Raw genomic sequence first — 56,409 nt, forward strand, 5'->3', positions numbered from 1 at the left:
TCTATCAGGGCGACGGCCGAAACGAGCAATATTTTCATGTGGCTGTCACGACCTGTAGTCGGCATTAATGTCGATGTAGCCATGAGTCAGATCGCAGGTCCATACGGTTGCCGCGCCGTTGCCCAGCCCCAAATCAACGCCGATGACAATGTTCTGGCCCTTCATATGCGCCGCCGCTGCCGCTTCGGAATAGTCCGGGCTGCGCCAGCCGTCTTTGGCCACCTCTACATCACCAAACCGGATCGACAGACGGTCACGATCAGCAGCAGCGCCCGATTTGCCAATCGCCATTACGACGCGGCCCCAGTTGGGGTCTTGTCCGGCAATGGCGGTTTTGATCAGCGGCGAATTTGCGATTGCCATGGCGTGTACCCGTGCGTCCTTGTCGTTCAGCGCACCTGTCACGGCGACCTCGACAAACTTCGTCGCACCCTCGCCGTCTTTCACCACTTGATGCGCAAGATTCAGCATCAGGTCATGCAAGGCGGCGCTAAAGGCATCGCTTTCGCTGGCGTCCACACCCGATGCGCCGGTTGCAGCCATGATCAGACTATCCGACGTCGATGTGTCGCTATCGACGGTGATGCAGTTGAACGTGGCATCGGTATGCGCCGACAACATCGCTTGAAGCGCTGATTGTTCGACCAACGCATCCGTAAAGATATAGACCAGCATCGTCGCCATATCCGGCGCGATCATGCCCGATCCTTTGGCGATCCCAGAGATTGAAACGGTTTTGCCATCGACCGTGACATCAGCGCGCGCGCCTTTGGGAAAGGTATCCGTTGTCATGATGGCGCGTGCGGCGTCGGCAATGCCGCCAGCGTCCAGTTTCGTCACCAGATCCGACAGGGCCGAGGTGATGCGATCATGCGGCAGCGGTTCGCCAATCACCCCCGTCGACGAGGTAAAGACACGTGACTGAGGAATGTCGCAGACATCGGCCACGGCCTTGGTAATCGCTTCGACCGCTTCGACACCGCCGCGCCCGGTAAAGGCGTTGGCATTGCCGGAATTCACGACGATGGCAGCACCCGCGTCCGAACTGCCGCCGATCTTGGCCTGACAGTCCAGCACCGGGGCGGCACGCGTTGCGGAGCGTGTGAAGGCGCCAGCAACACTGCTGCCCGGCGCCAAGAGCGCGAGCATCAGATCAGTCCGGCCCTGATAGCGCACACCGGCCGCTGCGGTGGCAAAGGTCACCCCGTCGATGACCGGCAGCTCAGGAAAGTCGGCCGGAGCCAGAGGCGAAACAGCGAGCGATTTTCCCATGGGTTACTCCAGCAATTCGATTTTGCGCAGCAGGGTCGGGTCAATGCCCTCGGCAGCACTACGGTCCACGTCAGCGCTTTTGGTGACCTTTTCAATCGCGGCCTGAACGCGGGCTTGGCGCAGTTCCAGTTCCAGTTCTTCGCGTACGTCGTCCAGCGCTGGGGCATCAGCCACGCGCACTTCGTTCAGCTTGATAACGTGCCAGCCAAACTGCGTTTCCACCGGATCGGAAATAGCACCGGGTTCCATATCGGTGACTGCTGCCTCGAATGCGGGAACCATCATCCCCTTGCCAAACCAGCCCAGCGATCCGCCGCTTGGCCCCGATGGCCCGGTGGATTTCTCGCGTGCGACTTCGGCAAAATCGGCCCCGCCTTCCAATTCTTCCTTAATCGCCTTGGCCTCTTCTTCGGTCTCGACCAGGATATGCGCCGCGTTGAATTCCTGCTCCGGCTCGGCGCTGGCGTATTCTTCGTCGTAGGCGGCTTGCAGATCGGCTTCGCTGACCTCATCCGCCATGACTTTTTCAACGACTTCACCCGCTGTCAGCGACCGCGTTTCGTTTTCCAAGGCCAGCGTGATGCGCGACGGCAGATCGCCGGTATGGGTGTCGGCCAGCGCTGTCTGTTGCACCAACTGGTCCAGAATGCCCTTAAAGAGCACTTCATCGGGCAACTGCTGATATTGCTCTGGCAGGCTGGCAAGGGCGACGATCATATGGCCCACGGTGATGTTCGTGCCGTTCACGGTGGCGACGACCGTATCGATCCCGGCCTCGTCCTGAGCGGCAACAGGCAGGGCCATGCTGACTGCGATGGCCAGTGAAGACAGAAAAATGAGGGGTTTTTGCATGGATAGGTCCAATCGCTTCGTTCGTAGCGGGCTGCTACATTGACAGTGTATGGCGCGCCCCTTACATCGCCCTATGGGCGCGACAAAAGGCGCGGGTTCAGTCATCTATCTATGAGGTGACATGGCGCTGGGCAAGCAGATCGGCGCAAGACACCATAACTTCGGCGGGAGATTACATGCTGGGTATCGGAACAATCGCCAAAAAGGTCTTTGGCACGCCAAACGACCGCAAGATCAAGTCGACCCGCCCGCTGGTGGCGCAGATCAACGCGCTGGAGCCAGAATTTGAAAAGCTGAGCGATGCTGGCCTGAAGGACAAGACCAAGGAATTGGCAAAACGCGCGAACGATGGCGAAAGCCTGGATGCGCTGCTGCCAGAAGCCTTTGCCAACTGCCGCGAGGCTGCGCGCCGCACCTTGGGCCTGCGCGCCTTTGATACGCAGTTGCTGGGCGGTATATTCCTGCACCAAGGCAACATCGCCGAACAGAAAACAGGCGAGGGCAAGACCCTGACCGCCACCTTTGCCGCCTATTTGAACGGCCTGACCGGCAAAGGCGTGCACATCGTTACCGTCAACGAATACCTCGCCCAGCGTGACGCTGAATGGATGAGCAAGGTATTCGGCGCGCTGGGGCTGACGACTGGCGTCGCCTATTCCGGCATGGCAGAGGACCAGAAACGCGCCGCCTATGCGTGCGATGTCACCTATGCCACCAATAACGAGCTGGGTTTTGACTATCTGCGCGACAACATGAAGGCAAATCTCGCCGAAATGCTGCAACGCGAGCATAACTTCGCGATCGTGGATGAAGTCGACAGTATTCTGATCGACGAGGCGCGTACGCCGCTGATCATTTCCGGCCCGTCGCAGGATCGTTCAGAGTTGTATCAGTTGATTGATGCACTGATCCCGTCGCTGCGTGAAGAGCATTATGAACTCGATGAAAAGACCCGTAATGTCACCTTCACTGACGAAGGCAATGAATTCCTTGAAGAACAGTTGCGCGCCCGCGACCTTCTTGAAGAAGGGATGACCCTTTACGATCCCGAAAGCACGACGATCGTGCACCACGTCAACCAAGGTCTGCGCGCACACAAGTTGTTTCAGCGCGACAAGGATTACATCGTGCGCGATGGTGCGGTTACCTTGATTGATGAATTCACCGGCCGGATGATGCCGGGCCGCCGTCTGTCCGACGGTCTGCACCAGGCTATCGAGGCCAAGGAGGGTGCGGACATCCAGCCCGAAAACGTGACGCTGGCCTCGGTCACTTTTCAAAACTATTTCCGCCTGTACAATAAACTGGCCGGGATGACTGGCACCGCCCTGACCGAAGCCGAAGAATTTTCCGAAATTTACGGCCTTGGCGTGGTTGAAGTGCCGACAAACGTGCCAATCGCGCGGATTGACGAGGACGATGCCGTTTACCGCACCGCCCGCGAAAAATACGAGGCGATGATCGAAAAGGTGAAGGAAGCCAATGCCAAGGGGCAACCTTGTCTTGTTGGCACCACCTCGATCGAGAAATCCGAACAGTTGAGCGTCATGCTCAAGGATGCGGGGATCGAACACAATGTATTGAACGCGCGCCAGCACGAGCAGGAGGCGCAAATCATCGCCGACGCCGGCAAATTCAGCGCGGTGACGATTGCGACCAACATGGCCGGACGCGGCACCGACATTCAGTTGGGCGGCAACGTCGAGCTAAAGGTGCTCGAAGCGCTGGACAAAGACCCCGAGGCGGAACCAGAAGCCATTCGCGCCCAGATCGAAGCGGAACACGCAGACGAGAAGAAAAAAGTGCTGGAGGCGGGGGGCCTTTATGTGCTGGCGTCCGAGCGCCATGAAAGCCGCCGCATCGACAACCAGTTGCGCGGCCGTTCTGGCCGTCAGGGTGATCCGGGGCGCACGTCATTCTTTCTCTCGCTCGAAGACGACCTGATGCGCATCTTCGGCTCTGAGCGGTTGGAAAAAGTACTGACCACGCTGGGCCTCAAGGAAGGCGAGGCGATCATTCACCCTTGGGTCAACAAATCGCTCGAACGGGCGCAGGCCAAGGTTGAAGGCCGCAACTTTGACATTCGCAAGCAGTTGCTGAAATTCGATGACGTGATGAACGAACAGCGCAAGGTCATCTTTGGCCAGCGCCGTGACATCATGAAGGCCGATGATCTGAACGAGATCGTGACGGATATGCGCGAACAGGTGATCGACGATCTGATCGACACCTACATGCCGCCAAAAACCTACGCCGATCAGTGGGACACCCACGGCTTCTATGCTGCCGTTATCGAACAGCTGAACATTGACGTGCCGGTGATCGCATGGTGCGAAGAGGACGGCGTAGACGACGAGGTGATCCGCGAACGTCTGATGGATGCGAGCGCTAAGATGATGGCCGACAAAGCCGAGGTTTTTGGCGACGAAAACATGCGCAACATCGAAAAGCAGCTGTTGTTGCAGTCAATCGACGCCAAGTGGCGCGATCACTTGCTGACGTTGGAACACCTTCGGTCGGTCGTTGGTTTCCGCAGCTATGCGCAGCGCGATCCATTGAACGAATACAAGAACGAAGCCTTTCAGTTGTTTGAAGTGATGCTGGACAGTCTGCGTCAGGATGTGACCCAGAAACTGGGCCAGATCCAGCCGATGTCAGAGGACCAGCGCCGCGAGATGTTGCAAGAAATGGCCGCCCGTCAGGCCGCCATGCAGGATGCCACAACGCAAGCGACCGAAGCCGATGCATCCGATGCCGCACCCAGCGGGACAGCCGCGCAAGGGTTCGACGAAAGCGATCCGTCGACCTGGGGCAACCCGGGGCGCAACGATGATTGCCCTTGCGGATCGGGTAAGAAGTTCAAGCATTGCCATGGTCGGGTCGCCTAACGGCCTGCCATGGTTTCGCCCAAAACTTCCCTTTCCTCGGCCACATCCCGGCCCTGATCCTGCGCAATAAAGGTCCCGAACGATTCCGTTGAAAGGGACTTGGCATCATGCGCACCAGAGAAATTCTGACCGCTGTCGGGACATTGGCTTGTGCCGTGGGCATCGGCTTTATCATGCAGAATTCAGACACGGCTGAAAAACGCTATGGCAAGGCCGTTGCACCGAAAGGAGCCTCTCTTGTCCAGAAGTTGGGGCCAAAAAGTGCCAGCAATGCCCTGCTTGAAGTCGAAGGGATCACGCTGACCTCTGCTGAATTTGACAGGCAGATCGACATCCCCGCGACCGATCCGCAGGTCGCCAAGGCCTCTGCTCCGCAAAGCACGCTGCCCACACCCGGTATGCCTGGTGGCGCGGTAACCCCGACTTGCGAAATTACAGCAAATGCGCGCGCCGTTGCGGCCGCGATGGTGAACCTCACGCTCGACGCACCCTGCCTGCCGAACGAACGGATGGCAGTCCACCACAACGGTATGATCTTTACCGAAACCACATCGGCCACTGGCCAGATCGATCTGACCGTGCCTGCATTGGCCCAAGAGGCAGTGTTTATCCTCGCTTTCACCAACGGTGACGGTGCGGTCGCGCAGACCACGGTGGAAGAACTGGCCACCTACAACCGCGTTGTGTTGCAGTGGAAAGGCCAGACCGGTTTTGAAATCCACGCCCGTGAATTTGGTGCGGACTATGGCGATGATGGCCATGTATGGTCCGGTGCGCCACGCGACATGGCTGCGGCGGTCACCGGGCAGGGCGGCTTTATCAGTCGGCTGGGCGACACTGCAGCAGCAGAGCCGTTGATGGCCGAAGTCTACAGCTTTCCCATCAGCGCAATCGAGCGCAGCGGCGACGTGGCGCTGAGCGTCGAAGCAGAGGTGACACAGGCCAACTGCGGCATAGAGATCGAGGCGCAATCGCTGGAGCTGGTTGACGGTGGCAAGGTCAAAACCCAGAACCTTACGCTGGCCGTGCCGGAGTGTGATGCGATTGGTAACTTTCTGGTGTTGAATAATCTGCTCCAAGACCTGAAGGTTGCGCATAACTAACGCAATCGTTTGGGGTTCTATGAACAGCTTGAAACGTGCGGCGGTCTGCGCCGCACTTTTGCTATTTGCGCCGCTGATTGCCTCGGCGCAGGATGTCACGCTCACCTCGCGCGATGGCAAGGTCGAGTTGAGCGGCATGTTGCTGGGTTTCGACGGTGAGTTTTACCGTGTTGAAACGGACTATGGTCAGCTCACGGTCGATGGCTCGGGCGTTTCCTGTGCCGGGCCGGGATGCCCCAATCTGGATGATTTCGTAGCCGAGGTTCAGATGTCAGGCTCTGCGACCATGGGGGCCGTCTTGATGCCCGCCCTGATCGAAGCTTTTGCCCAAAAGAACGGCTATAGCGTGAGCCGCGAGCAACAGAGCGCCACGCGGTTTACCCTGCTGTTGGCCCAAAATGATACCGGCAAGCTGGCCGCGCGGTTTGGCTTTAGTGCGACCAATACGGACGAAGGTTTTGCCGATCTTCTGGCAGATGAGGCAGACGTTGTGCTGGCCTTGCGAGAGGTGCGGCGGGACGAACGGATTAATGCGCGTGAGGCCGGCATGGGTGATCTGACCGGGGCGAACCGAAGCCGCGTGCTTGCGCTGGATGCCGTTGTCCCTGTGGTGTCGCCTGCGAACCCGGTAAAACAGATTTCGCCGCTCATGCTGGCCCGCGTATTTTCCGGCGAGATTGATAATTGGCAAGAGTTGGGCGGTCCTGATGGGCCGATTGTACTGCACCTGCCCGACGCGCGCAGCGGGTTGAGCCAAGCTATTGTGGATCAGGTTATGGGGCCGGCCAAACTTGAACTAACTCAGATCATCACGCGCCATGGCTTGCCCGTCGACTTGGCAGAGGCGGTGGCAAAGGATTTGTTTGCCATTGGCATCACGAGCTATGCCGAACAGCGCAACACCCAGGTTCTGACGCTGGGGGGCAAATGTGGGTTTTTGCTGGATGCGTCGCGGCGCACCATCAAAACTGAAGATTACCCGCTGACCGCGCCGATGTTTTTGTATTTCCCGGCGCGCCGTCTGCCCTTGATCGCGCGGGAGTTTCTGGCCTTTACCAGAGGGCCTGCCGCGCAATTGGTGATCCGTCGGGCGGGGTTTGTCGATCAGACCCCCGAAGAGATCGCCGTCGAGGATCAGGGCAACCGTTTTGCCAACGCGATAACTGTCGCCGGGCCTGAAACCTCGCTGGGAGAACTGCAGCGGATGACAGCGACCCTGACGCCGATGGCGCGGCTGACGACCTCGTTCCGGTTCGAGGCGGGGTCTATCCGCTTGGACGCGCAATCGCGGTCCAATGTGCAGCAACTGGCGCGGGCGTTGGAACAGGGCCAGTACGATGCGCGGCAATTGGTGTTTGTCGGCTTTAGCGATGGTGACGGGGCGGCTAAGGCCAACCGCGACATTGCCCTGCGCCGGGCCGAGGCAGTGCGGCGCGCGGTGGGTGCAGCAGCCGTGACGGCAAATCTTGAGCGCGTGACACTGGGCGTTGACGCCTTTGGCGAGGCGATGCCGATGGCCTGTGATGACAGTGAATGGGGCCGTCAGGCCAACCGACGGGTAGAGGTATGGGTACGCTAACCGATCCCGTTAGATGAACCCCTCGGACCGAAAGCTCAGCTCGCGGGATTTACCGATGATAAGGTGGTCGTGCAGCGACAGCCCCAGGGCGTCGCAGGCGGCAATCACCTGATTGGTCATGTCGATGTCTGACCGTGATGGCGTGGGGTCACCAGACGGATGATTATGTACCAATATCAAGGCGCTGGCATTTAATTCCAACGCGCGCTTGGCGATCTCTCGGGGGTAGACCGGCACATGATCCACGGTGCCCCTTGCCTGTTCCTCATCCGCGATCAGCACGTTTTTCCTGTCAAGGTAAAGCACGCGAAACTGTTCGACTTCGCGGTGGGCCATGGCGGTGTGGCAATAGTCGATCAGCGCGTCCCAACTGGACACCACAGGCTGTTTCAGTACGCGCGATCGCGCCAGCCGTTGCGACGCGGCCTCAATGATTTTCAGCTCAACGATCACGGCCTCACCCACGCCCGATACATCGCGCAGGCGGGCTTCGGGTGCGGTGATCACGCGATTGAAATCGCCGAACTGGTCCATCAGGTTTCGCGCGAGCGGTTTAACATCGCGGCGCGGGATCGCGCGGAAGAGCACCAATTCCAACAATTCGTAATCGGGCATCGCGGCCGGTCCACCCACCATGAAACGGTCACGCAGACGTTGGCGGTGATCGGCGATGTAGGAGGGCTGTTTACCCATGTTCGAAGGTGCTTTGCGAACCTCATCCATGAGGAATGGCAGGGGTAGGTCCGAAAATGTTTTGGGTGCATTCGACATGCAGCCAGCCTGCGCAGACATGGTTAGGATTCGGTTAACCGCGACGGAATATTTAGGAATTGGAAAGGCCCTGAACGACAAACCGGATGCGCAGGACCCTACCGTTGCGGCGCAGAACAACCTTGTTCATAATGACCTAAGTAGTCCGATGGGACTGCGAATTCCGGGCCAATGGCCCGGACGCAGGCTTAGCCCTTCATCGAATCCCAAAAGGACTTCACTGACGAAAAGAAGTTGCTGCTTTCAGGGTTGTTGTTCTGGGCCTCACCCTCGAACTCTCGCAGCAATTCCTTTTGGCGGCTGGTCAGGTTCACCGGGGTTTCCACCGCAAGTTCGATGATCATATCACCAACACCGCCGCCGCGCAGGGGTGGCATGCCCTTGCCACGCAGACGCATCTGGCGACCTGACTGGCTGCCTGCAGGGATTTGCACGCGGCCACGACCCCCGTCGATTGTCGGCACCTCGATGTTACCACCCAATGCGGCAGTGCTCATCGAAACTGGTACGCGGCAGAACAGGTTGGCACCGTCCCGCTCGAACAGGTCATGTTCGGCCACTTCGATGAATATATAGAGATCACCCGACGGCCCACCGCGCATCCCGGCCTCGCCCTCGCCAGCAAGGCGAATGCGGGTGCCGGTTTCGACACCGGCGGGGATATTGACGGACAGTGTGCGTTCTTTCTCCACGCGTCCTGCACCACGGCAGGACTTGCAGGGGTTCTTGACGATCTGACCCATGCCCGAACAGGTCGGGCAAGTGCGTTCAACGGTGAAAAAGCCTTGCTGCGCGCGGACCTTGCCCATGCCAGAGCAGGTTGGACAGGTCGTTGGCTCTGACCCGCCTTCGGCGCCGGTGCCATTACACGCGCCACAATGCACAGCGGCAGGCACGTTAATAGATTTTTGCAGTCCGGAAAACGCATCTTCGAGAGAGATGCTAAGATTATAGCGCAGGTCGGCGCCACGCGCGGCACGGCGGCCGCCACCGCCACCACCCCCGCGTTGACCCATGAAATCGCCGAACAGATCGTCGAAAACATCGGAAAAGGCTGAGGAAAAATCGCCATGCCCGCCACCGGGGCGTCCGCCGGCACCCATGCCGCCTTCAAATGCAGCATGGCCATAGCGGTCATAGGCGGCTTTCTTGTCGCCGTCCTTAAGAACATCATAGGCTTCGCCGACTTCCTTGAACTGGGATTCGGCTTTGGGGTTGTCGTTGTTCCGGTCGGGATGAAGCTCCTTCACCTTGGTCCGGTACGCTTTCTTTAGCTCGTCGGCAGAGGCCCCTTTGGCAACGCCAAGCACCTCGTAATAGTCACGTTTTGCCATGGGTTTTCAGCTCCTGCGCTGGAACATGATGGGCCAGCCCGTCATACGGACCGGCCCTGTCATAGTTTCCGTCACACGCTTACGCGCGCTTGTCGTTGTCCAGATCTTCGAACTCGGCGTCGACGATATCATCGTCCCCACCGGGCGCGGAATCTGCGGCTGCGGCCATATCATCATCGCCGTCATCCTGCGCGGCTTTATAGATGGCTTCGCCCAGTTTCATGGCGGCTTCGGTGACGTTCTGGATGCCGGACTTGATCTTATCGGCGTTGTCAGTTTCCAGTTCGTCCTTGAGCGCAGCAATAGCCAGTTCGATCGCCTCAACCGTGGTTGGATCAACCTTGTCGGAATGTTCTTCAACCGACTTCTCAGTCGAGTGGATCAACGATTCCGCCTGGTTTTTAGCTTCGATCAGGGTGCGGCGTTCCTTATCGGATTCCGCATTCTCTTCGGCGTCCTTCACCATCTTTTCGATATCCGCATCGGACAGACCACCAGATGCCTGGATCGTGATCTTCTGCTCTTTCATGGTCCCTTTGTCGAGCGCGCCGACCGACACGATGCCGTTGGCATCAATGTCAAAGGTCACTTCGATCTGGGGCATGCCACGTGGTGCAGGCGGGATGTTTTCAAGGTTAAAGGCACCGAGGATCTTGTTGTCGGCGGCCATTTCACGTTCACCCTGGAACACCCGGATGGTCACGGCATTCTGATTGTCTTCGGCGGTAGAAAACACCTGGGACTTTTTGGTCGGGATCGTTGTGTTGCGGTCGATCAGACGGGTGAACACGCCACCCAGCGTTTCGATACCCAAGGACAGCGGAGTAACGTCGAGCAGAACAACGTCTTTTACGTCGCCTTGCAGAACACCGGCCTGAATAGCGGCGCCAAGGGCAACCACCTCGTCAGGGTTTACGCCTTTGTGCGGCTCTTTACCGAAGAACTTGGTCACCTCTTCGACCACTTTCGGCATCCGGGTCATCCCGCCAACCAAAACAACTTCATCGATATCCTTGGCTGTCAGACCGGCATCCTTCAACGCCGCAGCACAGGGTTTCATCGACGCCTTGATCAGGTCGCCCACGAGGCTTTCCAGCTTGGCGCGGGTCAGTTTCATGACCATGTGCAGCGGCGAACCATCCTTGCCCATCGAGATGAAGGGCTGGTTGATTTCGGTCTGGCTGGAAGAGGACAGTTCGATCTTGGCCTTTTCGGCAGCTTCCTTCAGGCGCTGCAGCGCCATCTTGTCTTTGGTCAGGTCAACGCCATTGGTCTTTTTAAACTCATCGGCAAGGTAGTTGACGATGCGCATGTCAAAGTCTTCACCACCGAGGAAGGTATCGCCGTTGGTGGATTTCACTTCGAACAGACCATCGTCGATTTCCAGAATGGTCACGTCGAACGTACCGCCACCAAGGTCATAGACCGCGATGGTTTGGGTGTTCTCTTTGTCCAGACCATAGGCCAGCGCCGCAGCCGTCGGTTCGTTGATGATCCGCAGCACTTCGAGACCGGCGATCTTGCCCGCGTCCTTGGTCGCCTGACGCTGGGCGTCGTTGAAATAGGCAGGTACGGTGATGACCGCTTGGGTCACTTCTTCGCCAAGGTAGCTTTCGGCGGTTTCTTTCATCTTGCCCAGAATGAACGCAGAGATTTGGCTTGGGGAGTATTTCTCACCCTTGGCTTCGACCCATGCGTCGCCATTGCCGCCATCAATCACGTTGAAGGGCAGGTTTTTCTTGTCTTTGGCCAGATCGGCATCGTCGTTGCGACGGCCAACCAGACGTTTGACGCCGAAAATTGTATTTTCGGGGTTGGTGACGGCCTGACGTTTTGCAGGCTGACCCACGAGGCGTTCGTCGTCGGTAAACGCGACGATCGACGGGGTTGTGCGCGCGCCTTCGGCGTTTTCGATCACGCGGGGTTGGCTGCCGTCCATGATGGCGATGCAGCTGTTTGTTGTTCCAAGGTCAATACCAATTACTTTGGCCATGTTTTCGATCCCTTTTTAAGTCTAAGGCGATGACACGAGGCAAGGACCCGTTTTGGCATCCTGCCCCGATCTGTGGACATCGAAGGCGCAGGTGCCCTCGACGGTTCGGAGCGTATATAAGGAGGGTATTTCCACCCTGCAACCATTGCAGAGGGTAGGAAGGCGGGATTCTATGATGATTTTTGTGAATGTGGCGGAGAACGAGACATAAATGACGGTATTGCGGCTGCGGGGCTTTGATATTCACAAGGGATTTCTAGACCGCGACGCACAGCGCGCGGTATTGGAGGACGTGCGTGGTGTGGTACGTGTAGCCCCGTTTTTTCGGCCAGAAGTGCCGCGTGGCGGGCGCATGTCGGTGCGAATGACTGCTGCGGGACAGTATGGCTGGTTTTCAGACCGGCGTGGGTATCGTTACGTCACGCAGCATCCAGAGGGCCAGCAGTGGCCCGCCATCCCCACATCTGTTCTGGCGATCTGGGATCAGGCGACCGGACTTGCACGCCAACCCGAATGTTGTCTGATAAACTATTATGATGCCGAGGCGCGCATGGGTCTGCATCAGGACCGCGACGAGGCGGATTTTCAATGGCCCGTGGTATCCGTATCGCTGGGCGACGAGGGGCTGTTTCGCATCGGGAACACCGCACGCGGCGGCAAGACGGAATCGATCTGGCTGCAATCGGGGGATGTGGTGGTGATGGGCGGTGACGCGCGGCTGACCTATCACGGTGTTGATCGAATCAGGCCGGGGTCATCGGCATTGCTGCCCAAGGGCGGGCGGATCAATCTGACGCTGCGGGTGGTGGAGTAGGCGTTTTCTTTTGAAGAAAACGGGCCGGACTTTTTAAAAAAGTCCGGGGGGGTGCTACGGACTGAGGGAGCAGCAGCCGGTCAGGTGTTGCCACTGGTCCGTGCCTTGCAGGAACAGATCGACCGACAGGCCAAAGTCGTGGTCAGACATGCCGTCGTTGCACGCTTGCATGGTGATGGCCGCAATGGCGGTGCCCGAGGGGCCGCTGCCGATCAGGTTGTAACGATCACGGCGATTCTGGGCCGAGCCGGACTGAGTAATGGAATAGGACTGCGCATCAAATGCGAGACCGCTGAAGGTCATGCGCTGTCCGTTAACTTTAATCCCCCAGAACGGTTCCGTCCCAGCACAACTGGCCACTGGTGGCATTTTGCCCAGCCATTGTTCCTGCTGGCGTTTCAGAAACTTGAGCGAAACCCACCCCGATCCTTCACGCGTGTTCACCAATGCCCATGTTTGGCGGTCGTTGGGGCGGATCAGTTCAACATTTCTGGCGGCGGGCGACAGCACCCCGACGATAGGGGCGCTTGAGTTGGGTCTTTCGCGGATGTTCAGTACGTCACTGGCAGCGACGCCTGTCACATCATACAATGCGGGCCATGCGTCCTGTGTGGCAGCAGCCGGCAGGGATAGCAGGCACAGCAAGGCGATCAAAAGCCCCCTCATCGCCGCGCATTCCAACTAAGTGAGGCGTGTTTTCGTGTGTAGAATTCGCCCATCAACCCGATCACCAGAAACACCAGCCCGACCCACATCGGATACTCCCAATTGCTGTAGCGCGGGTTGTAATTGATAAAGGCAAAGCCGCGCGCCTGATCAATTGTGTGAAACAGCGGATTCCAGTCGAACATAGAGATCATGAATCCTGGCAGCGAGTTGGCCAGGAACATCTTTCCCGAGGCAATCATGTTGGCGCGTTGATACACAGTGGTAAAAAGCGCCACAACCGACGGAAACCACGGCTTCATCGCGAGCATCACAAGCCCAAGCGCACATCCGGTAAACCATGCGATCAGCAACATGCCAAAGGCCGCAATGGGCTGACTGATATCCAGCGGCGTAAAGCCAACGTGGTAAACGAAAAGAATGACGAAAAGTGACAGCACCTGAACGTAAAGCGCGCCCATAGCCGCCGAGGCGATAGAGATGAACGTGGTCATCGGGGCGTGCTGCATCATCGGGCTGGCCGGTCCTTCGGACCCTGCAACGGCACCCAACGCCTTTACATGCGTGAGATATAGGAAAATCCCGGTCATCAGATAGACCAGAAAATCCCCGCGTACGGCCGAACTGCGCATGCCCAGTATGGAAAACATGATATAAAAGGCCATCACGAACATCACGGCCTGCATCATGTTCATGGCAATCGCGACAAAGGCATTGTTATGCTGCTTGCGGACGTTGCGCACGACCGAATGGTAAATCAGCTCAGCCATGGCAAGGGCCGATCCGATGCCCGTTGTCGGCTTGCGTGAAGATTGGAACATGCGTTGTGTCCTTGGGAAGGCCTGAGCGTAGAACGGATTTCTTGCTGTTCCGTTAGCTCGGCATCATAAGGGGAGACGAAAAACTAATCAACGAAAGCCGAAAGGGCGGACGGAATGGAATATGATAAACTGGTCACGGTGATGCGGCAGTTGGCACTGCAAGCCGGCGACAAGATCATGGAGATTTACGGGCAGGACGACTTTGAGGTGAAAACCAAAATCGACGAAAGTCCGGTTACCGTTGCGGACGAGGCTGCCGATGAAATCATTTCCGCCGGGCTGCGCGCGGCGTTCCCCGATGTGATGCTTGTGACCGAAGAACAGTCCGCCACCCACAGCGCGCGGGGCGATACGTTTTTGATCGTCGATCCTCTGGATGGCACCAAAGAGTTCGTGCACCGGCGGGGCGATTTTACGGTGAATATCGCATTGGTCGAAGGCGGTGTGCCAACCCGTGGTGTGGTCTATGCCCCAGCCAAATCGCGGATGTTCTTTACACTCGCGGATGGTCAATCAGTCGAGGAAACCGGAGATTTTGCCAAGGATCAGGTCGGGCCTACGCAGGCAATATCAGTCTCTGACCCTGACAATTCGGCCCTGATGGTCGTCGCGTCAAAATCACATCGGGATCAGGCAACTGATGACTATATTGGCAAATACGGCGTGCGGGACATGACCAGCGCGGGGTCGTCGTTAAAGTTCTGTCTGGTGGCGACGGGTGAGGCCGACCTATATCCCCGGCTGGGTCGCACGATGGAATGGGACACAGCCGCGGGTCATGCGGTGCTGAACGGGGCCGGGGGTTCGGTGGTGCGCTTTGACGATCTGACGCCGCTGACCTACGGCAAGCCTGATTTCGCCAATCCGTTTTTCATTGCCCACGCGCCGGGTGTTGAATTGAAGAGCGCCTGATGTCTGTTCTTATTGTCATCCCAGCCCGCTACTCCTCGACCCGCTATCCCGGCAAGCCTTTGGTGGAATTGAAAGGCGCAAGTGGCGTGTCGCGCAGCCTGATCGAACGCAGTTGGCGCGCGGCCTGTGCTGTCGGCGGTGTAGACCGTGTTGTTGTTGCCACCGACGACACCCGTATCGAACAGGCGGCTAAAGGTTTTGGCGCAGAGGTCGTGATGACATCCGTCGATTGCGCCAATGGCACGGAACGCTGCGCCGAGGCCCATGCGGCGCTGGGCGGTGGGTATGACATCGTGGTTAACCTGCAAGGGGATGCCCCGCTGACCCCGCATTGGTTTGTCGAAAGCCTTGTGCAGGGTCTGATCGCGGCCCCGCAGGCCGAGATCGCAACTCCGGTTTTGCGCTGCGACGGGACCACGCTCAATAGTTTGTTGGCAGACCGAAAGGCCGGGCGCGTTGGCGGCACCACTGCGGTATTTGCCGCCGATAACACCGCCCTTTATTTCTCAAAAGAGGTCGTTCCGTTCACGTCAAAGACCTATTTAGAGACTGATATGACCCCGGTGTTCCACCACGTCGGTGTCTATGCCTACCGACCCGACGCGCTGGCGAACTACCCCTCTTGGCCCACCGGCCCGCTTGAGCAATTGGAGGGTCTGGAGCAGTTGCGTTTTCTCGAAAACGGTCGTTCGGTGCTCTGTGCCGAGGTCGAGGCTCAGGGTCGTGAGTTCTGGGAGCTGAACAATCCCGAAGACGTCGCAAAGATCGAGTCCATGATGGCGAAAATGGGATTGGAGTGATGCACAGCCCCGTTAGTGTCGTGATCGTCAGCCGGAACAGGCCAGACGCATTGCGGCGCTGCTTGGCGGGATTGGCGCAGGTGCAGTATGATCCTTTTGAGGTGGTGGTCGTGGCTGATCCTGCAGGGATCGCTGCGGCGCGCGCGATGCCATTTGCGAGCGACCTCAAGCTTCTGCCCTTTGATGAGGCGAATATTTCGGCAGCGCGCAATCTGGGCATCACCCATGCGGCCGGCGAGGTGCTGGCCTTTATCGACGATGATGCCGTGCCAGAGCCGCAGTGGTTGCGGCATCTGGTGGCCCCTTTCGCGCAGGCAAACGTTGCAGCGACGGGTGGTTTCGTGCGCGGGCGTAATGGCATTTCGTTTCAGTGGTGCGCGCGATCGCTGGACTGCAAGGGCGGGGCAGAGCGCCTAGTGGTTGATGGCACACGACCCACGGTGCTGCATCCGCCAAAGGGGCGCGCGATCAAGACAGAAGGCACTAACATGGCGTTTCGGCGCGATATTCTGGTGCAATTGGGGGGCTTTGACCCGGCGTTTCACTATTTTCTGGACGAAACCGATTTGAACATGCGGCTGGCACGGGCGGGCCACGCCACTGCGATTGTCCCGCTGGCCGAGGTGCATCACGGATTTGCCGGCAACCGGGTGCGCAGGGACGACCGCGTGCCGCGCGATTTGTACGATATCGGGGCCAGTTGGGCAGTATTTCAGCGCAAGCACATTCCGCAACCTGAGTGGGCAACCCATTGGACGCAATTGCGAAAAGGCGAGCGTAAACGATTGCTGCGTCACATGATCAGCGGCGGGCTAGAGCCGCGTGGCGTGCGACATCTACTGGCCCGTTTGGATCAGGGTTATGCCGAGGGGGCGTTGCGCACGTTTGGCGCAGGGACGCTGGCAGCCCATCCGGCGGCAGCCTTTCAGCTCTTTCCTGTGTCCCGTCGCGACAGCGTGGTCATGGCCACCCGCCCCTGGCGTCTAGGTCGGGACCGCAAAATCGCTGCGGCGCGGGTGTCAGCGGGCGAGATTGTCACTTTGATCTGTCTGTCGCCCACGGCGATGTTCCATCGGGTGGAATTTGGGCGGCAAGATGGCGTTTGGCTGCAACGTGGTGGAATATTTGGGAAATCCATGCGCGGGGAACCGCTGTTTTCGTTGATTTCACGCAGGCGCCGACTGCAAAACGAACGCGCACGCGTTGCCACGCAGCGCGGATTGAGCGAAGAGTGATTTAGCGGTACCCTGCCAAAAACGTCAGCGCAGGGTTTGACCGACCTGCACAGAGCAGCCGGTCGGAATGAGTTTGTTAGGATTGAAATGCGTAAGAAAGTAACGAAAGCGATTTTTCCGGTGGCCGGCATGGGCACACGGTTCCTGCCAGCGACGAAATCGGTCCCCAAAGAGATTATGACCTTGGTTGACCGCCCGTTGATCCAATATGCGATCGACGAAGCGCGCGCGGCGGGGATCAAGGAATTCATCTTTGTCACCTCGCGGGGCAAAGGGGCGTTGGAGGACTATTTCGACCACGCGCCGCAGCTGGAACAGGAACTGCGCCGCAAGAAAAAGAAGGATCTGCTGAAGATCCTGAACAACACCAATATGGAAAGCGGCGCGATCGCCTATATTCGCCAGCATCGTGCGCTGGGCCTGGGCCATGCGGTGTGGTGCGCACGGCGACTGATTGCGAATGAACCTTTTGCCGTGATCCTGCCGGATGATGTGATCGCCGCCGAGAAACCCTGCTTGCAACAGATGGTTGAGGCCTATGCCGAAACCGGCGGCAATATGGTCGCCGCGATGGAAGTGGAGCCAGAGCGCGCGTCATCCTACGGGATGTTGGATGTATCCGACGACATGGGCCAGCTGGTTAAGGTCAAGGGCATGGTTGAAAAGCCAGATGCAGGCAAGGCGCCGTCCAACCTTGCGGTGATCGGGCGTTACATTTTGGCGCCAACGGTCTTGCAGAACCTCAATCAGCTCAAGACCGGGTCGGGTGGTGAGATACAGCTGACCGATGCGATTGCCAAAGAGATCGAGCATGACCGCGATGTTTACGGCTTCCGTTTCCGGGGGCAGCGGTTTGATTGTGGCTCTAAATCAGGATTTTTGCAGGCAACAGTGGCCTTTGGTCTGGCGCGCGAAGAGCTGCGCGATGATCTGCGCGCATATCTGCATTCCATTATGCAGGTGGACAAGGCGGCCCAGTAACGGCAGCGTGGGAAGAGCAGTATGAGCAATGTTTTGGTCACTGGGGGTGCGGGCTATATCGGGTCGCACGCCTGCAAAGCGCTGAAGGCTGCAGGTTTTACCCCCGTCACATATGACAATCTGATCACCGGATGGCGTGATGCAGTCAAATTCGGCCCGTTCGAGCAGGGTGATCTGCTGGACCGGGCGCGGCTGGACGCGGTTTTTGCCAAGTATCGGCCTGTTGCACTGATGCATTTTGCGGCACTGAGCCAAGTGGGCGAAAGCATGTCCGAGCCTGGCCTCTATTGGCGTAACAACGTCAGCGGGTCGCTAAATTTGATCGAGGCTGCGGTGGCGAGTGGCTGCGAAAATTTCGTGTTTTCGTCGACCTGCGCCACTTATGGCGATCAGGATAATGTCGTTCTAAATGAGGACAGCGCGCAGCATCCGATCAATGCTTACGGCGCGTCGAAACGCGCAATCGAAGATATCCTGCGCGATTTCGAGGTCGCGCACGGGCTTAAGCACGTGATATTCCGATATTTCAACGTGGCCGGGGCAGACCCCGACGGCGAAGTGGGCGAGTTTCACCAGCCGGAAACCCACCTAATTCCGCTGATGTTAGATGCGATTGATGGCAAGCGGGATGGGTTGACCGTGTTTGGCGATGATTACGATACCCCCGACGGCACCTGCATCCGCGACTATGTGCATGTCTGCGATCTGGTCGATGCCCATGTCCTGGGGATCAAGTGGTTACAGGATGCCAAGGGCAGTCGTGTGTTCAACCTAGGCACCGGTACCGGATTTTCAGTGCGCGAGGTGATCGAGCACAGCCGCGCCGTGACGAACAAGGCCGTGCCGCACCGTATCGGTGGGCGCCGTGCGGGCGACTGCACCAAGTTGGTGTCGGGGTCCACCCGCGCAGAGACTGAATTAGGGTGGAAACCCCAGCGTTCGACCCTAAAGCAGATGATTACAGATGCCTGGAGATGGCATCAGAGCGGCCACTACGATGGCTGATCCCCCTGCGCGTCTGTTGGATATGACGCGCAGTTTGCGCCGGGCCGCGCGGATGGCAACGGGTGTTGACCGGGTTGAGCGTGCCTATCTGGACCATTTACTGCAGCAGGACGCCCCCATTTTTGGGCTTGCACGGACCGCTTTGGGGTATGTGCTTCTGGACCGCGACGGTATGCGCGCGTTTCTCGACCGGCTGGATGGGCGGGCGCCTTGGGGGCCAAGTGACGTGCTGTCACGGTTGCCAAGGCGCCGAAATGCGACCCTAACAAGGGCCGAAAGCGATCTACGCCGGTTTGCCATTGCGCGCTGTTTGCCTTTTGGTTTGCTACGGGTATTGCGCCGTCACCTGCCGCAGGGGTTTAGCTATCTGAATGTCGGGCATAGCAATCTGACTGACCGCGTCTTGGGCGCAGTGAAACGTGCCGGCGGACGGGTCACCGTGCTGGTGCATGATGTGATTCCGCTGGAACATCCAGAATTTCAACGCACGGGTACGGTTGTGCCGTTCAAGGGTAAAATCGACCGTATCAGCGCTATGGCTGATCTGGTTATCTATAATTCGCATGATACCAAGATGCGCAGCGAAGCGCAGATGCCGGGCAGGGTGCCGACCGCAGTGGTGGCACATCTAGGCGTCACGCCGCCGCAGCCTGATACGGGCCAATTGCCTCCGGGGCTGCCCCCCGCCGCGCCTTATTTCGTGACGGTCGGCACTATTGAGCCGCGCAAGAACCATAGTTTTCTATTGGACGTCTGGCATGGCCTTGGGCCGCAGGCACCCCCATTGTTGATTTGCGGCAGCCGCGGCTGGAACAATGAGACGGTTTTTGACCAGCTGGACAGGTTGCCGCCGGGTGGCCCCGTACGCGAGGTGCCGGGACTATCCGACCCAGCGCTGGCCGCGCTGGTTCAGGGGGCGGCGGGACTGGTTTTTCCAAGCCATTCAGAGGGCTTTGGCCTGCCCCCCGTCGAGGCGCTCACCCTGGGAACGCGTGTTTTGTGCAACGATCTGCAGGTATTGAAAGAGATTTTAGGGAATAAAGCCGTTTACGCCTCGGTCTCGGACACGTATTTGTGGATAAAGACAATCGAAAGTTGGGCAAAAAACCCGCCGGATGCGCGCGATGCACGGAAATTTGTGGCCCCCACCTGGGCGGATCACTTCAATACCGTGTTAAGGTTAACGTGATAGCGCATCAAAAGAGCGGTTTGGTTCCGAAGGTGAAGGGCGGTTTTGGGTGTAATTCAGTCATATCGGCTGAGGCTTCAGCGCAAGCGTTGGCGGATTCGCGCGTTTCGTAAACGCCGCGAGCTAAAGCGCATTGCCATTCGTACAGGTCAGATCAAGCCTGACGATCTGCTGCTGTTCTGCACACAGCGCAACGAACGTATCCGCTTGCCCTATTTCCTGGACTACTACCGCGAGATGGGCGTGGGGCATTTCTTTTTCGTGGATAACGACAGTGACGACGGGTCACTGGACTATTTGGCGGATCAGCCCGATGTGTCTGTATGGAGCACGAAGCACAGCTATAAACGATCCCGCTTTGGCGTGGATTGGCTGAACTGGTTGCAGATGAAGCATGCCCATGGCCATTGGACGCTGACCGTCGATCCCGATGAATTCCTCGTCTACCCCTTTTGCGACACGCGGCCCCTGCGCGCGCTGACCGACTGGTTGGATGCGTCGTCGATCAAATCGTTCTCTGCAATGTTGTTGGATATGTACCCTAAGGGGCGGCTGGATGAGCAGCCCTATCAAGCGGGGCAAAACCCGATTGAAATTGCGTCGTGGTTTGACAGCGGAAATTACACGATCGCGCGCAATCACAAGTTTACGAACCTGTGGATACAGGGCGGACCGCGCGCGCGCGTCTTCTTTCCAGATACCCCTGAAAAGGCACCGGCGCTGAACAAGGTGCCGCTGGTCAAATGGGACAAACGCTATGCTTACGTCAGTTCGACCCATATGCTGCTGCCGCGCGGGTTGAATCAGGTCTATGATGAATGGGGCGGCGAAAAAGCCTCCGGTGTGCTGTTGCACGCCAAGTTCCTCGACACCTTCAGCGCCAAGGCGGCGGAGGAGCTGGAGCGCAGCCAGCACTATGCCGCATCGGTGGAATACAAGGCTTATGCCGAACGGCTGAAAGATGATCCGCAGCTTTGGTGCAAATGGTCCGAACGCTACATCAACTGGCGACAACTAGAGATTCTCGGCCTTATGTCCAAGGGGAACTGGGCGTGAGCGTTGGCATCGTCATGTTGGTGCACACGGCTCTCGGTCGGGCCGAACAGGTGGCGCGGCATTGGGCGGCGGCGGGTTGTCCGGTGGTGATCCATATCGACAAATCCGTGCCACGCCGCACGCATGATGCCTTTGTGTCTACGCTGGGCGATTTGCCCGATGTGCGGTTCAGCCCGCGCTATCGTTGCGAATGGGGCACTTGGGGCATTGTCGCCGCATCGCAAGGCGCGTCAGAGATGATGTTAGCCAATTTTCCGCAGGTGCGGCACGTCTATCTGGCATCGGGGTCCTGCTTGCCGCTGCGCCCGGTGCAGGAATTGATTGACTACCTCGAACAGCGGCCGCGCACCGACTTTATCGAAAGCGCAACCACCTCTGACGTGCCCTGGACGGTGGGCGGGCTGGACGAAGAGCGGTTCACCATGCGGTTTCCATTTTCATGGAAGAAGAACCGATTTCTATTCGACCGGGCGGTGGATTGGCAGCGTCGGCTAAACCTCAAGCGGAAGATGCCAAATGGAATCGTGCCGCATATGGGGTCGCAGTGGTGGTGCCTGACGCGCCGTACCCTGTCGGCCATTCTACAAGACCCCGAGCGGTCCACCTATGACCGCTATTTCCGCCAAGTCTGGATCCCGGACGAGAGCTATTTTCAGACGTTGGCGCGCCAGTATTCGACCAGCATCGAAAGCCGGTCTCTGACGCTGTCAAAGTTCGATTTCCAGGGCAAGCCTCACATTTTTTACGACGATCACTTGCAGTTGCTGCGCCGATCCGACTGCTTTGTCGCGCGCAAGATCTGGCCCTACGCCGATCGCCTGTACGAGGCGTTTCTGACCGATATCGCGGGCGCGATGAAAAAGACCGAACCGAACCCCGGTAAGATCGACCGCATTTTCGCTAAAGCGGTCGAGCGGCGGACGCGCGGCCGGTCGGGCCTGTATATGCAAAGCCGTTTTCCAAACGAGGATTGGGAAAATGGCGTGACGGCGGCCCCCTATTCGATGTTTCAGGGGTTTACCGAATTGTTCGAGAATTTTGAACCATGGCTGGCCAAGGCCACTGGTGCGCGGGTGCATGGGCATCTGTTTGCACCGGACCGGGTGCATTATTCGGATGGACAATCGGCCATCAATGGCGCGCTGTCCGATAACGCCATCCTGCGCGATTACAACAACAAGGGTTTCCTGACGAATCTGATCTGGAATACACGGGGCGAGCGGCAGTGTTTTCAGTTTGGTCCGCTCGACAATCAAGACGTGATTTGGCGGATCGCAAAAGACCCGAACGCGCAGGTATCTGTGATTACGGGCGCATGGGCGGTGCCACTGTTTCGCTCGAACCTCGATTTTGCTGAAATCCGGGGATTGGCAGCACGTCTGCAACGGGTGGAGAGCGACCATATGGATGTGCTGCGCTCCCCCTTTACCAAGGCGCGGGTGCGCATCTGGTCAATGGCCGAATTTATCGAGGCCCCGATGGAGCCGTTGCAGGGTATTCTAGACGAAATCGGTCGAACCAAGCTGCGCCGCCTGTCAGAGGCGCCCAAGATGGTGGACCTCAGCGGGTTTGGCCAGTTTCTCCAGAATCTCAAGAACCAGGGTATGCACCCCTATTTGATGGGGGATTTTCCGGTTGAACGGGGTGTCGCCGCCAGTCCGAAACCCCCGCGCAAGCCATATTTGGTGCAATAGATGACAGACAGGTTCGACAGTTTTGTGGTCTTTGCTGAAATGCGCACAGGCTCAAATTTTCTCGAGGCGAACCTGAATGCCTTTGAGGGGATCACCTGCCACGGAGAGGCATTTAACCCATTCTTTATGGGCTACCCCAAAAGTGATCCAATTCTGGGGGTCGATCAGGCGGCCCGCGATGCCGATCCGATGGTGTTGCTACAGGCGATCCGGGGTCAGCACGGCATACTGGGCGGGTTTCGATATTTTCACGACCACGATCCGCGGATTTTTGACACGATCATTGCCGACGAACGCTGCGCAAAAATAGTGCTGACGCGAAACCCGGTCGAAAGCTATGTCAGCTGGAAGATCGCGCAGGCAACGGGCCAGTGGAAGCTAACGGATGTTAAGGCGCAAAAGGTCGCGCAGGCGGTGTTCGACGAGGCGGAATTTGGTGCGCATCTGGATGCCTTGCAGGCGTTTCAGATCACGTTGCTGAACCGGCTTCAGATATCTGGGCAGGCGGCCTATTACGTGGCTTACGAAGACCTGCAAAGTCTTGAGGTCATGAACGGGCTGGCGCGTTATCTGGGGGTGGTTGAACAGCTTGAGGGGCTGGACAAGAACCTAAAGAAGCAGAATCCCAGTCCGATTTCAGCCAAGGTCAGCAATTATGATGACATGCTTCAGGCGCTGTCGCGGCTGGACCGTTTCGATCTGACGCGCACCCCGAATTTCGAACCGCGGCGCGGGCCTGTAGTGCCGTCGTATATCGCCGCAGCGAAAAGCGGGTTGCTGTACCTGCCGATCAAATCCGGGCCGGAAAGTCAGGTTATGGATTGGCTGGCGGCGCTTGACGGCGTTGCGCGGTCAGACTTGCACAGCAAGATGTCGCAAAAGGATTTGCGCCAATGGAAGCGCAAACATACCGGGCACCGTAGTTTTACGGTGGTGCGCCATCCCGTGCTGCGCGCGCATGATGCATTTTGCCGACGTATTCTGCCGACGGGTAAGGGCAGTTACCTGCAACTGCGCAACACCTTGGTCAGGCGGTACAAGTTGCCCCTGCCCGCAGACGGCCCCGGTGCGGACTATGACGCGACCGCACATCGCGCGGCCTTTTTGGCGTTCCTGAAGTTCCTGAAGGGTAATCTGGCCGGACAGACCGCGATCCGGGTTGATGCCGCATGGTGTAGCCAGGGGCAGGCCATCGCCGGATTCGGTGATTTCTGTCTTCCGGATCGTATCATCCGAGAAGAGGATTTGACCAAGGAGCTTGGCGATTTAGCCGCGACTGTCGGTCAACGCGCTGTGCCTCCGTTGGGCGGTGCGCAGGGGCATGAGCCCTTTGATCTTGGTCAGATTTACGATGATGAAATCGAGAAATGCGCATCCGACGCATACCAGCGTGACTACATGATGTTTGGATTCGGGCGCTGGCGCTAGTCTTCAGAAATTTGTTGAGTCTTTTTATAGGGTATGGTTTCTAGCCGCACGGCAGCCAGTGATTCCCTCTCACAGCCACCCTGATTTCCATCAAATAGGTGTTGTGCCGTGACCAAATACTTGCTGATTGCTGTTCTGCTATCAGGTTTTGCTGCCCTTCCGCTGCGCGCCGATGACACGGGTGATGGCAAGCTTGGCATCGAGCTGAATACCGCGGACACACAGGACACCAGTTGCACGCTGACCTTTTTGGTCGACAACGGCCTCCCGCATGATCTGGATAAACTTGTGCTCGAAGCTGTGCTTTTCACCCGTGATGGGCAGGTAGAACGCCTGACCCTGTTTGATTTCGGAGAGCTTCCAGCCGGGCGATCACGGGTGCGCCAGTTCGTTCTGCATGACGCGCCCTGTGCCAGTCTTGGCCGAATATTGTTTAACAGTGCCAGCACCTGCGAGGGGGCGGGGCTGCCGATGGATAGCTGTATGAAAAACATCGCACCATCATCGCGCATTGGTATCGAGGTGCTGGGATGATGAACGGTCTGCAAGCGTGGTTTGAGCCGCTACGTGAGATTGCCGAGGTCGGTGGCCCGGTTGTGATTGTGCTGCTGGGCGTTGGGGTGCTGACGCTGGCGGTGGTACTTTATAAGCTGTGGCAGTTTGCCGTGGCAGGCGTGGGTCGGCACGCCGCGTTGCGGCAGGCCGTGGCGGCATGGGATCGCGGCGACAGGGACACGGCGCGGGTATTTCTTGGACAATCCAAAAGCTATCTAGCGCCGTTGATCGACATGGCTTTTGCCCGGGATGGTGCTGCGACCGATCGGCTGCAAGCCGATGCAGAGCAACGGTTTTCCCAGTTGGAGCGTGGCCTCAGGCTGCTGGATTCCGTGGCGCAGCTGGCTCCTCTGCTGGGTCTGTTCGGCACCGTTTTGGGGATGATTGACGCGTTTCAGTCGTTGCAGTCGGCTGGCGCACAGGTTGATCCGTCGGTCCTGGCCGGGGGGATCTGGGTGGCGTTGCTGACCACGGCGGTCGGGCTTGTCGTGGCGATGCCGACGGCGCTGGCGCTCAGTTGGTTCGAGGGGCGGATGGAGGCCGAGCGTGTCATCGCTGATGCGGCAATTCTGACCGTCCTCGCGCCGACGGGCAGCGGTGCCGAGGTGGCCCGGACCCATGGCTAAGGCGCGCAGCAGGCGGCGGCGATTGTCGTTGACGTCGTTAATCGACGTCATATTCCTGCTGCTGCTGTTCTTTATGCTGACGTCCACTTTTACCCGTTTTTCCGAGGTCGAACTGGCGGCGGGTGCCGGCGGCGCAGGGGAAAGTGCGCTGCGGCCTGTCTTTATGCAGCTTGCGCCGGATGAGTTGCGCGTGAACGGCGAAATCGTTGCGCTGGATGAAATCGGTCAGGCGCAACTGCTGCGCGCGGCGGAGCGCGGGACGCCGCTGTTGGTAAGCCTGCTACCGGACGTTGATGCCCAGCGGTTGACCGACCTGCTGGTTGCCTTGCGCGCGCTTCCCGATCTGCGCGTGACGGTCCTGGAGGGGTAGATCATGCGGCGAATGGCCCCGGCTAAATCACAGCGTGAACCAACTATCGCGTTGATAAACATAGTCTTTTTGATGTTGATCTTCTTCATGGTGGCGGGCAGTTTGGCGCGACCGATTGATCAGTCACTGACACTGGTCAACACCCGTGATCTGGACGGGCGCGCGCCGATGGATGCACTGGTAATTCACGCCGACGGCACACTGTCCTATCGCGGCGATCGTTTGGAAGACGCGGCTGCCTTTGTAGATGCCTTGCCGGTAGAAGACCGCGAGGTTTTGCGGATTATGCCGGACCGCACGCTGCCCGCCGAACGTCTCGTGGCGCTGACCAGTGATCTACGCCGTGCGGGGGCGTCGCGGATACTGCTGGTAACGGAACGGGGGATGCAATGATAGTACGTTCCACATGGGCCAAGGCGGCGGCACTCGTGGTGGCGGCGTCGATGGTGATTGGTGGCTCCAATTTCGTTGTGGCCCCGGCGCGGGTTGAAGTAGAGGGCGGCGGACAGGCCGCACCTGCACGTATCGGATCACGGTTCGAGGATATGGTCGCGGGAACATTGACAGCCGATAAGGGCGAGGTGATGTCGGCAGCCACGCCGCCCGAACCGCCCGCTATAAAAGCACAGTCGGCGCAGTCAGGGGCGCAGCCCCCCCCGACATCCGCCGTCGCCGCTACGCCAACCGCGCGGCACGCTGCGTCGGCCCCGACAGAGGTGGTGATTGCAGCACCGGAGTCACCCGTTGTGACAGCAGCGATTGCGGCGTCGGCACGCGCTGTGGTGACCACACATGTCCCTAGCACCACCGCGCCACGGTTGTCACAGCGGCCCGAACCGCGCGATCCACAGCGTATGGCGCAGGCTGCACGTGTGAAAAAACCTGTCAAAAAGGCCACGACACCGAAAAAGCGCGGTACCGCCAAGCGGGACAACGCCAAGGGTGCTGCGACTGGACAGGTCAAAGCGAAGGCAGCGCAGCAGGGCAACAGCGGCTCTCAGGCGGTGCAAAGCGGAACGGCGGCCAAAAGCAACTATCCCGGTCAGGTGATGCGCCAAATCGCGCGGGTGCCAAAGCCAAACGTCAGCAGCCGAGGCGAAGCTGTTGTCACCTTTGCAGTATCGGCCAGCGGCGGCCTGTCGCAGGTCGCCGTCGCGCGCAGTTCGGGGTCTGCGGCGCTGGATCGGGCGGCCCTTGCTGTGATCCGCAAGGCCGCCCCCTTTCCAGCACCCCCAGCCGGGGCGCAGCGACAATTTTTGATCAAGATCAAGGGCCGCTAGCGCGCCGAGATTGAAACGTGACGCTAGCGCGAAATCAGATCAAAGATCGGGGCGCTTTGTCGGTTTACCACGGCGCGAATGTCTTCTGCGGTGCGGGTTTCACTGCGGATAAAGTCGATGAAATTCATGTTCACATTATTGAACAGCAGCTCGCCGATCGGTTCAAAAGGAACGTCCTCGCGGATGTGTTGCGTCTTTTGCATCACTTGGACAAAGCGGCAGCATTGCTTGGATAGTCGATTGTCCATTTCGGTATAGCGTTGGGAAAATTCGGAGCCCGGGTCGAGCATGGATTGAGAGACTGCGATGCGCCAAAGCGAGCGCGGCGTCTTGGTGAAAGAGGTGGTAAAGTAGGTCACGACCAGTGCATCGAAACCGGCGGCAGCGCTGTCGTGGCCACGATCAATGCAGCGATCGGCCTCGGCCAACACGATTTCGGTTTCCGCAGAGACACTGGAAAGCAAAATGTCGGCCTTGGACCGGAAGTAGTTATAGAAGGTCGCCGCAGACAGATCGGCGCGTGCGGCAACGTCTTCGATGCGGGTGTTTTCATAGCCTTCCTGCTGAAACATACGCGACGCCTCTTGGATAATGCGCTGCGCAGTCGCTGCTTTTTTTCGCTCTCTCAGTCCCATGGTCCGCCTGCATTTTTATAGTGTCTCAAAGTTTAGATTGACACAAAGTTTAACGTATATCTATGTTTAAGTTAATGCCGAGAAACGGAACTAAATAACAGGGGACGAACATGCAATTGGTGAAATACTCTGGAATGGGTGGGGTCACGGCTTTGATGCTTTCGACCTCCATGGCGCAGGCAGCGGACGAGCTGAACGCTTTGGTCTGGTGCGATCACACGGACCCAGCACTGCTAGAGCCATTTGAGAAGGCCCATGGCGTTCGCGTCAACGTCAAGGAATATGAGGGTACCGCTGCCGGTCTCGCCATTCTTAGCCAGTCCCGGCCAGGTGATTGGGATGTGATGGTGATTGATACTGTTGACGTTGGCCGTGCGGTCGATGAGGGGCTGTTGTCCCCATTGCCTGCCGATGCGCTGTCGACGTCGACCTATTTCCCCGAAGTTGTCATGGCCGACAATAATGCGCGTGATGGGGTGACCTATGCCGTGACGGAGAAGTTTGGCTATAACACCATTGCGTTCAATTCCGCCAAGGTCGACGCCGCTGACATGCAGGATATGAGCAGTCTGTGGTCGGGAAAGTATGATGGCCGCATTGCCGTTTACGACTATTACCTGCCGGTGCTTGGTCTGATCGGGCTGGAACAGGGCGTGGCAACCGCTGACCTGGACAGTGCGGCCGTTGAAGGGTTGCGCGATCGCGCCTATGCGCTCAAGGCGGCGGCCCTGCAGGTCAGCGATGTGGTTGCGAGCCAAACCGCACTAGCCACGGGCGAAGTCGATATTCTGATCGGCGGTGGCGAATGGGTGACTGCCGTGCTCAGCGCGGAAAACCCCGAGCTTGACTGGTCGGTGCCCAGTCAGGGCGCGCTGCGGTGGTCGCAGTCGATCGCCGTACTCGACGGGTCCGAAAACAAGGATCTGGCCGTGGAATTCATCAAGTATATCAGCAGCCCGGAGGGTCAGGCGCGGCTTGCCACATCATCCTGTTATTGGGGGATGCCCGCGAACAAAGCAGCGGGTGATGTGTTGACTGATGATCAGAAAGGCGCGCTGCGCTGGGATGAACAGGCTGACTACCTGGCCCGGACACAGCTGTACCCCGTGCCAGACGCCGATCTGGATCTTGCCATGCAGGATCTGTGGACGGACATGCTGCAACAATAATGCAAATGCGGGACGGGCGTTTGCGCCCGTCCCGCCGTGCCGCCAACGACGGAGCAGATAATGACCATGGAGCGACAGGAACGGCGGCGCAGCTTTGGCTTTGTCGTGCCGGCGTTGATCTGGACCTGCGCGTTTTTTGTCGTGCCTTTTGTGGTGATGCTGGTGCTCAGCCTGGCGCATCTGGAAGGGCGCGAAATCATCCAGAGTTTCGATCTGGGAAACTACGTCAAGATTTTCACCGAACCCTCGCTGTTCAAGGGGATCGTCGTTTCGATCGAGATCACGCTGACCGTCACAGTGATATCCGTGTTGCTGGCATGGCCGCTGGCATGGATCATCGCAACGCAGGTGCCGGAACGCTATCAGCGGTTGGCGATCATGCTGGCAGTTCTGCCGTTCTGGACGTCTTATGTCGTGCGGTCATATGCCTGGGCGCTGGTGCTGGGGCAGAATGGCGTGGTCATGCAATCGCTGATCGGTATTGGTATACTGGATGAGCCGATACAGATTATGGCGACACGCGCTGCCACGGTCATCGGCTTTGTGCATTTCTTTGTGATGCTGCTGACGCTCACCATCTATTCCAATCTGGTACAGCTTTCGCCCAACTATGCACGCGCCGCTGCCGATTTGGGCGCGAACGGCTGGAACACGTTTCGGCTGGTGATCCTGCCGCTGACGCTGCCCGGCATTATGACGGGTGCGTTTCTGACCTTTGTACTGTGCATCGGCGATTACATTACGCCGCAGATATTGGGCGGAAATAACGAATTGAGCATGCCGCAACTGATCATGCTGCAACTGGGACGGCGCGGCGATTTTCCGATGGCATCAGCACTTTCGGTTGTCCTGATGGTCATCGTGACGTTGGCCTATGCGGCATCGTCGCGCTGGCTCAAGATGGAGCGTGTCTAATGCGGACGCTGGGCTGGCTCTATATGGCCGCGATTTTCATCTTCATCTTTCTGCCGGTCATCGTTCTGGTGCTGTTTTCTTTCCAGGACAGCCGCCTGCCGGTGCCGCCTTTCGACGGGCCGACGTTGAAATGGTATGTGCAGGTCCTTTCGGATCGCGGCATGATGGCGGCGCTGCGCAATTCCTTGGCGGTGGCAATGATTTCGGCCGCCATCGCGCTTTTGCTGGGATTCTTTGCGGCGCAGGGGTTGGCGCGGGTCCGGTTGCCGGGTTCGGTGCTGATGCGTGGGCTCTTGATCGCGCCGATGACGGTCAGCTATCTGATTATCGCGCTGGGCCTGCTGACGGTGTTCAACACCCTTGGGTTCCGCCCCTCGCTCTGGACCACGGGGATCGGCCATGTGGTCATCAACCTGCCGCTGTGCTTTGCAATCTTGTTCGCCGCGATGGGCGATCATCAGAAAAACGCCGAACGTGCAGCGCGCGATCTTGGCGCCTCTGACATGCAGGTGCTGTTCTTGGTGACCGCGCCGATGCTGAAGCCGGCGCTGTTGGCCGCGTTTTTCCTTTCTGTCACCTTCAGTTGGGATGAGTTCATCATCGCCTTCCTGCTGACCCGCTTTGACGTCACCCTGCCGGTTGAAATCTGGTCGATGCTGCGTTCGGGCCTGTCGCCTGCAACCAATGCGATTGGGTCGTTGGTGTTCCTTGTGTCGATCGCGATCCTGATCCTGCTGGAACTGACCGTATTCAGAAAGTCGAAAACATGACCGCCAATGTCTCATTGCACGCAGTGTCCCATCACTTTGGGGCGTTTCAGGCGCTGGACGATATCAACCTGGAATTTGCTGCCGGCGAATTCGTGGTGCTGTTGGGGCCGTCGGGCTGCGGCAAGTCTACCTTGCTGTTCATCCTTGGAGGGTTTCTGACGCCGACCCGCGGTGAGGTGTTGATCGGCGGCAAGGATATGTCGCGTGTGGCGGCCAAGGATCGCCCGACCACAACGATGTTTCAGGACTATGCGTTGTTCCCGCATATGACATTGCGTGACAACGTCGCCTTTGGCTTGCGGATGCGCGGGCAGGGCAAGGCACAGCGAAACGCGAAGGCGGATGAGATGTTGGATCTGGTCGGGCTTGTCGACAAGGCGGGCCGCAAACCTCACGAACTGTCCGGCGGTCAACGGCAACGCGTCGCCCTGGCGCGTGCCTTGGCTGTCGAGCCGGAGGTACTGCTGCTCGACGAACCGCTGGGCGCGCTTGACCTGAAACTGCGGCGACAGATGCAGGAAGAGCTGAAGGCCATTCAGCGCAAGGTCGGCACGACCTTTGTTCACGTGACCCACGATCAGGAGGAGGCGATGGCGATTGCCGACCGGATCGCGGTGATGAACCACGGCAAGGTCGAACACGCGGGATCACCAGAGGAGGTCTATTTGCGGCCCAAGACGCTGTTTTCCGCCAACTTCATGGGCGATCTTAACATGATACCCGACAACGTTATGGGCCGCGCGGCAGGGGCAAACATGGTCTATGCGGCACGGCCCGAAAATGTTGGGCCATCGGGGGAGATCAGCCTGGGCGATGCGACGCTTGAAGAGGTATCGTTCTTTGGCACATATCACCGCTGCCATTTTCGCGCGGGCGATGGCACGGTCTATCTGGCGCACCTACCGGTTGGTGGACTGCCTGAAAAGGGGCAGATGGTGCCGCTGTTTGCCGCTAACCCGATGACGCTGAGCGCAGGCGCATGAAACATGCCCGGCCAGAAGATTGGTATCGTATCCGCAAGCTGTCTGATGGCGTCACATGGATAGATGAGCCGCATATCAAGGAATTTTACCGCTGCAACATTTGGCATGTGCGCGGGCGCGACAAGGATATGCTGGTGGACAGCGGTATGGGGGTCTTGTCGTTGCGCGAATGGGTGCCCTTGGTCACCGAACGGCCGCTGGACGCAGTGGCAAGCCATACGCATTTTGATCACGTCGGCACGCACCATGAATTTGACTGCCGCCTGTGCCACGCTGCCGAAGCTGACATCCTCGCTGCCCCCACGCGTGAAAATACATGGGCGGCGGATTATGTCACCGACGATATATTCACCGCACTGCCGCCTGCGCCCTATCAGTCCAGCACATACACCGTCAAAGCGGCGCCGGCGACGCGGATACTTCACGACGGCAGTATGATCGACCTGGGCGACCGAGCGTTCGAGGTGATCCACACGCCCGGTCACAGTCCGGGTGGCATCGCGCTGTGGGAGGCTGCGACCGGCATGCTGATCTCGGGGGATATCCTGTATGATGGCCCGCTGATCGAAAGCGATGATGAGGCGGAGATGGCGCAATATGTCGAGAGCATGAAACGTCTGCTGACCTTGCCCGTCCGCGTGGCACACGGCGGCCATTTCAAATCATTTTCCGGCGAGAGGCATCGTGAACTGATCACCGCCTGGCTTCGGGAAAAAGACGTCTAGCTGGAATATTCCCGACTTTGATCCGGCGCACCGACACAGCTTCATCTGCTCTTCGCTCAATAATATGGATTGCTCACGTACCCGGGCCGAGTTGTGAAGCTTGAAAAAAGAGGGCATGGCAACATCAATTCCGCCCCCGATTGGCCTATTGGCTTTCACAATGACACCAGAGGCATTAGGCATCAGCATCTTGGCAGCTAAGGGGCATGTTGTGGCGCAAAAATCCACCATCTATAAAGTTGAACTTTCCGTCTCTGATATGGACCGTCATTATTACGAGACCCATAAGTTGACCGTCGCCAAACACCCCTCCGAGACGGATGAACGTTTGATGGTGCGCCTTCTCGCTTTTGCCCTCAATGCCAATGAGCAGTTGGAGATGACCAAGGGGCTTTCAACGGATGACGAGCCAGACATCTGGCAAAAAAGCCTGAGCGGCGAGCTTGAACTTTGGGTCGCCTTGGGTCTGCCCAGCGAGAAGGTCATGCGCCAGTCTTGCGGCAAAGCGGAGAAAGTGATCGTTTATCCCTACGGCGGCAAGACGGCCGAAGTGTGGTGGGATAAAATTAAAAACAGCACGACCCGCTTTGACAACCTTCAGGTGACAGCTTTTTCGGAAAACGACACGGCGGAGCTGGCAAAACTGGCAAGTCGCGCGATGAAGCTGCAGGTCAATATCCAAGATGGCGAGGTGATGGTCAGCGTTGATGATAAGATCGTTTATGTTGCGCCGAACGAATGGAACCGCACTGGTCGTTGATAATCTGCCGTCCGAAGTAATCCGGCAAATTCGACCAGCGCGTTAAGACCCAATCAAAAGTCCAAGTTTGCAACATTCAGCGCGTTTTGCTGGATGAACTCGCGGCGTGGTTCAACCACATCGCCCATCAGTTTGGTGAACAGATCATCCGCCTCGGCCATGTCTTCAACGCGGACCTGCAATAGCGTGCGGGCATCCGGGTCAAGAGTGGTTTCCCACAACTGATCTGGGTTCATTTCGCCCAAGCCCTTGTAGCGTTGCAGGGAAAGGCCCTTTTCGCCCTCGGTCAAGATTGCCTCCAGCAGGTCAACGGGGCCGTGAATCAACTGGTTGCGGTCCTTGCGTACCAATGTCGCAGGCAGGTCGTAGACCTCTTGCAGGTGTTGGGTAAAGCTGCCTGAGCGCTTTGCCTCGCCAGAGCGCAGCATGCGGCCATCGAGGGTGCGCACCTCTTCGACACCGCGCAGGATGCGGGCCAGACGAATGCCGTGGTCTTGGGTGATGCGCCCCTGCCAGCCGCGCTCGTATTCCAACGCAATAAGGTTCAGTCGCATCGCAACCTTGTCGGCCACGCCCTGCAAATCGGAATCTACGGCGCCGGGTACAAAGGCCCCGGCGATGGCGGCCTGTTCAAGGATGTGACGGGGGTAATGGGTTGGGAAGGCTTCGAGCACGCGGCGCATCTGGCGGGCCATGTCGACCACGCGGGTCAAATCCTGGCCACTGATCTCTTCGCCATTGCCTTGGCGCAGCATCGCGCCTTCGACGCCTTGCTGGATCAGGTACTCTTCCATCGCGGCCTGATCCTTGAGGTAAACCTCGGACTTGCCGCGTGACACTTTGTACAACGGCGGCTGCGCGATATAGAGGTGGCCGTTTTCGATCAGCTGCGGCATCTGACGGTAGAAAAAGGTCAGCAAGAGGGTGCGGATGTGCGCCCCATCGACGTCCGCATCCGTCATGATGACGATCTTGTGGTAGCGCAGTTTGTCGATGTTGAATTCGTCGCGACCGATCCCGGTGCCAAGTGCCATCACAAGGTTGCCGATTTCCTGACTGCCCAGCATCCGGTCAAAGCGGGCGCGCTCTACGTTCAGGATCTTACCCTTTAGCGGCAATATCGCCTGAGTCTGTCGGTCGCGGCCGGTTTGGGCAGAGCCGCCGGCGCTGTCACCCTCGACGAGGAAGACTTCGGTTTTGGACGGGTCTTTTTCAGAGCAATCCTTGAGCTTACCTGCGAGGAAGTTCACGTCCATCGCTGACTTGCGCCGGGTCAGTTCACGCGCCTTGCGTGCCGCTTCGCGGGCTTGGGCCGCTTCGACGATCTTGCCCACGATGATGCGCGCTTCGGTGGGATTTTCTTCAAACCACTCGGATAGTTTTTCGTTTACCAGGCCTTCGACGGCTGGACGCACTTCAGAAGAGACCAGCTTGTCTTTGGTCTGGGACGAGAACTTTGGATCGGGCACTTTGACAGACAGGACACAGGTCAGGCCCTCGCGCGCGTCGTCACCGGTAAAGTTGATCTTTTCGCGTTTTGCGATGCCGCTGGTCTGGGCGTAGTTGTTGATTGTCCGGGTCAGCGCCCCCCGGAAACCGGCCATATGCGTGCCGCCATCGCGCTGCGGGATGTTGTTGGTAAAGGGCAGCACGTTTTCGTGGTAGCTGTCGTTCCACCACATCGCGACTTCAACGCCGATGTCGTCTTTTTCACCAGTAATAAAGATCGGTTCGGGCATCACGGATGATTTGTGCCGGTCGAGGTATTTCACAAACTCTTTCACGCCGCCTTCGTAGAACAGTTCGGTCTTGAGCGGTTCGACAGGGCGTTCGTCGGTCAGGATGATGCGCACGCCGGAGTTCAGGAAGGCCAGTTCGCGCAGGCGCTTTTCCAGTATCTCAAAGCTGTATTCGAGGTTCGAGAATGTATTGGTGGAGGCCATGAAGCGGACTTCGGTCCCGGTACGGTCGGTCGGGCCGACAACGCTGAGATGTTCCTTGGTGAACCCGCCCTCGAAACGCGCGACATGTTCTTTGCCTTCGCGCCAGATGCGCAGCTCAAGCCAGTCAGACAGGGCGTTCACCACGGACACACCCACGCCGTGCAGACCGCCGGACACCTTGTAGGAGTTGCTGTCGAACTTACCGCCCGCGTGCAACTGGGTCATGATGACTTCGGCGGCAGAGACGCCTTCTTCTTCGTGAATGCCAACCGGGATTCCGCGGCCGTTGTCGCTGACGGAAACCGAAGAATCCTCGTGAATGGTGACGTTCACGGCATCGGCATGACCGGCTAGGGCTTCGTCAATGCCGTTGTCCACGACTTCATAGACCATATGGTGCAGGCCAGAGCCGTCATCGGTGTCGCCGATGTACATGCCGGGGCGCTTGCGAACAGCCTCCAAGCCTTTGAGAACCTTGATGGAATCAGCGCCGTATTCCTGTGGTGCCTGCTCATTCTCGGACATGCGGATATAACCCTTTTCTTTTGCCCGATTTATAGTGTTTCCGGGGGGGGATGTCACGCGAATGACACAAGATTTTGTGTCAGGTAAGCGGGATCACGAGGCCTACGAAGATCAGCAACCCACCAGAGACATAATTGATCCGGCGCAGCGTGCGGGGTGCTGTCAGGAAACCGCGCACATGCCCTACCAAAAGCGCCAGTGCGAGGTTGCCCATCAACGGTATGGCGACGGAAACCGCGAGTATCGCCCAGACGTCGGGCGCGGTGACGGCGCGCAGATCGAAAAAGCCCGGTAAAACACCGATATAGAACAGCACCGCCTTGGGATTGCCGAGGATCGCGATGATACCGGCCAGAAACCCTGACACCATGCCGGGGCGCGTCAGGCGGCTGTCGGCGCTGATTTTTGCACCCGCTTGTCGGATCAGCGCCACCCCCATAAGGATGAAAACCCCGCAGGCGATCCAGCGCATCACCGCCATGAATGTATCAAAGACCGACAATATCCACGTGATCCCCAGCACTGCCACAAGCGGCCAGAGGATATCGCCGAGCGCGACACCCAGTGCCAGCGGCCAAGCAGAGCGGAAACCACCTGACAGCGCACGCGCCATCATCGCCAGCCAAACCGGACCGGGCGTGAGGAACAAGATCACCAGCGCCCCGCAGTAAAGCAGCAGATCAGGGATTGATATCGTCATCTGATGGCACCCACGGCGGATAGGCCTTCGTTTTCGGTAACTTCAGTATATTGCGCCCGATCCCCAAGATCGTCGAAGAGTTCGGGCCCGGTGCCTGTCATCCACGCCTGCGCACCCAGCGCGGTAATTTCGTCATATAACGCGGCACGGCGGGAGGCATCCAAATGGGCGGCGACCTCGTCCAGCAGCAGCAGTGGCGGTGCACCGAAATCTGCCGCGATGGCGCGTGCATTGGCAAGGATCAACGACACCAGCAGCGCTTTTTGTTCCCCGGTGGAGCAATCCCGTGCGGCAACGCCTTTGGCGGCGTAGGTGCCCGCCAGATCGGCGCGGTGCGGCCCGATCAGCGTGCGCCCGGCGGCCAGATCGCGCATGCGGTTATCCGACAGCGCGCGGCGCAGCGCTTCGGCGGTTGTGGGCATGTCGCATATCAGGTCCAACGTGGCGATCGGAAAGGCGGTTTGCGCCTGCGCCTGTGCAGCATCCAGTGCCGCCAGCGCCTGCACGCGGTTGGCATGTATCTGCGCCCCGGTTTCTGCCATGCGCATTTCCAGCGCGGTGTACCAGGACGGCTCACGTACCATGTCTTTGAGCAGCCGGTTGCGTTCGCGCATCGCCTTGTCATAGCTGAGTGATAATTCGGCGTGGTCGGGCAGCATGCTGAGCGTGACACGATCCAGAAATCGCCGCCGCCCCTCGGCGCCCTCAATCCAAAGCCTGTCCATTGCGGGGATCAGCCACAGTACCCTGGCGATCCGACCCAATGCGGTCTGCGCGGCGGCTTTGCCATCTATGCGGGTCTGGCGTGCGCTGCCGTTTTCAGACCAGACCTCGATCTCGTGCACCGAATTGGGTGCATGTAGCAGCGCCGTCAGCTTCCAACCCAAAGCTTCTGGCCTGCGGGTCATATCTTCGGCGCTGGCGCGGCGCAGGCCGCGGCCAGGGGACAGCAGGGAAATGGCTTCGATGATATTGGTCTTGCCGGCGCCATTGGGGCCATAAAGTGCGACAGGGCGCGCATCCACGTCGATCACCGCACGCTTGTGCGAGCGGTAATGTGACAGGGTAAGTTGAGATAGATGCAGATGCGGCATGTCAGACTCCGTTTTCTTTTAAAGAAAACGGGCCGGAATTTTCAAAAAATTCCGGTTCCGTCACACACGCATCGGCATAACGACGTACACCGCCGAGGTGTCATTGCCTTCGCGCATCAACGTCGGATCACCAGAGGAATTGAAGAGAAACACAGCATTTTCGCGGTCCACCTGGCTGGCAATTTCCAGCAGGTATTTCGCGTTAAAGCCGATTTCCAACCGCTCGTCCGAATAGGCCACGGCAAGCTCTTCCTCTGCCGCGCCGCTGTCAGGGGCGTTCACGGACAGGATCAGACGGTCTTCGTCCAGTTGCAGTTTCACGGCGCGCGAACGCTCGGAGCTGACGGTGGCAACCCGGTCCACCGCGCGGGCAAAATCCGCGGCGTCGACTTCCATCTTGCGCGTGTTCCCTTGTGGGATCACCCGGGTGTAGTCGGGGAAGGTGCCGTCGATCACCTTGGAGGTCAGGGTGATTTCCGGTGTGGCAAAGCGGATCTTGGTTTCCGACACGGACACGGCAATTTTCATATCATCGTCGTCCAGCAGTTTGCGCAACTCGCCTACGGTCTTGCGCGGCACGATCACGCCGGGCATCTCGCCTGCGCCCTCGGGCATCTCGGCGTCGATGCGGGCCAGGCGGTGGCCATCGGTGGCGACACAGCGCAACACCTTGCCACCTTCGGCGTCAGAGATGTGCATGTAGACGCCATTAAGGTAATAGCGCGTTTCCTCGGTCGAGATGGCGAATTTGGATTTGTCGAACAGGCGCCGCAGGACGGGCGCAGGCGCGGAGAAGTTGGACGCGTATTCGGACGACGCCATAACGGGGAAATCTTCGCGGGGCAGTGTTGCGAGGCTGAAGTTGGAACGCCCCGCCTCGACCGTCAGGCGACCGGCGGCTGCGTCTGCGGTCAGGTTGATCAGCGCGCCGTCGGGCAGCTTGCGCACGATTTCGTGCAGCATCGTGGCCGACACGGTTGTGGCGCCGGCCCGTTCGACCTGGGCCGCAACCTTGTCCACCACTTCGATGTCCAGATCGGTGGCGCGGAAGGACACGTCGCTGCCTTCGGCTTCGATCAACACGTTCGCGAGGATCGGAATAGTGTTGCGCCGCTCAACGACTGACTGTGCTTGTGACACAGCCTTGAGCAATGCCGCGCGTTCGATGCTGAATTTCATGTGCCTTCTCCCCTACGGATTGCCGGGAGAGGCAAACTACCCGGTTCCCATGCTTTAACAAGACTTTTGTTGATTTGTTGGTGTGAATGCAAGGGGGGCGCACCCTGCGCCCCCGATCATCCGTCGAACCGTGTCCTTGGCATCACCCTGCGCTTAGGATTCCAGCGCGCGACGCAGCAATTCGAGGTCTTCGGCGATCTGATCATCGGAATGCTTGAGCTCTTCGATGCGGCGCACACCGTGCATGACGGTGGTGTGATCGCGCCCGCCAAAGCGGCGACCGATTTCCGGCAGCGACCGGCTGGTCATCTGTTTACACAGGTACATTGCAACCTGACGCGGGCGCGCATAGCTGCGAAGACGTTTTGGGCCGATCATGTCGCTCAGGCGGATGTTGTAGTGATCGGACACTTTGCGCTGAATCTCCTCGACCGACACCTTGCGTTCAGAGGCGCGCAGCACATCGGCAAGACAATCCTGGGTCAATACCATGTCGATCTCGCGCCCGACCAGCGAGGCAAAGGCAAACAGGCGGGTCAATGCCCCTTCCAGCACACGCACGTTGGTGGTGATGCGGTGGGCGAGAAATTCAAGGACGCCATCAGCTACTTCCAAACCCGGATAGGTCTTGCGCTGAACTTCGACTTTGCTTTGCAGGATGCCCAGACGCAGTTCGTAATCGGTAGGGTGCAAATCGACAACCAGGCCACATTGCAGGCGCGATTTTACGCGGTCCTCAAGGTCCTTGATCTCGCCTGGTGCGCGGTCGGCGGAAATGATGATTTGCTTGTGCTGATCGACCAGCGCGTTGAAGGTGTGAAAGAATTCCTCCTGTGTTGAATCCTTGCCTGCAATGAATTGCACATCATCGACCATCAGCACATCGACCGAGCGGAAAATTTCTTTGAAATCCATCATCTTGCGGTCGCGCAGCGCCTGAACGAAACGGTACATGAATTGCTCTGCCGAGAGGTAAAGTACATTCATTTCGGGTTTGCGTTGCTGCAACTCCAGCGCAATCGCATGCATCAGGTGGGTTTTGCCGAGCCCAACGCCACCATAAAGGAACAGGGGGTTGAACGTGACCGGCCCGCCTTCGGCGACGCGGCGTGCGGCGGCATGGGCCAACTCGTTCGGCTTGCCCACGACGAAATTGTCAAAGCTGAACCGCGGGTCCAGCGGGGCGGTGTTCAGCACGTTGTTCCCGGCAGGTTTCACCGCAGCAGTGGTGTGGCGCGCGGCGGGGGCGGGACGCTCGGCCGTGTTGGCCGGCTGCTTGCCAAGTGCGAAATTCAAGCGTTCAGCCGCGGTGCCGCTGGCTTTGATCTCGTGCAGGATCAGGTCCGAGAAATTCTGGCTGACATAGTTACCGAAGAAATTGGTGGGCACCTGTAAAGTAACGATGCCATCTGCCACGTCGCCCGGCACAAGAGGCTCGATCCAAGTTGTGTAGTTGTTCTGTCCGACAGTCTTCAAAAGACGCTGCTTGATCTCGCCCCATTGGTCGTGTGTCATAGTGCCCTAGTCCCGCTTTATTCTTGCGCCCGGACCGTGAGCATAACCCCGATCCATAAATATCTTCTCGTACGGCAACAGGTCATCCACCCGGTCCCACCTGGATGACCGACCTGCGTCCTTTGGACTTTTCAGAATGGCCTGCCCTTTAGTTTCGTCTGCCGGAACATGGCGATACGAAAGTAAAGAACGAAACCGTCCACGTATAAAACGACAGGGCAAATGTGCTGGCAGCAGCATCCGCAATGCGCCCGATGGTCCATCAAAAAATGACCGCCCGACCCCTCCCTGAATGACCAGCCGGAACCATGCGATTCTAGCCTGTATTCAGGGCCTGTCCCCCCATGCGATGTGAATCGCTGGTCTTTGGTAGCAAGGAGAACGGGTGCGCTTCAACATAACTTCAAACTTGACTCGTAGATTGTTGGAAAAGAATCTCTGAGCTCGATTTCAATGCCGCAGGCGCACAAAAAAGGCGCCGCAATGCGGCGCCTTTTCTTAACAACTAATTAGGTGAGTCGGACGGATCAGGACAGCGCTTTGACCCGCGATGCCAGACGCGACATTTTCCGCGATGCGGTATTTTTGTGGAAAACACCCTTAGTAACGCCGCGCATCAATTCAGGCTGTGCGGCCTGCAGGGCGGTTGCCGCCACTTCCTTGTCGCCGGATGCAATTGCTTCTTCTACCTTGCGCAGGTAGGTGCGGATCCGCGAGCGACGTGCCTTATTTACCGCAAAACGCTTTTCGTTCTGACGGGCGCGTTTTTTGGATTGTGGTGTATTTGCCATGAGTCTCAGCCTTTGGGGTCAATTCGTTACGTTTCATAGCGTGACGCCAACCCTACCGGAAATTCCGGGCCCGAATATCGGGCAGGTGATTCTAGCCAAAGCGGGCTGCACGCGCATGTATTGGGGCCGCTATAGTCCAGCGGGCCTGCCATTGCAAGTCGGGCGGGGATTCGGGTGATTTTGGGAGAAAACGATTGCGCTGCGACCTACTGGCCGCAGCGCGGGGGCGTTATTTGTCGCGAAACTGGGCTTCACGCTTTTCAAGGAAGGCGGACATGCCCTCTTTCTGGTCTTCGGTGGCGAACAGCGAATGGAACATCCGGCGTTCAAACAGCAGACCTTCGCGCAGCGGTACCTCATAGGCGCGGTTCACCGCCTCTTTGACAACCATCACCGTGATCATTGATTTTTCGGCGATTTTGCCAGCGGCACTCAGGGCCTCTTCCATCAGTTTCTTGACGGGAACGACACGCGATACCAAGCCCGAGCGTTCGGCCTCTGCCGCATCCATAAAACGACCGGTCAGGTTCATGTCCATTGCCTTGGATTTACCGACAAGGCGCGTCAGACGTTGGGTGCCGCCGATCCCCGCCACGACCCCAAGATTGATCTCGGGTTGGCCAAACTTGGCTGATTCTGAGCAGATGATAAAATCGCACATCATCGCCAGTTCGCATCCACCGCCCAGCGCGTAGCCTGACACAGCCGCGATGATGGGTTTGCGGATGCGCAAGATCTGGTCCGTTTCGGGCGTGAACAGATCACCAGCAAAGACATCGACAAAGCTCTTGTCGCGCATCATTGAAATATCGGCTCCGGCGGCAAAGGCCTTTTCCGACCCGGTGATCACGATGCAGCGCACTTTTTCGTTGTCCTGCGCATTTTTCAGCGCATCGGCCAGCTCGCCCAGCAATTCATCGTTCAGCGCATTCAGCGCATCCGGACGGTTCAGGGTGATCAGGGCCACATGGTTGTCCACGTCCACAGTGATCGTTTCGTAAGCCATCAAGAATGCTCTTTGTTGTTGCGCTCAGAAGCATGGCATATCATGCGGTCTGCGCGTTTCAAGCTATCTTTGGCATTGCGCGCAATAGAAGGAGGACCGCCCGGCCTGCACGATTCGCGCCACCGTGCCGCCGCACCCGGGCCTGCGACAGGGCGCGTTTTCGCGGCCATAAACGTCAAACCGGTGTTGGAAATAGCCCAGTTCGCCATCCGCCTGCCTGAAATCTTTTAACGACGATCCTCCGGCCTCAATCGCTTCTGCCAGCACCTGCCGAATGATCGGGACCAGCCCCGCTACCCGTGCCGCGGATATGCGCCCGGCCTTGCGCGCGGGATGAATGCCCGCCCGGTAAAGCGCCTCGCAGACATAGATATTTCCTAAACCCGCGACGATGCGTTGGTCCAGCAGCGCGGATTTTATGGGTGTGTTGCGCCCCGCCAGCGCGGCCACAAGATGGGCCTCGTGGAAATCATTGCCCAGCGGTTCGGGACCAAGCGCAGCCAACAATTTGTGTTGTTCCGCCGTTGCCGTCGGCAGCAAATCCATCGCGCCGAAACGCCGGGGGTCATTAAAGGTGATGCGTGCGCCATTGGCCATGTGGAATACCACGTGATCATGCTTTTCCGGGGTCGGATGATTGTGTTGAAATTGTCCCAGTGGATCGCCAGAAACCAACATGCGCCCCGACATCCCCAAGTGAATCAGCAGTGATTCCCCGCCGTCCATATCTGCCAGAATGTACTTTGACCGGCGCCGCAGTAGCAGCACCTTTTGCCCGGTCAGTCGTTCTGCCATCCGGTCGGGAAAGGGCCAGCGCAGATCGGGGCGATTCACATCGGCGCGGGCAATCACCTGTCCCTCCATCGCGGGCCCCAACCCCCGGCGCACGGTTTCTACCTCTGGCAATTCTGGCATTATCGTTCCCCTCGGTTGCCGCCTGTGACAAATGGCACGCATTGTACCTGCCCCCCGGCGCTCTATAACAAGGACGACAGACAAAGGACCACAAGAGCAGATGACCCAAGACGCCGATAAAACCACCCATTTCGGGTTTGAAACCGTGGCCGAAGGGGAAAAGGCCGGACGCGTGCAGGGTGTGTTCAACTCTGTCGCCAGCAAATATGACATCATGAACGATGTCATGAGCATGGGCATCCACCGCATTTGGAAAGAAGCGATGATGGATTGGCTGGCCCCTAGACCCGGTCAGCGCCTGCTGGACGTGGCGGGCGGCACTGGTGATGTGGCGTTCAAGTTCCTCAAACGGGCCGGCCACGGCCACGCCACGGTGCTTGACCTGACCGAGCCGATGTTGATCGCGGGGCGCAAGCGTGCCGAGGCCGACAGTCTGATTGAAAGCCTTGATTGGGTGGTGGGCGACGCAATGGCGCTGCCGTTCCCCGACAACAGCTTTGATGTCTATACGATCAGCTTTGGCATCCGCAACGTGACCCGCCCCCAAGAGGCGCTGAACGAAGCCTTCCGCGTGCTGCGGCCCGGCGGGCGTCTGATGGTGCTGGAGTTCAGCCAACTGCCTAACCCCGCGATGCAGAAAGCCTACGATCTTTACAGTTTCAACGTAATACCGCGTATGGGCCAGATGATTGCAAATGACCGCGACAGTTATCAGTATCTGGTCGAATCGATCCGCAATTTTCCGGATCAAGAGACTTTTCTGGCAATGGTGCGAAGTGCCGGGTTCGAACAGGCGAAATACCGTAACCTGACAATGGGTGTGGCCGCACTGCACTCCGGCTGGAAGTTGTAAGATGCGTGGACCACATAACATCTGGCGGCTGATCCGTACCGGCGCAACCCTGGAGAGGGCGGGCGCCATGAATGTGGTGCTCGATGCCTTCGAGGCGACGCCAGCCTTGCGTTTCGTCGCCCGCGCACTGGGGTTGCCGTTCAAGTTTCTTGGCTACAAGGGTGATCCGACGATGCCCCCCGCCACCCGCGCACTGACAGCGCTGGGGCCTGCCTATATTAAATTTGGTCAGGTCCTGTCGACGCGTCCCGACGTGGTGGGCGATGATCTGGCTGTGCAATTGCGGGTGTTGCAGGATAAACTGCCCCCCTTCGACACCGCACTCGCCAAGGCCGAGGTGGTCAAGGAACTTGGGCGCCCGCTTGATCAGATGTTCTCCGAATTCAGCGAACCAGTTGCTGCCGCCTCCATCGCACAGGTGCATCATGCACGCATGGCAGACAGTGGCGAAGAGGTGGCGGTCAAGGTCCTGCGTCCTGGCATCGAAAAGGCGTTTCGCAAGGATATCGACGCTTTCTATCTCGCCGCCCGAGTGATCGAGACCTTCTCGCCCGGCTCTCGTCGGCTGCGCCCGGTCGAGGTGATCGACCATTTTGACGGTGTGGTGCGGGGCGAGCTGGATCTGCGGCTCGAAAGCGCTGCGGCCTCTGAATTTGCCGCCAATACCAAGGATGATGCGGGCTTTCAGCTTCCTGAAATCAAATGGAACTACTCCGCCCGCCGCGTGATGACACTGGGTTGGGCCGACGGCACGCCGCTGGGTGATAACGCCGCGCTTGATGCCGCGGGTCATGACCGCGTGAAGCTGTCCGAACGGGTGCTTGAGCTGTTTTTGAATCACGCCCTGCGGGACGGTTTCTTTCACGCCGACATGCATCAGGGCAACCTCAAGGTCGCGGCGAACGGTGATATCATCGCTTATGATTTTGGGATCATGGGCCATATTGATGCCTATACCCGCCGGGTCTATGCCGAAATCCTCTATGGTTTCATCCGCCGCGATTACATGCGTGTCGCCAAGGTCCACTTCGAGGCGGGCTATGTCCCCGCCGATAAGGACGTCGATGAATTTGCCCGCGCCCTGCGCGCGGTGGGCGAACCGATTTTCGGCATGGACGCGACCGGCATTTCGATGGCGCGGCTGCTGGCCTATCTGTTCGAGGTAACCGAACGCTTTGGCATGGAAACCCGCACCGAACTGATCTTGTTGCAACGGACGATGGTAGTGGTCGAAGGCGTTGCGCGGTCATTGAACCCGCATATCAACATCTGGCAGGTCGCCAGCCCGATCGTGACCAGCTACATCACCAAATCCCTTGGCCCACGCGCCATGTTCGCTGACCTGCGCGACACGGCAATGGTCTTGGCCCGCTTTGGCCCGCGCCTGCCAGGACTTGTCGAACAGGCGCTTAACCGACAGGGCCATGAGCCAGTGCAGCGCCGCCCACGATTCTGGCGCTGGATCGTGCTGACGGCGCTGCTGTCCGGGGTAACCGGGGCCATGACCTTGGCCGTGATCGACGCCCTTCTTTAACTTTCTTTCTGGTTGAAATATTCCTGCGGGGGTCTGGGGGCGCAAGGCCCCCAGCGCGCGCCTCAGGCGATGCGCTCAATGGCCAGCGCGATCCCTTGGCCGCCGCCAATACACATCGTAATCAACGCTTTGCGGCCCTGGATGCGCTCCAGCTCATACAGCGCTTTGACGGTGATGATCGCCCCTGTGGCCCCCACCGGATGACCCAGCGCAATCGCGCCGCCATTGATGTTGACGCGCGCAGCGTCAAAGCCCAGCACCTTGCTGACGGCAAGCGCCTGACTGGCAAAGGCTTCGTTGCTTTCGATGACGTCGAAATCGTCCACCGTCAGACCTGTGCGCGCCAGAAGGTTTTGCACCGCCGGCACTGGGCCTATGCCCATAACTTCTGGGCGCACGCCGGCGTGGGCGTAGCCGATGATCCGCGCCCGGGGGCGCAGGCCCGCGCCCTGCGCCGCCTCGGCGGTGGCCAGCACAAGCGCTGCCGCACCGTCGTTGATCCCGCTGGCGTTTCCGGCAGTTACACTGCCGTCTTTCTGAAACACCGGGCGTAGCCCGGCGAGGGCGTCGGCGGTGGTGGCTTTGGGGTGTTCGTCGGTGTCGAAGGCAACCATGTCACGCTTCACGCGCACGTCGACCGACACGATCTGGTCGGTAAAGTGGCCTGCGGAAATAGCCGCTGCCGCGCGCTGCTGGCTCAGCAAAGCAAAGGCGTCCTGAGCATCCCGGCTAATCCCATGTTCTGACGCGACATTTTCGGCGGTGACCCCCATGTGCCCGGTGCCAAACGGACAGTTGAGCGTGCCAAGCAGCATGTCCAAGCTGCGGGTATCGCCCATTTTTTGGCCCCAGCGGGCGTCGGGCAGGATGTAGGGTGCGCGCGACATGCTTTCGGCACCGCCCGCGAGGGCAAAGTCTGCATCGCCCAGCATCAGGCTTTGGGCAGCCGAAACAAGCGCTTGGACCCCGGAGCCGCAAAGGCGATTCACATTCATCGCGGGCACTTCGTCTGGGATGCCCGCATCGCGCGCGGCGACGCGGCTAAGATACATATCACGCGGTTCAGTGTTGATAACATTGCCGAAAACCACGTTACCGATCTGGCCCGGTTCGACCCCTGCGCGCTGCATGGCCTCGCGCGCGACGATGGTGCCAAGGGCGCTGGGCGGCGTGGCGGCCAGCGCGCCGCCGAAGGTGCCGATGGCGGTGCGTGCGCCGCCGAGGATGACGATATCTTTGGACATGGGATGGCTCCTGTTGCGTTTCGGTTAGTATGGAATGCGGGTGCAGAAAAGTCAGCGGGAACGTCCCGTCACAGGCTGTGCACAAATTGTACACCAACTGTACACCGCCGCAGCGCAGCATCCTTGACTTGTAGCGCCGGGCGGGCGATCTATCCGTCATGACGGAAAACGCTGACAAGATACTGACGCAGCTGCCCGCCCGCCTAAAAGAGGCGCGGCAAGGGCAGGGGTTGTCGCTGGACGCGGTGGCGAAACTGTCAGGCGTGTCGCGGTCGATGGTCAGCCAGATCGAGCGTGGTGAATCCAGCCCGACGATTGCGACGCTGTGGAACCTCACGCGTGCGCTTCAAGTGGATTTCGCGGGGCTGCTGGATGGCGCCACCGCGCCCGCGCAAATCGAGGTGCTGCGCGGGGCTGCGGTGCCGACCATTAGCAATCTGGGCAGCGGGTGCCGGATTAAAATCCTGTCGCCCCCCGAAGAGGCGGGCAAGCACGAGGTTTACGAGCTGCTGATCAGCGATGGTGGTATGCTGGAGAGCGCCCCGCATACCCGCGGTGCGCGTGAACATCTTAGTGTCTTTGAAGGTGCTGTCGAGGTGACAAGCGGGGGCAGCGTCGAGGTATTACACGCTGGTGACACGGCGCGCTATGCGGCTGACGTGCCCCACGCGATTCGCGTCGTGAACGGCCCGGCGCGCGCATTCCTGGTCGTGCAAGACGCCTAATTTCCGAAAAATCGGAAATTTTCCGCTATCTTGGATTTCCCCTATTTCGGAATCAAATCCGCTATGGTAGATTTGGTCCGAGAAGGAGATATCGCAATGACCCAAGCCTTTCTGGACCACATCAGTGCCACCCTTGCCGAGATTGACGCCGACGGGATGACCAAGCGTGAACGCATGATCACCACGCCACAGGGCGGACGGATCAATGTGGGCGAACGTGAGGTGATCAACCTGTGCGCCAACAATTACCTGGGGTTGGCGGATCACCCGGACCTGATCGCCACGGCCAAGGCAGCAATGGACGAACGCGGCTATGGCATGGCGTCCGTGCGGTTCATCTGTGGGACCCAGGACATTCACCGCGAGTTGGAGCAGAAGCTGGCGGCCTTTCTGGGTAAGGACGACACGATCCTCTTTGCCGCTTGCTTTGACGCGAATGGCGGGCTGTTTGAGCCGCTGTTGGGACCAGAAGATGCCGTTGTATCGGACGCGCTGAACCATGCGTCGATCATTGACGGTATCCGCCTGTGTAAGGCCAAGCGTTATCGCTATGCCAACAGCGACATGACCGATCTGGAAGGGCAGTTGAAACAGGCGCGCGAGGATGGCGCGCGGTTTATCATGATCGCTACAGATGGCGTGTTCAGCATGGATGGCTATCTGGCCAAACTGCCCGAGATCGTGGCGCTGGCGCAGAAATACGACGCCTTGGTGATGGTCGATGATTGCCACTCCACCGGGTTCATGGGGCCAAAGGGTGAAGGGACGCCTGCGCATCACGGTGTTGAAGTGGATATTCTGACAGGGACGCTGGGCAAAGCGCTGGGCGGCGCGATCGGCGGCTATATCGCCGGTCCGCAGGCGGTGATTGATCTGCTGCGGCAGCGCGCACGCCCCTATTTGTTTTCCAACTCTCTGCCCTCTGCCATCGTGATGGCGGGCATCCGGGCGCTGGAACTGGTCGAACAGGGCGACGAGCTGCGCGCGCGTTTGTTCGAGAACACGGCCTATTGGCGTGCTGGACTGGAAAAGCTGGGATTTGATCTGCTGCCGGGCGAACACCCCATCGTGCCGGTGATGCTGGGTGAGGCACAGCTGGCTCAAGACATGGCGGCGCGGCTGTTTGATGAAGGGGTCTATGTATCGGGCTTCTTTTTCCCGGTCGTGCCACGCGGGCAGGCGCGGATACGTACACAGATGTCGGCCGCACTGACGCGGGATGATCTGGACCGCGCGCTGGCGGCTTTCGAAGTCGCGGGCCGTGCCTGTGGGGTGTTGAAATGACCACAAATGAAATGAAGGCGCTGAGCAAGCTGCACCCCCGCGAGGGGCTGTGGATGACCCATGCCCCGGTGCCGGAGATCGGCCCCGATGATGTGCTGATCAAGATCAACAAAACCGGGATCTGCGGTACGGATATCCATATCTGGAACTGGGATGACTGGGCGTCCAAGACCGTTCCGGTGCCGATGATTACGGGCCATGAATTTGCCGGGCAGATTGTCGAGCTGGGCCGCAATGTCGAGGGTCTTGAGATCGGGCAGCGTTGCTCTGGTGAGGGGCATCTGATTGGCAAGCAGTCGCGGCAAAGCCGGGCGGGCAAATTTCATCTCGACCCGGCGACGCGCGGTATCGGGGTGAATGAACAGGGCGCCTTTGCGCAGTATCTCAAACTGCCTGCGTTTAATGTGGTGCCCTTGCCTGATGAAATCTCGGACGACATCGGCGCGATCCTCGACCCATTAGGCAATGCGGTCCACACGGCGCTTAGCTTTGATCTGGTGGGCGAGGATGTTTTGATCACGGGGGCGGGGCCGATCGGGATCATGGCCGCCGCCGTGGCGCGCCATGTGGGCGCGCGGCATGTAGTGATCACGGATGTAAATCCGGACCGTCTGGCGCTGGCCCAAAAGGTTGCTGATGTGGTGACGGTGAATGTGGCCGAGGAAGAATTGGCCGATGTGATCCCGCGGCTAAAGATGAAACAGGGCTTTGACGTCGGGTTGGAAATGTCGGGCAATCAACAGGCGCTGGACCAGATGATCGAGGCGATGACAATGGGCGGGCGCATTGCGATGCTGGGCATCCCGCCGGGCAAGTCGCCGGTGGACTGGAGCCGGATCGTTTTCAAGGCGATCACCATCAAGGGTGTTTACGGGCGCGAGATTTTCGAGACCTGGTACAAGATGATCGCCATGCTGGAAAATGGTTTGGACGTGTCTGCCATCATCACCCATCGGTTCAAGGTCGACGATTTTGAAACCGGGTTCGCCGCGATGAAATCGGGCCAGTCGGGCAAGGTTGTGCTGGACTGGACGTAAGTTGACGCAAAATCAGGGCCGCAGGCGATTGCGGCCCTGGGCGGTCAGGACCCAGCAATCGGTGGCTTCGAACACAGCGGCGGTCAGCGGTTTGCCATAGCCTGCCCCGGTGTCGAGGTTGATGCGATTGCCGTGGTGGCTGGCGGATTTGACCGGGGTGTGCCCGTGTACGATCAGTTTCGGATGCGGCGCGGTGACGGCGTGAAATTCGTCGCGAATCCACAGCAGGTCATGTTCGGATTGGTCGGCCAGCGCTACGCCGGGGCGGATACCGGCATGGGCAAAGAACAAGTGTTCAATCTCATGGTTGAGTTTGAGACCCCGCATGAATGTGACATGAGAAGAGGGGATGGCACTGCGGGCCTCGGCGTGGATGTCGCTTAGGCGACGTTTGTCGGTGACTTTCAGGCCGTAGGACCGCAGGGTTGTGTCGCCGCCGAGCCGTTCGTGCAACCAGTATAGCGCAACAGGCAGGTGGGCGTCGTGGCGCGGGCTGTCCTCAAGAAACCAATTGAACATGCGGTCGTGATTTCCCATCAGGAAGGACCAGTTGCGCCCCTGCAACTGGCCATTCGCTAGCGTATCAAGCACGCCGCAGCTGTCAGGACCCCGGTCGGTGTAATCGCCTAGGAACACGACGCGCGCATCTGGGCCACCGTCGCTTTCGATCAGATCAAGTACGCGGGAAAGTTCGGCTGCTTGGCCGTGGATGTCGCCAATGGCGTAGATGGGACTGGTCATGGGGACTTTCTGTTCTGCTTGGGTCTGGTCATGTCGCAAAATGGAAGGACTGAAAAGGGGGGAGCTCAGCCTCGGGCAGTCAACTTTGGTTCGCCCGCGTTTAGCGGAGCCATCAGCGCCGTGATTTGTTCGCGCAGCCAGCGGTGGGCCGGGGCTTGGGTGGCGCGCTTGTGCCAGATCATCGTGATCAGGGGGGTCGGCATGGCAAAGGGCGTTTCGTAGACTGCAATGTTGAGTTTTGTGGCCATCTGGTGCGCCATTTGCTGCGGGACAAAGGCGACGTGATCGCTGCCGGCCACGGCGCTGAAGACGCCGTAGAATACCGGCAGCGTCATCACCACGCGGCGGGTACGCCCCACTGCGGCAAGCGCGCGGTCGCCCATGGCGGCGGTCTGGCCCTCGGGTGAAAACAAGATGTGGCCCAGGTCGCATAGCAGGTCGAGCGGGATTGCGTCGCCGGGGACAAGGCTGGCACGCGTGAGGTCGGGGTGATCCTTGCGTGCGATGACGGCAAAGCTGGAGTTGAACAGCGGCTGCCAGTCGATCCAGCCGGGGCAGTCCATCTGGGGGATCAAGGCCAGGTCGACTTCGTGCGTCTTGAGCGGCCCGGCGTGATCATCGGGGACCAGATCGACCAGTTGCAGCAAGATGCCCGGTGCCAACCGTGCGAGGTGGTCGCCAAGACGGGGCATCAACATTTCGGCAAAGAAATCGCTGCCGGAGATCACAAAGCGGTCCGTGGCGTTGGTCGGATCAAACTTTGGCGGGCCGGACAGCAGCGCCTCAACATCGTCGAGGGCGATCCGCAGGGGATCAGCTAGACTGTGAGCGTAGTCTGTAGGCTCTAGCCGCTGGCCCACGCGCACGAAAAGCGGATCGCCAAGTGCAGCACGCAACCGTCCCAGCGCGGCCGAGACTGCCGGCTGCGAAAGACCGATGCGGCGGCCGGCGGCGACAGTGGAATTCTCGCGCAGAAGCGCGTCCAACACCCGCAACAAGTTGAGGTCGAAGCTGGATAAATTCATGCCGTCAATAATAGGAATAATAACTATGAGTTTCTACAATTAATGCCGGTATGAGACGATGGGGCCATAGAAAGAAGGATTTTCAGGGAGGCCGATTTGAGTACCCAATCATTTTCCGGTCCCGAGTCAGTGGACTGGCTCGGGACACAATATGAGATCATCCTTTCCAAGCAGGCCAGCGGCGGGGCCATGTCTATCGTCAGCGCGGAGGCACCGGTTGATTCTGGCCCACCCCTGCATGTTCACATGGACGCGGACGAAACGTTTGTCATGCTGACGGGCCGCGCCGAATTTATGCTGCACGGCGCGCGATCGGTCGTCAGCGCGGGAGAGACTGTATTTGTGCCGCGCGGTCATGAACATACCTTTCGGGTGCTGGGGCCAAAGCCAAGCCGCCAGTTGGTGATCCTAACGCCGGGCGGGTTCGAGGGTTTCTTTATGGAGATGGGGCGCGATCAGTTGGCGATCCCCGCCGATATGGAAGAAATCACCCGGCGCGCAGCGCGGTACCATCTGACATTCACTGGCCCGCCCCTGTCGGCGGCATAAATACGGAAAGGTTGCCTGCCTATGCGCGGTATTTCATTTACGTTTTTGGTATGCGGCACGGTTGCCGTATTAATCGGTATGGCATGGGGCATCCAGATGGCCGCGAGCGGCGATCATGGTCTGTCACCTGCACATGCGCACCTGAACCTGCTGGGCTGGGTCAGTTTTGCGATATTCGGGTTCTACTATCATCTGGTGCCCACAGCCGCGCAAAGCCGTCTGGCAATGGTGCATCTGGGGCTGGCGCTGGCGGGGTTGGTGGTGATCGTGCCCGGTATTGCCATCGCACTGACCGGTGGCGGGGAGGCAATGGCCAAGATCGGGTCGATCCTTAGCCTGCTGTCAGGCGTTACCTTTCTGGTGGTGGTCTTGCGCAGCAGGGCTGCGACAGCCTGATGTGAAAAGCGCCCCGATTTGGGGCGCTTTTCGGTTCTCAAAGCCGTGGCTTAGGCCACGTCGAATTGCAGCGGTTTGATTTGGCGGAACATGCCTGTCGCCTTGAGTTTGGCGATCACCGGTGCGGGCACTTCATCGTCGACATAGAGCAGGGCAATCGCTTCGCCCTTGGCAGCGGAACGGCCAAGGGTGAAGTTGGCGATGTTCACGCCATTTTCGCCCATGGTCTGACCCAGGGTGCCGATGATGCCCGGCACATCTTCGTTGGTGGTGTAGAGCATGTGTTCGCCCACTTCGGCGTCGATCTGGATGCCCTTGATCTGGATGAAGCGCGGCTTGCCGTCCGAAAACACCGTACCCGCGATGGAGCGTTCACGCTTTTCGGTCACCACTGTCACTTTGACATAGCCGTCAAAGACGCCGGATTTGTCCTGATTGGTGGTGCTGATCTGGATGCCCTTTTCGCGGGCGACCACGGGGGCCGAGACCATGTTCACATCCGGATTGGCGCGTTTCATGATGCCCGCCACAACGCCACAGTTCAGCGCCTTGAGGTTCATCTGCGCGACCGAACCGTCGTAAAGGATGTTAATTGCCTTGATCGGTTCATCCGTCATCTGACCGATGAATGCCCCCAAGTGGCCCGCCAGTTTGACCCATGGGCCCATGACCTTGGCTTCTTCTGCCGTGACCGACGGCATGTTTAGCGCGTTGGTCACCGCACCCGTCAGCAGGTAGTCCGACATCTGTTCTGCCACTTGCAGGGCCACGTTTTCCTGTGCCTCGGTGGTGGCGGCGCCAAGGTGTGGGGTGCAGACCACGTTGGGCAGGTTGAACAGGACGTTTTCCTTGGCGGGTTCTTCGGCGAAGACGTCAAAGGCGGCCCCGGCAACGTGGCCGGATTTCAGCAGTTCTGCCAGTGCTTCTTCGTCCACCAGACCGCCACGGGCGCAGTTGATGATGCGCACGCCGGGTTTGGTTTTGGCGAGGTTTTCACGGCCAAGGATATTGGCGGTTTGATCGGTGTAAGGCACGTGCAGGGTGATGAAATCGGCGCGGGCCAGCAGATCGTCAAGCTCGACCTTCTCGACGCCCATTTCTTCGGCTTTTTCTTCGCCAAGGAAGGGGTCGTAGGCGATGACCTTCATCTTCAATGCGCGGGCGCGGTCGCAGACGATGCCACCGATGTTGCCTGCACCGATCACGCCGAGGGTCTTTCCTGTCAGCTCAACCCCCATGAATTTGGACTTTTCCCATTTGCCTGCGTGGGTGGAGGCCGATGCCTCGGGGATTTGGCGGGCGACGGCGAACATCATCGCGATGGCGTGTTCGGCGGTGGTGATCATGTTGCCAAAGGGCGTGTTCATCACGATCACGCCCTGTTTGGAGGCGGCGTCCTTGTCGATGTTATCGGTGCCGATCCCGGCGCGGCCGATGACCTTGAGATTGGGTGCGGCGGCGAGGATTTTTTCCGTTACCTTGGTGGCAGACCGAATGGCGAGGCCATCGTAGTTGCCGATGACGGCGGCCAGTTTGTCCTTGTCCTTGCCCAGATCAGGCTGGAAATCGACGTCGATGCCACGGTCGCGAAAGATTTGAACGGCGGCTTCCGACAGGCTGTCGGAGATGAGTACTTTGGGAGCCATGTTGGTGGTCCTTTATTGAATATTATAGGGAGGCGAGGGCCGAGGCCCGCGACAATTATGCGTTGATTTCAGCCTCAAACGCCCAAGAAAGCCACGGCAGCATGGCCTCTACATCGGATGTTTCCACCGTGCCGCCACACCATATCCGCAGACCCGCAGGGGCGTCGCGGTAGGCCCCGACATCCAGTGCCACATCTTCATCGGCCAGACGTTTGGCGACCGCTTTGGCAAACGCGGCACCGTCTTTGATGCGTGTGTCCGTAAAGCGTAGGCAGACGGATGTGTTCGACCGTGTTGCGGGATCACTGGCGAGGAAATCAATCCAGTCATGGTTTGCGACGAAATCGCTGATCGCCTTGGTATTGGCATCGGCGCGGGCGATCAGCCCCTTGAGGCCACCCACGGATTTCGCCCAGTCGAGCGCCAGCAGGTAATCCTCGACACAGAGCATCGACGGCGTGTTGATGGTTTCACCCTTGAAGATACCCTCAATCAGCTTGCCGCCCTTGGTCAGGCGAAAGATTTTCGGCAGGGGCCAGGCTGGGGTGTAGGATTCGAGCCGCTCCACCGCGCGGGGTGACAGGATCAGCATGCCGTGGGCTGCTTCGCCGCCCAGCACTTTCTGCCAGCTGAAGGTCGTTACATCGAGCTTGTCCCACGGCAGGTCCATCGCGAAGGCGGCAGAGGTGGCATCGCAGAGCGTCAGGCCGGCGCGGTCCGCAGGGATCGCATCGCCGTTTGGCATCCGCACGCCGGATGTGGTGCCGTTCCATGTAAAGCAGACATCGTTGTCATAGTTCAGCGCGGCCATGTCGACGATCTCGCCATACTCAGCGGTATGCACTTGCGCGTCGATTTTCAGCTGTTTGACCACATCGGTGACCCAGCCCGCGCCGAAGGATTCCCAAGCGACCATTTCGGCAGGGCGTTGCCCTAGCAGGGACCACATGGCCATTTCGAACGCGCCGGTGTCGGAGGCGGGCACGATGCCGATGCGGTAGTCGGCAGGCACGCCGAGGATCTCGCGCGTGGTTTCGATCGCGTCCAGCAGTTTCGCCTTGCCGGGGGCGGCACGGTGGCTGCGACCCAGCGGTGCGCCGCTGAGTTTGGACAGATCAAATGTGGGGATTTTGGCACAAGGGCCGGATGAAAAACGCGGGTTCATCGGCCGCGTGGCCGGTTGTTCTATGGTCATGTCTGCTATCCTTACAGATAAATGCCCTTCGTTGGGGAAGGGTGTCCCGCCTCGTGGCTTATGGGGTGGCGTGGGCTGGCACAAGTCGCAAAATGAGACTAGGACGCCGCCTAAGACGCATTTTGCGGCACCCTCTGGCGCGGATCGGAAACTTTTGAATGTATACTGCTGTTTTGCTGACCTCCCCCACCACACCCACGCTGGACCCGGCGCTGGTGGAAAGCCTGCGCAATGCTTGGGGTGGGGGCGATGCGGTTTGGCTGGCGCCCGATGTGGCGGCGGAATTTGCGCTGGGGGCAATGCCCGGGAACCGTTGGGAGGTCTGGCAGAGCTGTCAGGCGCTGGGCGTTGATCTGGTGGTGGTGCCGACGGAGGGGCGGCGCAAGCAGATGTTGCTGGCAGATATGGACAGCACAATGATCGAACAGGAATGCATTGACGAGCTGGCCGAAGAGGCGGGTGTAGGTGCGCGGGTCAAAGAGATCACGGCGCGGGCGATGAATGGGGAATTGGATTTTGACGGCGCGTTGAAGGAACGGGTGGCGCTGCTCAAGGGGTTGCACGTGAGTGTGATCGACAAGGTGCTGGCCGAGCGCATCACCCTGATGCCCGGCGGACGCACCCTGTTGGCGACGATGAAGCGCGACGGGGCCTATGCGGGACTGGTGTCTGGCGGGTTTACCGCATTCACGGCCAAAGTGGCGGGGTTGCTGGGCTTTGATGAAAACCGCGCCAATACGTTGCTGGTGCAGGATGACGTGCTGGTGGGTGAGGTCGGCATGCCAATATTGGGGCGCGAGGCCAAGGTGACGGCGCTGGAGGAAATTACCGCCCGGCTTGGGTTGGCCGAGGATCAGGTGATTGCCGTGGGCGACGGGGCCAATGATCTGGGCATGTTGCAGCGTGCGGGTATGGGCGTGGCGTTGCACGCAAAACCGGCGGTGGCAGCGCAATGTGATCTGCGGATCAACTTTGGCGATCTGACCGCGCTGTTATATATTCAGGGATATGCCCGCGACGATTTTGCGACCTGAAATATTTAGCACCTTGATTAATTAACCACATTGTTAAATAGTGGGGGCATGAATCATCTTGCCCCCATCTTTGCCGCACTTTCCGATGAGACCCGCCTTGCAGTGGTCGAACGCCTGATGCGTCAGGGTGCTGCGCCGGCAGGGGTGCTGGTCAATCACGTGGGTAAATCCGGGCCAGCCGTATCGCGCCACCTGAAAGTCTTGCGCCAGGCGGGCATCGTGACACAGCGGGTCGATGGCACCAGCCGCGTCTATGCCATAGCCCCGGAGGCGATCCAGGCCGTGGCAGACTGGACC

At 58.9% G+C, this 56,409-nt stretch carries 55 protein-coding genes (2 of these 55 cut by a window edge); 33 read left to right on the plus strand and 22 right to left on the minus strand.

The genetic code is table 11. From position 1 onward, the window contains the following. The 3 genes in view from mutT to AC1965_RS00580 are tightly spaced (at most 7 nt apart) and all read right to left on the minus strand, a layout consistent with a single transcriptional unit that may run on beyond the window. Positions 1-38, minus strand: partial view of an 8-oxo-dGTP diphosphatase MutT gene (gene mutT / locus AC1965_RS00570; protein WP_483885369.1) — the start only. Its footprint begins 361 nt before the window's first position; the window shows 38 of its 399 coding nt (coding positions 1-38); it begins with the start codon at positions 36-38; the stop codon falls past the left edge of the window. A gap of 7 nt (positions 39-45) precedes the next feature. Next, positions 46-1,272: a bifunctional glutamate N-acetyltransferase/amino-acid acetyltransferase ArgJ gene (gene argJ, locus AC1965_RS00575; protein WP_483885370.1), complete on the minus strand. Its 1,227-nt coding sequence runs from the start codon at positions 1,270-1,272 to the stop codon at positions 46-48. Positions 1,273-1,275: 3 nt separating this feature from the next. Further along, the gene (locus tag AC1965_RS00580; RefSeq protein WP_483885371.1) at positions 1,276-2,124 is read right to left on the minus strand and encodes a peptidylprolyl isomerase; all 849 of its coding nucleotides are present in this window, start codon (positions 2,122-2,124) and stop codon (positions 1,276-1,278) included. 176 nt (positions 2,125-2,300) lie between these two features. Here AC1965_RS00580 and secA point away from each other — a divergent pair, with 176 nt between their 5' ends. The 3 genes from secA (at position 2,301) to AC1965_RS00595 (ending at position 7,694) form a co-directional block, all read left to right on the plus strand. Beyond that, positions 2,301-5,012: a preprotein translocase subunit SecA gene (secA, locus tag AC1965_RS00585; protein WP_483885372.1), complete on the plus strand. Its 2,712-nt coding sequence runs from the start codon at positions 2,301-2,303 to the stop codon at positions 5,010-5,012. A gap of 107 nt (positions 5,013-5,119) precedes the next feature. Next, entirely contained in the window at positions 5,120-6,115 is a 996-nt protein-coding gene (locus tag AC1965_RS00590) for a hypothetical protein (protein ID WP_483885373.1), read from the plus strand. Positions 6,116-6,134: 19 nt separating this feature from the next. Continuing rightward, positions 6,135-7,694 carry a substrate-binding domain-containing protein gene (locus AC1965_RS00595; RefSeq protein ID WP_483885374.1) on the plus strand — a complete coding sequence of 520 codons (1,560 nt, stop codon included), beginning with the start codon at positions 6,135-6,137 and terminating at the stop codon, positions 7,692-7,694. Between the two features lie 9 nt (positions 7,695-7,703). Here AC1965_RS00595 and radC read toward each other — a convergent pair whose 3' ends face one another. The 3 genes from radC to dnaK all read right to left on the minus strand — a co-directional run bounded on the left by radC (position 7,704) and on the right by dnaK (position 11,792). After that, positions 7,704-8,417, minus strand: coding sequence for a RadC family protein (radC, locus tag AC1965_RS00600; RefSeq protein WP_483887087.1), 714 nt, complete (start codon positions 8,415-8,417; stop codon positions 7,704-7,706). 236 nt (positions 8,418-8,653) lie between these two features. Beyond that, positions 8,654-9,799 (minus strand): molecular chaperone DnaJ, encoded by a 1,146-nt coding sequence (gene dnaJ, locus AC1965_RS00605; RefSeq protein WP_483885375.1) that lies wholly within the window; start codon positions 9,797-9,799, stop codon positions 8,654-8,656. Between the two features lie 79 nt (positions 9,800-9,878). Continuing rightward, positions 9,879-11,792: a molecular chaperone DnaK gene (gene dnaK / locus AC1965_RS00610; RefSeq protein ID WP_483885376.1), complete on the minus strand. Its 1,914-nt coding sequence runs from the start codon at positions 11,790-11,792 to the stop codon at positions 9,879-9,881. Positions 11,793-12,003: 211 nt separating this feature from the next. Here dnaK and AC1965_RS00615 point away from each other — a divergent pair, with 211 nt between their 5' ends. Further along, positions 12,004-12,606, plus strand: a complete 603-nt coding sequence (locus AC1965_RS00615) for an alpha-ketoglutarate-dependent dioxygenase AlkB family protein (RefSeq protein ID WP_483885377.1) — start codon at positions 12,004-12,006, stop codon at positions 12,604-12,606. A gap of 54 nt (positions 12,607-12,660) precedes the next feature. Here AC1965_RS00615 and AC1965_RS00620 read toward each other — a convergent pair whose 3' ends face one another. Together AC1965_RS00620 and AC1965_RS00625 are read right to left on the minus strand one after the other, a co-directional pair. Beyond that, entirely contained in the window at positions 12,661-13,272 is a 612-nt protein-coding gene (locus tag AC1965_RS00620; RefSeq protein ID WP_483885378.1) for a COG3650 family protein, read from the minus strand. Next, positions 13,269-14,093 carry an ABC transporter permease gene (locus tag AC1965_RS00625; protein ID WP_483885379.1) on the minus strand — a complete coding sequence of 275 codons (825 nt, stop codon included), beginning with the start codon at positions 14,091-14,093 and terminating at the stop codon, positions 13,269-13,271. The genes AC1965_RS00620 and AC1965_RS00625 overlap by 4 nt, the downstream gene beginning before the upstream one ends. A 114-nt stretch (positions 14,094-14,207) precedes the next feature. Between AC1965_RS00625 and cysQ the strand changes: the two genes are divergently transcribed. The 14 genes from cysQ to AC1965_RS00695 all read left to right on the plus strand — a co-directional run bounded on the left by cysQ (position 14,208) and on the right by AC1965_RS00695 (position 27,224). Further along, positions 14,208-15,005, plus strand: coding sequence for a 3'(2'),5'-bisphosphate nucleotidase CysQ (cysQ, locus tag AC1965_RS00630; RefSeq protein WP_483885380.1), 798 nt, complete (start codon positions 14,208-14,210; stop codon positions 15,003-15,005). After that, positions 15,005-15,805: a 3-deoxy-manno-octulosonate cytidylyltransferase gene (locus tag AC1965_RS00635; protein ID WP_483885381.1), complete on the plus strand. Its 801-nt coding sequence runs from the start codon at positions 15,005-15,007 to the stop codon at positions 15,803-15,805. The genes cysQ and AC1965_RS00635 overlap by 1 nt, the downstream gene beginning before the upstream one ends. Then, positions 15,805-17,040: a glycosyltransferase family 2 protein gene (locus AC1965_RS00640; protein WP_483885382.1), complete on the plus strand. Its 1,236-nt coding sequence runs from the start codon at positions 15,805-15,807 to the stop codon at positions 17,038-17,040. The genes AC1965_RS00635 and AC1965_RS00640 overlap by 1 nt, the downstream gene beginning before the upstream one ends. 87 nt (positions 17,041-17,127) lie before the next feature. Next, entirely contained in the window at positions 17,128-18,021 is an 894-nt protein-coding gene (galU, locus tag AC1965_RS00645) for a UTP--glucose-1-phosphate uridylyltransferase GalU (protein WP_483885383.1), read from the plus strand. 21 nt (positions 18,022-18,042) lie between these two features. Continuing rightward, positions 18,043-19,026 (plus strand): UDP-glucose 4-epimerase GalE, encoded by a 984-nt coding sequence (gene galE, locus AC1965_RS00650; RefSeq protein ID WP_483885384.1) that lies wholly within the window; start codon positions 18,043-18,045, stop codon positions 19,024-19,026. Beyond that, positions 19,019-20,215, plus strand: coding sequence for a glycosyltransferase family 4 protein (locus tag AC1965_RS00655; protein ID WP_483885385.1), 1,197 nt, complete (start codon positions 19,019-19,021; stop codon positions 20,213-20,215). The genes galE and AC1965_RS00655 overlap by 8 nt, the downstream gene beginning before the upstream one ends. 45 nt (positions 20,216-20,260) lie before the next feature. Next, positions 20,261-21,271: a glycosyltransferase family 2 protein gene (locus AC1965_RS00660; RefSeq protein WP_483885386.1), complete on the plus strand. Its 1,011-nt coding sequence runs from the start codon at positions 20,261-20,263 to the stop codon at positions 21,269-21,271. After that, entirely contained in the window at positions 21,268-22,965 is a 1,698-nt protein-coding gene (locus tag AC1965_RS00665) for a DUF5927 domain-containing protein (RefSeq protein WP_483885387.1), read from the plus strand. Before AC1965_RS00660 ends, AC1965_RS00665 begins: the two co-directional genes overlap by 4 nt. Continuing rightward, positions 22,966-24,393: a nodulation protein NodH gene (locus tag AC1965_RS00670; RefSeq protein WP_483885388.1), complete on the plus strand. Its 1,428-nt coding sequence runs from the start codon at positions 22,966-22,968 to the stop codon at positions 24,391-24,393. A 108-nt stretch (positions 24,394-24,501) separates the two neighbouring features. After that, positions 24,502-24,927, plus strand: coding sequence for a hypothetical protein (locus AC1965_RS00675; protein ID WP_483885389.1), 426 nt, complete (start codon positions 24,502-24,504; stop codon positions 24,925-24,927). Then, positions 24,927-25,574: a MotA/TolQ/ExbB proton channel family protein gene (locus AC1965_RS00680; RefSeq protein ID WP_483887088.1), complete on the plus strand. Its 648-nt coding sequence runs from the start codon at positions 24,927-24,929 to the stop codon at positions 25,572-25,574. The genes AC1965_RS00675 and AC1965_RS00680 overlap by 1 nt, the downstream gene beginning before the upstream one ends. A gap of 28 nt (positions 25,575-25,602) precedes the next feature. Beyond that, positions 25,603-25,944, plus strand: coding sequence for a biopolymer transporter ExbD (locus AC1965_RS00685; RefSeq protein ID WP_483885390.1), 342 nt, complete (start codon positions 25,603-25,605; stop codon positions 25,942-25,944). Between the two features lie 3 nt (positions 25,945-25,947). Further along, complete coding sequence (locus AC1965_RS00690) at positions 25,948-26,337, plus strand: ExbD/TolR family protein (protein WP_483885391.1); 390 nt, start codon at positions 25,948-25,950, stop codon at positions 26,335-26,337. Beyond that, positions 26,334-27,224, plus strand: a complete 891-nt coding sequence (locus AC1965_RS00695; protein ID WP_483885392.1) for an energy transducer TonB family protein — start codon at positions 26,334-26,336, stop codon at positions 27,222-27,224. Before AC1965_RS00690 ends, AC1965_RS00695 begins: the two co-directional genes overlap by 4 nt. Positions 27,225-27,247: 23 nt before the next feature. Here AC1965_RS00695 and AC1965_RS00700 read toward each other — a convergent pair whose 3' ends face one another. Then, on the minus strand, positions 27,248-27,796 hold the full coding sequence (locus AC1965_RS00700) for a TetR/AcrR family transcriptional regulator (protein WP_483885393.1): 549 nt from the start codon (positions 27,794-27,796) through the stop codon (positions 27,248-27,250). A 173-nt stretch (positions 27,797-27,969) separates the two neighbouring features. Between AC1965_RS00700 and AC1965_RS00705 the strand changes: the two genes are divergently transcribed. The 6 genes from AC1965_RS00705 (at position 27,970) to AC1965_RS00730 (ending at position 33,181) form a co-directional block, all read left to right on the plus strand. Beyond that, complete coding sequence (locus AC1965_RS00705) at positions 27,970-29,028, plus strand: extracellular solute-binding protein (RefSeq protein WP_483885394.1); 1,059 nt, start codon at positions 27,970-27,972, stop codon at positions 29,026-29,028. Positions 29,029-29,088: 60 nt separating this feature from the next. Next, entirely contained in the window at positions 29,089-29,943 is an 855-nt protein-coding gene (locus AC1965_RS00710; protein ID WP_483885395.1) for an ABC transporter permease, read from the plus strand. Beyond that, positions 29,943-30,713, plus strand: coding sequence for an ABC transporter permease (locus AC1965_RS00715; protein ID WP_483885396.1), 771 nt, complete (start codon positions 29,943-29,945; stop codon positions 30,711-30,713). The genes AC1965_RS00710 and AC1965_RS00715 overlap by 1 nt, the downstream gene beginning before the upstream one ends. Next, positions 30,710-31,696 carry an ABC transporter ATP-binding protein gene (locus tag AC1965_RS00720; RefSeq protein WP_483885397.1) on the plus strand — a complete coding sequence of 329 codons (987 nt, stop codon included), beginning with the start codon at positions 30,710-30,712 and terminating at the stop codon, positions 31,694-31,696. Before AC1965_RS00715 ends, AC1965_RS00720 begins: the two co-directional genes overlap by 4 nt. After that, complete coding sequence (locus AC1965_RS00725; protein ID WP_483885398.1) at positions 31,693-32,421, plus strand: MBL fold metallo-hydrolase; 729 nt, start codon at positions 31,693-31,695, stop codon at positions 32,419-32,421. The genes AC1965_RS00720 and AC1965_RS00725 overlap by 4 nt, the downstream gene beginning before the upstream one ends. A gap of 211 nt (positions 32,422-32,632) precedes the next feature. Next, the gene (locus AC1965_RS00730) at positions 32,633-33,181 is read left to right on the plus strand and encodes a YaeQ family protein (RefSeq protein WP_483887089.1); all 549 of its coding nucleotides are present in this window, start codon (positions 32,633-32,635) and stop codon (positions 33,179-33,181) included. Between the two features lie 53 nt (positions 33,182-33,234). Here the strand turns inward: AC1965_RS00730 and gyrB are convergent, their stop codons facing one another. The 8 genes from gyrB to mutM form a co-directional block, all read right to left on the minus strand. After that, entirely contained in the window at positions 33,235-35,649 is a 2,415-nt protein-coding gene (gene gyrB, locus AC1965_RS00735) for a DNA topoisomerase (ATP-hydrolyzing) subunit B (RefSeq protein ID WP_483885399.1), read from the minus strand. Between the two features lie 79 nt (positions 35,650-35,728). Continuing rightward, positions 35,729-36,349, minus strand: coding sequence for a LysE family translocator (locus AC1965_RS00740; RefSeq protein WP_483885400.1), 621 nt, complete (start codon positions 36,347-36,349; stop codon positions 35,729-35,731). Continuing rightward, a complete protein-coding gene (recF, locus tag AC1965_RS00745; protein WP_483885401.1) occupies positions 36,346-37,443 on the minus strand; it encodes a DNA replication/repair protein RecF in 1,098 nt (365 codons plus the stop codon). Before recF ends, AC1965_RS00740 begins: the two co-directional genes overlap by 4 nt. Positions 37,444-37,503: 60 nt before the next feature. Further along, positions 37,504-38,622 (minus strand): DNA polymerase III subunit beta, encoded by a 1,119-nt coding sequence (gene dnaN / locus AC1965_RS00750; RefSeq protein ID WP_483885402.1) that lies wholly within the window; start codon positions 38,620-38,622, stop codon positions 37,504-37,506. A gap of 153 nt (positions 38,623-38,775) precedes the next feature. After that, the gene (gene dnaA / locus AC1965_RS00755) at positions 38,776-40,137 is read right to left on the minus strand and encodes a chromosomal replication initiator protein DnaA (protein WP_483885403.1); all 1,362 of its coding nucleotides are present in this window, start codon (positions 40,135-40,137) and stop codon (positions 38,776-38,778) included. Positions 40,138-40,664: 527 nt separating this feature from the next. After that, complete coding sequence (gene rpsT, locus AC1965_RS00760) at positions 40,665-40,928, minus strand: 30S ribosomal protein S20 (RefSeq protein WP_483885404.1); 264 nt, start codon at positions 40,926-40,928, stop codon at positions 40,665-40,667. Between the two features lie 229 nt (positions 40,929-41,157). Continuing rightward, complete coding sequence (locus tag AC1965_RS00765; protein ID WP_483885405.1) at positions 41,158-41,934, minus strand: enoyl-CoA hydratase; 777 nt, start codon at positions 41,932-41,934, stop codon at positions 41,158-41,160. 63 nt (positions 41,935-41,997) lie between these two features. Next, positions 41,998-42,849: a bifunctional DNA-formamidopyrimidine glycosylase/DNA-(apurinic or apyrimidinic site) lyase gene (gene mutM, locus AC1965_RS00770; protein ID WP_483885406.1), complete on the minus strand. Its 852-nt coding sequence runs from the start codon at positions 42,847-42,849 to the stop codon at positions 41,998-42,000. A 100-nt stretch (positions 42,850-42,949) separates the two neighbouring features. Here mutM and ubiE point away from each other — a divergent pair, with 100 nt between their 5' ends. Then, positions 42,950-43,702: a bifunctional demethylmenaquinone methyltransferase/2-methoxy-6-polyprenyl-1,4-benzoquinol methylase UbiE gene (gene ubiE / locus AC1965_RS00775; protein WP_483885407.1), complete on the plus strand. Its 753-nt coding sequence runs from the start codon at positions 42,950-42,952 to the stop codon at positions 43,700-43,702. A gap of 1 nt (position 43,703) precedes the next feature. Then, entirely contained in the window at positions 43,704-45,236 is a 1,533-nt protein-coding gene (gene ubiB / locus AC1965_RS00780; protein WP_483885408.1) for a 2-polyprenylphenol 6-hydroxylase, read from the plus strand. 62 nt (positions 45,237-45,298) lie between these two features. On the opposite strand, the gene AC1965_RS00785 is transcribed toward ubiB, so the two are convergent. Beyond that, positions 45,299-46,480 carry an acetyl-CoA C-acyltransferase family protein gene (locus tag AC1965_RS00785; protein WP_483885409.1) on the minus strand — a complete coding sequence of 394 codons (1,182 nt, stop codon included), beginning with the start codon at positions 46,478-46,480 and terminating at the stop codon, positions 45,299-45,301. A gap of 158 nt (positions 46,481-46,638) precedes the next feature. On the opposite strand from AC1965_RS00785, the gene AC1965_RS00790 reads away from it, so the two are divergent. The 3 genes from AC1965_RS00790 (at position 46,639) to tdh (ending at position 49,526) form a co-directional block, all read left to right on the plus strand. Continuing rightward, positions 46,639-47,205 (plus strand): helix-turn-helix domain-containing protein, encoded by a 567-nt coding sequence (locus AC1965_RS00790; RefSeq protein ID WP_483885410.1) that lies wholly within the window; start codon positions 46,639-46,641, stop codon positions 47,203-47,205. A gap of 96 nt (positions 47,206-47,301) precedes the next feature. Next, the gene (locus AC1965_RS00795; RefSeq protein WP_483885411.1) at positions 47,302-48,489 is read left to right on the plus strand and encodes a glycine C-acetyltransferase; all 1,188 of its coding nucleotides are present in this window, start codon (positions 47,302-47,304) and stop codon (positions 48,487-48,489) included. Further along, positions 48,486-49,526, plus strand: a complete 1,041-nt coding sequence (gene tdh / locus AC1965_RS00800; protein WP_483885412.1) for an L-threonine 3-dehydrogenase — start codon at positions 48,486-48,488, stop codon at positions 49,524-49,526. Before AC1965_RS00795 ends, tdh begins: the two co-directional genes overlap by 4 nt. Positions 49,527-49,538: 12 nt before the next feature. Here tdh and AC1965_RS00805 read toward each other — a convergent pair whose 3' ends face one another. Continuing rightward, on the minus strand, positions 49,539-50,267 hold the full coding sequence (locus AC1965_RS00805) for a metallophosphoesterase family protein (protein WP_483885413.1): 729 nt from the start codon (positions 50,265-50,267) through the stop codon (positions 49,539-49,541). Positions 50,268-50,332: 65 nt separating this feature from the next. Further along, positions 50,333-51,292: a LysR family transcriptional regulator gene (locus tag AC1965_RS00810; protein ID WP_483885414.1), complete on the minus strand. Its 960-nt coding sequence runs from the start codon at positions 51,290-51,292 to the stop codon at positions 50,333-50,335. A 96-nt stretch (positions 51,293-51,388) separates the two neighbouring features. Here AC1965_RS00810 and AC1965_RS00815 point away from each other — a divergent pair, with 96 nt between their 5' ends. Continuing rightward, entirely contained in the window at positions 51,389-51,841 is a 453-nt protein-coding gene (locus tag AC1965_RS00815) for a cupin domain-containing protein (RefSeq protein ID WP_483885415.1), read from the plus strand. Positions 51,842-51,862: 21 nt separating this feature from the next. Next, complete coding sequence (locus AC1965_RS00820; protein WP_483885416.1) at positions 51,863-52,237, plus strand: hypothetical protein; 375 nt, start codon at positions 51,863-51,865, stop codon at positions 52,235-52,237. Between the two features lie 50 nt (positions 52,238-52,287). On the opposite strand, the gene serA is transcribed toward AC1965_RS00820, so the two are convergent. Both serA and AC1965_RS00830 read right to left on the minus strand, forming a co-directional pair. Then, positions 52,288-53,883: a phosphoglycerate dehydrogenase gene (gene serA, locus AC1965_RS00825; RefSeq protein WP_483885417.1), complete on the minus strand. Its 1,596-nt coding sequence runs from the start codon at positions 53,881-53,883 to the stop codon at positions 52,288-52,290. Positions 53,884-53,938: 55 nt separating this feature from the next. After that, positions 53,939-55,078 (minus strand): phosphoserine transaminase, encoded by a 1,140-nt coding sequence (locus AC1965_RS00830; RefSeq protein ID WP_483885418.1) that lies wholly within the window; start codon positions 55,076-55,078, stop codon positions 53,939-53,941. A 158-nt stretch (positions 55,079-55,236) separates the two neighbouring features. Here AC1965_RS00830 and serB point away from each other — a divergent pair, with 158 nt between their 5' ends. Further along, the gene (gene serB, locus AC1965_RS00835) at positions 55,237-56,112 is read left to right on the plus strand and encodes a phosphoserine phosphatase SerB (protein WP_483885419.1); all 876 of its coding nucleotides are present in this window, start codon (positions 55,237-55,239) and stop codon (positions 56,110-56,112) included. A gap of 48 nt (positions 56,113-56,160) precedes the next feature. Then, a protein-coding gene (locus tag AC1965_RS00840) for an ArsR/SmtB family transcription factor (protein WP_483885420.1) crosses the window boundary here: on the plus strand, positions 56,161-56,409 show its 5' portion. Its footprint extends 84 nt past the window's final position; the window shows 249 of its 333 coding nt (coding positions 1-249); the start codon lies at positions 56,161-56,163; its stop codon lies beyond the right edge, outside the window.

Source organism: Sulfitobacter sp. KMM 9851, assembly GCF_057178245.1.

Excerpts from the sequence above, each read along its gene's own strand:
- argJ (WP_483885370.1), bottom strand. The coding sequence starts at position 1,272 with ATGGGAAAATCGCTCGCTGTTTCGCCTCTGGCTCCGGCCGACTTTCCT.
- AC1965_RS00580 (WP_483885371.1), bottom strand. The coding sequence starts at position 2,124 with ATGCAAAAACCCCTCATTTTTCTGTCTTCACTGGCCATCGCAGTCAGC.
- secA (WP_483885372.1), top strand. The coding sequence starts at position 2,301 with ATGCTGGGTATCGGAACAATCGCCAAAAAGGTCTTTGGCACGCCAAAC.
- AC1965_RS00590 (WP_483885373.1), top strand. The coding sequence starts at position 5,120 with ATGCGCACCAGAGAAATTCTGACCGCTGTCGGGACATTGGCTTGTGCC.
- AC1965_RS00595 (WP_483885374.1), top strand. The coding sequence starts at position 6,135 with ATGAACAGCTTGAAACGTGCGGCGGTCTGCGCCGCACTTTTGCTATTT.
- radC (WP_483887087.1), bottom strand. The coding sequence starts at position 8,417 with ATGGATGAGGTTCGCAAAGCACCTTCGAACATGGGTAAACAGCCCTCC.
- dnaJ (WP_483885375.1), bottom strand. The coding sequence starts at position 9,799 with ATGGCAAAACGTGACTATTACGAGGTGCTTGGCGTTGCCAAAGGGGCC.
- dnaK (WP_483885376.1), bottom strand. The coding sequence starts at position 11,792 with ATGGCCAAAGTAATTGGTATTGACCTTGGAACAACAAACAGCTGCATC.
- AC1965_RS00615 (WP_483885377.1), top strand. The coding sequence starts at position 12,004 with ATGACGGTATTGCGGCTGCGGGGCTTTGATATTCACAAGGGATTTCTA.
- AC1965_RS00620 (WP_483885378.1), bottom strand. The coding sequence starts at position 13,272 with ATGAGGGGGCTTTTGATCGCCTTGCTGTGCCTGCTATCCCTGCCGGCT.
- AC1965_RS00625 (WP_483885379.1), bottom strand. The coding sequence starts at position 14,093 with ATGTTCCAATCTTCACGCAAGCCGACAACGGGCATCGGATCGGCCCTT.
- cysQ (WP_483885380.1), top strand. The coding sequence starts at position 14,208 with ATGGAATATGATAAACTGGTCACGGTGATGCGGCAGTTGGCACTGCAA.
- AC1965_RS00635 (WP_483885381.1), top strand. The coding sequence starts at position 15,005 with ATGTCTGTTCTTATTGTCATCCCAGCCCGCTACTCCTCGACCCGCTAT.
- AC1965_RS00640 (WP_483885382.1), top strand. The coding sequence starts at position 15,805 with ATGCACAGCCCCGTTAGTGTCGTGATCGTCAGCCGGAACAGGCCAGAC.
- galU (WP_483885383.1), top strand. The coding sequence starts at position 17,128 with ATGCGTAAGAAAGTAACGAAAGCGATTTTTCCGGTGGCCGGCATGGGC.
- galE (WP_483885384.1), top strand. The coding sequence starts at position 18,043 with ATGAGCAATGTTTTGGTCACTGGGGGTGCGGGCTATATCGGGTCGCAC.
- AC1965_RS00655 (WP_483885385.1), top strand. The coding sequence starts at position 19,019 with ATGGCTGATCCCCCTGCGCGTCTGTTGGATATGACGCGCAGTTTGCGC.
- AC1965_RS00670 (WP_483885388.1), top strand. The coding sequence starts at position 22,966 with ATGACAGACAGGTTCGACAGTTTTGTGGTCTTTGCTGAAATGCGCACA.
- AC1965_RS00680 (WP_483887088.1), top strand. The coding sequence starts at position 24,927 with ATGAACGGTCTGCAAGCGTGGTTTGAGCCGCTACGTGAGATTGCCGAG.
- AC1965_RS00690 (WP_483885391.1), top strand. The coding sequence starts at position 25,948 with ATGCGGCGAATGGCCCCGGCTAAATCACAGCGTGAACCAACTATCGCG.
- AC1965_RS00695 (WP_483885392.1), top strand. The coding sequence starts at position 26,334 with ATGATAGTACGTTCCACATGGGCCAAGGCGGCGGCACTCGTGGTGGCG.
- AC1965_RS00700 (WP_483885393.1), bottom strand. The coding sequence starts at position 27,796 with ATGTTTCAGCAGGAAGGCTATGAAAACACCCGCATCGAAGACGTTGCC.
- AC1965_RS00705 (WP_483885394.1), top strand. The coding sequence starts at position 27,970 with ATGCAATTGGTGAAATACTCTGGAATGGGTGGGGTCACGGCTTTGATG.
- AC1965_RS00710 (WP_483885395.1), top strand. The coding sequence starts at position 29,089 with ATGACCATGGAGCGACAGGAACGGCGGCGCAGCTTTGGCTTTGTCGTG.
- AC1965_RS00715 (WP_483885396.1), top strand. The coding sequence starts at position 29,943 with ATGCGGACGCTGGGCTGGCTCTATATGGCCGCGATTTTCATCTTCATC.
- AC1965_RS00720 (WP_483885397.1), top strand. The coding sequence starts at position 30,710 with ATGACCGCCAATGTCTCATTGCACGCAGTGTCCCATCACTTTGGGGCG.
- AC1965_RS00725 (WP_483885398.1), top strand. The coding sequence starts at position 31,693 with ATGAAACATGCCCGGCCAGAAGATTGGTATCGTATCCGCAAGCTGTCT.
- gyrB (WP_483885399.1), bottom strand. The coding sequence starts at position 35,649 with ATGTCCGAGAATGAGCAGGCACCACAGGAATACGGCGCTGATTCCATC.
- AC1965_RS00740 (WP_483885400.1), bottom strand. The coding sequence starts at position 36,349 with ATGACGATATCAATCCCTGATCTGCTGCTTTACTGCGGGGCGCTGGTG.
- recF (WP_483885401.1), bottom strand. The coding sequence starts at position 37,443 with ATGCCGCATCTGCATCTATCTCAACTTACCCTGTCACATTACCGCTCG.
- dnaN (WP_483885402.1), bottom strand. The coding sequence starts at position 38,622 with ATGAAATTCAGCATCGAACGCGCGGCATTGCTCAAGGCTGTGTCACAA.
- dnaA (WP_483885403.1), bottom strand. The coding sequence starts at position 40,137 with ATGACACACGACCAATGGGGCGAGATCAAGCAGCGTCTTTTGAAGACT.
- rpsT (WP_483885404.1), bottom strand. The coding sequence starts at position 40,928 with ATGGCAAATACACCACAATCCAAAAAACGCGCCCGTCAGAACGAAAAG.
- AC1965_RS00765 (WP_483885405.1), bottom strand. The coding sequence starts at position 41,934 with ATGGCTTACGAAACGATCACTGTGGACGTGGACAACCATGTGGCCCTG.
- mutM (WP_483885406.1), bottom strand. The coding sequence starts at position 42,849 with ATGCCAGAATTGCCAGAGGTAGAAACCGTGCGCCGGGGGTTGGGGCCC.
- ubiE (WP_483885407.1), top strand. The coding sequence starts at position 42,950 with ATGACCCAAGACGCCGATAAAACCACCCATTTCGGGTTTGAAACCGTG.
- ubiB (WP_483885408.1), top strand. The coding sequence starts at position 43,704 with ATGCGTGGACCACATAACATCTGGCGGCTGATCCGTACCGGCGCAACC.
- AC1965_RS00785 (WP_483885409.1), bottom strand. The coding sequence starts at position 46,480 with ATGTCCAAAGATATCGTCATCCTCGGCGGCGCACGCACCGCCATCGGC.
- AC1965_RS00790 (WP_483885410.1), top strand. The coding sequence starts at position 46,639 with ATGACGGAAAACGCTGACAAGATACTGACGCAGCTGCCCGCCCGCCTA.
- AC1965_RS00795 (WP_483885411.1), top strand. The coding sequence starts at position 47,302 with ATGACCCAAGCCTTTCTGGACCACATCAGTGCCACCCTTGCCGAGATT.
- tdh (WP_483885412.1), top strand. The coding sequence starts at position 48,486 with ATGACCACAAATGAAATGAAGGCGCTGAGCAAGCTGCACCCCCGCGAG.
- AC1965_RS00805 (WP_483885413.1), bottom strand. The coding sequence starts at position 50,267 with ATGACCAGTCCCATCTACGCCATTGGCGACATCCACGGCCAAGCAGCC.
- AC1965_RS00810 (WP_483885414.1), bottom strand. The coding sequence starts at position 51,292 with ATGAATTTATCCAGCTTCGACCTCAACTTGTTGCGGGTGTTGGACGCG.
- AC1965_RS00820 (WP_483885416.1), top strand. The coding sequence starts at position 51,863 with ATGCGCGGTATTTCATTTACGTTTTTGGTATGCGGCACGGTTGCCGTA.
- serA (WP_483885417.1), bottom strand. The coding sequence starts at position 53,883 with ATGGCTCCCAAAGTACTCATCTCCGACAGCCTGTCGGAAGCCGCCGTT.
- AC1965_RS00830 (WP_483885418.1), bottom strand. The coding sequence starts at position 55,078 with ATGACCATAGAACAACCGGCCACGCGGCCGATGAACCCGCGTTTTTCA.
- serB (WP_483885419.1), top strand. The coding sequence starts at position 55,237 with ATGTATACTGCTGTTTTGCTGACCTCCCCCACCACACCCACGCTGGAC.